Source organism: Streptomyces sp. NPDC056987 (genome assembly GCF_042673865.1).
Taxonomy (GTDB): Bacteria; Actinomycetota; Actinomycetes; order Streptomycetales; family Streptomycetaceae; genus Streptomyces.
The window spans coordinates 1-57042 of sequence record NZ_JBHURV010000045.1 but is presented as its reverse complement, the minus strand read 5'-3'; the positions used below and the strand labels follow the sequence as shown (position 1 = coordinate 57042).

General features: G+C 73.1%; 48 protein-coding genes, 1 tRNA gene and 1 pseudogene (1 of these 50 only partly in view). 31 read left to right on the top strand and 19 right to left on the bottom strand.

The window, feature by feature from the left end:
- Together ACFTZC_RS35550 and ACFTZC_RS35545 are read left to right on the top strand one after the other, a co-directional pair.
- Positions 1 to 1028, top strand: a pseudogene (locus ACFTZC_RS35550) (LacI family DNA-binding transcriptional regulator) (it extends 15 nt beyond the left edge of the window).
- 176 nt (positions 1029 to 1204) lie between these two features.
- A complete protein-coding gene (locus tag ACFTZC_RS35545; protein WP_382897114.1) occupies positions 1205 to 2479 on the top strand; it encodes a cation:proton antiporter in 1275 nt (424 codons plus the stop codon).
- A 69-nt stretch (positions 2480 to 2548) separates the two neighbouring features.
- Here ACFTZC_RS35545 and ACFTZC_RS35540 read toward each other — a convergent pair whose 3' ends face one another.
- Together ACFTZC_RS35540 and ACFTZC_RS35535 are read right to left on the bottom strand one after the other, a co-directional pair.
- Positions 2549 to 3970, bottom strand: coding sequence for a DUF2252 domain-containing protein (locus ACFTZC_RS35540; protein ID WP_382897112.1), 1422 nt, complete (start codon positions 3968 to 3970; stop codon positions 2549 to 2551).
- A gap of 97 nt (positions 3971 to 4067) precedes the next feature.
- The gene (locus tag ACFTZC_RS35535; RefSeq protein WP_382897110.1) at positions 4068 to 4976 is read right to left on the bottom strand and encodes a helix-turn-helix transcriptional regulator; all 909 of its coding nucleotides are present in this window, start codon (positions 4974 to 4976) and stop codon (positions 4068 to 4070) included.
- Positions 4977 to 5458: 482 nt separating this feature from the next.
- Here ACFTZC_RS35535 and ACFTZC_RS35530 point away from each other — a divergent pair, with 482 nt between their 5' ends.
- Entirely contained in the window at positions 5459 to 6367 is a 909-nt protein-coding gene (locus tag ACFTZC_RS35530; protein WP_382897108.1) for a YceI family protein, read from the top strand.
- Between the two features lie 82 nt (positions 6368 to 6449).
- On the opposite strand, the gene ACFTZC_RS35525 is transcribed toward ACFTZC_RS35530, so the two are convergent.
- The 5 genes from ACFTZC_RS35525 to ACFTZC_RS35505 form a co-directional block, all read right to left on the bottom strand.
- Positions 6450 to 7346 (bottom strand): LLM class F420-dependent oxidoreductase, encoded by an 897-nt coding sequence (locus tag ACFTZC_RS35525; protein WP_382897105.1) that lies wholly within the window; start codon positions 7344 to 7346, stop codon positions 6450 to 6452.
- A 103-nt stretch (positions 7347 to 7449) separates the two neighbouring features.
- Positions 7450 to 8697 (bottom strand): histidinol-phosphate transaminase, encoded by a 1248-nt coding sequence (locus tag ACFTZC_RS35520; RefSeq protein ID WP_365816699.1) that lies wholly within the window; start codon positions 8695 to 8697, stop codon positions 7450 to 7452.
- 48 nt (positions 8698 to 8745) lie between these two features.
- Complete coding sequence (locus tag ACFTZC_RS35515) at positions 8746 to 9768, bottom strand: lytic polysaccharide monooxygenase (RefSeq protein WP_382897103.1); 1023 nt, start codon at positions 9766 to 9768, stop codon at positions 8746 to 8748.
- Between the two features lie 167 nt (positions 9769 to 9935).
- Positions 9936 to 12356 carry a zinc-dependent metalloprotease gene (locus ACFTZC_RS35510; protein ID WP_382897100.1) on the bottom strand — a complete coding sequence of 807 codons (2421 nt, stop codon included), beginning with the start codon at positions 12354 to 12356 and terminating at the stop codon, positions 9936 to 9938.
- Positions 12357 to 12533: 177 nt separating this feature from the next.
- Complete coding sequence (locus ACFTZC_RS35505; protein WP_382897098.1) at positions 12534 to 13337, bottom strand: GntR family transcriptional regulator; 804 nt, start codon at positions 13335 to 13337, stop codon at positions 12534 to 12536.
- Positions 13338 to 13758: 421 nt separating this feature from the next.
- On the opposite strand from ACFTZC_RS35505, the gene ACFTZC_RS35500 reads away from it, so the two are divergent.
- From ACFTZC_RS35500 to ACFTZC_RS35470, 7 genes are all read left to right on the top strand, one after another.
- Complete coding sequence (locus ACFTZC_RS35500) at positions 13759 to 14949, top strand: peroxidase-related enzyme (protein WP_382897095.1); 1191 nt, start codon at positions 13759 to 13761, stop codon at positions 14947 to 14949.
- A 156-nt stretch (positions 14950 to 15105) separates the two neighbouring features.
- A complete protein-coding gene (locus tag ACFTZC_RS35495) occupies positions 15106 to 16221 on the top strand; it encodes an ABC transporter substrate-binding protein (protein WP_382897092.1) in 1116 nt (371 codons plus the stop codon).
- Positions 16214 to 17374: an ABC transporter ATP-binding protein gene (locus ACFTZC_RS35490; protein WP_382897089.1), complete on the top strand. Its 1161-nt coding sequence runs from the start codon at positions 16214 to 16216 to the stop codon at positions 17372 to 17374. Before ACFTZC_RS35495 ends, ACFTZC_RS35490 begins: the two co-directional genes overlap by 8 nt.
- On the top strand, positions 17371 to 18399 hold the full coding sequence (locus ACFTZC_RS35485; RefSeq protein WP_382897087.1) for an ABC transporter permease: 1029 nt from the start codon (positions 17371 to 17373) through the stop codon (positions 18397 to 18399). The genes ACFTZC_RS35490 and ACFTZC_RS35485 overlap by 4 nt, the downstream gene beginning before the upstream one ends.
- Positions 18396 to 19196: an ABC transporter permease gene (locus ACFTZC_RS35480; protein WP_382897084.1), complete on the top strand. Its 801-nt coding sequence runs from the start codon at positions 18396 to 18398 to the stop codon at positions 19194 to 19196. The genes ACFTZC_RS35485 and ACFTZC_RS35480 overlap by 4 nt, the downstream gene beginning before the upstream one ends.
- Positions 19197 to 19252: 56 nt before the next feature.
- Entirely contained in the window at positions 19253 to 20293 is a 1041-nt protein-coding gene (locus ACFTZC_RS35475; RefSeq protein ID WP_382897081.1) for a dipeptidase, read from the top strand.
- Positions 20290 to 22155: an FAD/NAD(P)-binding protein gene (locus tag ACFTZC_RS35470; protein ID WP_382897078.1), complete on the top strand. Its 1866-nt coding sequence runs from the start codon at positions 20290 to 20292 to the stop codon at positions 22153 to 22155. Before ACFTZC_RS35475 ends, ACFTZC_RS35470 begins: the two co-directional genes overlap by 4 nt.
- 52 nt (positions 22156 to 22207) lie before the next feature.
- Here ACFTZC_RS35470 and ACFTZC_RS35465 read toward each other — a convergent pair whose 3' ends face one another.
- The 5 genes from ACFTZC_RS35465 to ACFTZC_RS35445 form a co-directional block, all read right to left on the bottom strand.
- On the bottom strand, positions 22208 to 23128 hold the full coding sequence (locus ACFTZC_RS35465) for an AEC family transporter (RefSeq protein WP_382897075.1): 921 nt from the start codon (positions 23126 to 23128) through the stop codon (positions 22208 to 22210).
- Positions 23129 to 23308: 180 nt separating this feature from the next.
- Positions 23309 to 23701: an STAS domain-containing protein gene (locus ACFTZC_RS35460; protein WP_382897073.1), complete on the bottom strand. Its 393-nt coding sequence runs from the start codon at positions 23699 to 23701 to the stop codon at positions 23309 to 23311.
- On the bottom strand, positions 23698 to 24852 hold the full coding sequence (locus ACFTZC_RS35455; RefSeq protein ID WP_382897070.1) for a B12-binding domain-containing protein: 1155 nt from the start codon (positions 24850 to 24852) through the stop codon (positions 23698 to 23700). The genes ACFTZC_RS35460 and ACFTZC_RS35455 overlap by 4 nt, the downstream gene beginning before the upstream one ends.
- Positions 24849 to 26438, bottom strand: coding sequence for a PP2C family protein-serine/threonine phosphatase (locus ACFTZC_RS35450; protein WP_382897147.1), 1590 nt, complete (start codon positions 26436 to 26438; stop codon positions 24849 to 24851). Before ACFTZC_RS35450 ends, ACFTZC_RS35455 begins: the two co-directional genes overlap by 4 nt.
- Positions 26439 to 26898: 460 nt before the next feature.
- Positions 26899 to 27312 carry an ATP-binding protein gene (locus ACFTZC_RS35445; RefSeq protein WP_382897067.1) on the bottom strand — a complete coding sequence of 138 codons (414 nt, stop codon included), beginning with the start codon at positions 27310 to 27312 and terminating at the stop codon, positions 26899 to 26901.
- A gap of 484 nt (positions 27313 to 27796) precedes the next feature.
- On the opposite strand from ACFTZC_RS35445, the gene ACFTZC_RS35440 reads away from it, so the two are divergent.
- The 4 genes from ACFTZC_RS35440 to ACFTZC_RS35425 all read left to right on the top strand — a co-directional run bounded on the left by ACFTZC_RS35440 (position 27797) and on the right by ACFTZC_RS35425 (position 31725).
- Positions 27797 to 28942 carry a PP2C family protein-serine/threonine phosphatase gene (locus ACFTZC_RS35440; RefSeq protein ID WP_382897144.1) on the top strand — a complete coding sequence of 382 codons (1146 nt, stop codon included), beginning with the start codon at positions 27797 to 27799 and terminating at the stop codon, positions 28940 to 28942.
- Complete coding sequence (locus ACFTZC_RS35435; protein ID WP_382897064.1) at positions 28939 to 30693, top strand: CHASE3 domain-containing protein; 1755 nt, start codon at positions 28939 to 28941, stop codon at positions 30691 to 30693. The genes ACFTZC_RS35440 and ACFTZC_RS35435 overlap by 4 nt, the downstream gene beginning before the upstream one ends.
- A complete protein-coding gene (locus ACFTZC_RS35430) occupies positions 30690 to 31154 on the top strand; it encodes a response regulator (protein ID WP_382897063.1) in 465 nt (154 codons plus the stop codon). The genes ACFTZC_RS35435 and ACFTZC_RS35430 overlap by 4 nt, the downstream gene beginning before the upstream one ends.
- A 103-nt stretch (positions 31155 to 31257) precedes the next feature.
- On the top strand, positions 31258 to 31725 hold the full coding sequence (locus ACFTZC_RS35425) for an ATP-binding protein (protein WP_382897060.1): 468 nt from the start codon (positions 31258 to 31260) through the stop codon (positions 31723 to 31725).
- 55 nt (positions 31726 to 31780) lie between these two features.
- Here the strand turns inward: ACFTZC_RS35425 and ACFTZC_RS35420 are convergent, their stop codons facing one another.
- Positions 31781 to 32953 (bottom strand): PP2C family protein-serine/threonine phosphatase, encoded by a 1173-nt coding sequence (locus ACFTZC_RS35420; RefSeq protein ID WP_382897058.1) that lies wholly within the window; start codon positions 32951 to 32953, stop codon positions 31781 to 31783.
- A 135-nt stretch (positions 32954 to 33088) separates the two neighbouring features.
- Between ACFTZC_RS35420 and ACFTZC_RS35415 the strand changes: the two genes are divergently transcribed.
- The 8 genes from ACFTZC_RS35415 (at position 33089) to ACFTZC_RS35380 (ending at position 42005) form a co-directional block, all read left to right on the top strand.
- Positions 33089 to 33604 carry a MarR family transcriptional regulator gene (locus ACFTZC_RS35415; RefSeq protein WP_382897056.1) on the top strand — a complete coding sequence of 172 codons (516 nt, stop codon included), beginning with the start codon at positions 33089 to 33091 and terminating at the stop codon, positions 33602 to 33604.
- A 205-nt stretch (positions 33605 to 33809) separates the two neighbouring features.
- Positions 33810 to 34151, top strand: coding sequence for an STAS domain-containing protein (locus ACFTZC_RS35410; protein WP_382897053.1), 342 nt, complete (start codon positions 33810 to 33812; stop codon positions 34149 to 34151).
- A 103-nt stretch (positions 34152 to 34254) separates the two neighbouring features.
- Complete coding sequence (locus tag ACFTZC_RS35405; RefSeq protein ID WP_382897050.1) at positions 34255 to 34665, top strand: ATP-binding protein; 411 nt, start codon at positions 34255 to 34257, stop codon at positions 34663 to 34665.
- An 80-nt stretch (positions 34666 to 34745) separates the two neighbouring features.
- The gene (locus tag ACFTZC_RS35400; protein ID WP_382897047.1) at positions 34746 to 35258 is read left to right on the top strand and encodes a hypothetical protein; all 513 of its coding nucleotides are present in this window, start codon (positions 34746 to 34748) and stop codon (positions 35256 to 35258) included.
- A gap of 187 nt (positions 35259 to 35445) precedes the next feature.
- Positions 35446 to 38754: a family 78 glycoside hydrolase catalytic domain gene (locus ACFTZC_RS35395; protein WP_382897044.1), complete on the top strand. Its 3309-nt coding sequence runs from the start codon at positions 35446 to 35448 to the stop codon at positions 38752 to 38754.
- Between the two features lie 301 nt (positions 38755 to 39055).
- On the top strand, positions 39056 to 39775 hold the full coding sequence (locus tag ACFTZC_RS35390) for a (Fe-S)-binding protein (RefSeq protein WP_382897043.1): 720 nt from the start codon (positions 39056 to 39058) through the stop codon (positions 39773 to 39775).
- Positions 39772 to 41364, top strand: a complete 1593-nt coding sequence (locus ACFTZC_RS35385) for a LutB/LldF family L-lactate oxidation iron-sulfur protein (protein ID WP_382897041.1) — start codon at positions 39772 to 39774, stop codon at positions 41362 to 41364. Before ACFTZC_RS35390 ends, ACFTZC_RS35385 begins: the two co-directional genes overlap by 4 nt.
- The gene (locus ACFTZC_RS35380) at positions 41361 to 42005 is read left to right on the top strand and encodes a lactate utilization protein C (protein WP_382897039.1); all 645 of its coding nucleotides are present in this window, start codon (positions 41361 to 41363) and stop codon (positions 42003 to 42005) included. Before ACFTZC_RS35385 ends, ACFTZC_RS35380 begins: the two co-directional genes overlap by 4 nt.
- A 31-nt stretch (positions 42006 to 42036) precedes the next feature.
- On the opposite strand, the gene ACFTZC_RS35375 is transcribed toward ACFTZC_RS35380, so the two are convergent.
- Positions 42037 to 42510, bottom strand: coding sequence for a DUF309 domain-containing protein (locus ACFTZC_RS35375; protein ID WP_382897036.1), 474 nt, complete (start codon positions 42508 to 42510; stop codon positions 42037 to 42039).
- Between the two features lie 110 nt (positions 42511 to 42620).
- Here ACFTZC_RS35375 and ACFTZC_RS35370 point away from each other — a divergent pair.
- The 4 genes from ACFTZC_RS35370 (at position 42621) to ACFTZC_RS35355 (ending at position 46171) form a co-directional block, all read left to right on the top strand.
- A tRNA-Pro gene (locus tag ACFTZC_RS35370) sits at positions 42621 to 42694 on the top strand.
- Positions 42695 to 43283: 589 nt separating this feature from the next.
- The gene (locus ACFTZC_RS35365; protein ID WP_382897033.1) at positions 43284 to 44069 is read left to right on the top strand and encodes an SAM-dependent methyltransferase; all 786 of its coding nucleotides are present in this window, start codon (positions 43284 to 43286) and stop codon (positions 44067 to 44069) included.
- Positions 44070 to 44458: 389 nt separating this feature from the next.
- Entirely contained in the window at positions 44459 to 45022 is a 564-nt protein-coding gene (locus ACFTZC_RS35360) for a hypothetical protein (RefSeq protein ID WP_382897030.1), read from the top strand.
- Positions 45023 to 45220: 198 nt separating this feature from the next.
- A complete protein-coding gene (locus ACFTZC_RS35355) occupies positions 45221 to 46171 on the top strand; it encodes a hypothetical protein (RefSeq protein WP_382897027.1) in 951 nt (316 codons plus the stop codon).
- Between the two features lie 95 nt (positions 46172 to 46266).
- Here the strand turns inward: ACFTZC_RS35355 and ACFTZC_RS35350 are convergent, their stop codons facing one another.
- Entirely contained in the window at positions 46267 to 47466 is a 1200-nt protein-coding gene (locus ACFTZC_RS35350; RefSeq protein WP_382897023.1) for a PucR family transcriptional regulator, read from the bottom strand.
- A gap of 121 nt (positions 47467 to 47587) precedes the next feature.
- Here ACFTZC_RS35350 and ACFTZC_RS35345 point away from each other — a divergent pair, with 121 nt between their 5' ends.
- Complete coding sequence (locus ACFTZC_RS35345; protein WP_382897020.1) at positions 47588 to 47719, top strand: hypothetical protein; 132 nt, start codon at positions 47588 to 47590, stop codon at positions 47717 to 47719.
- 120 nt (positions 47720 to 47839) lie between these two features.
- On the top strand, positions 47840 to 49267 hold the full coding sequence (locus ACFTZC_RS35340; protein ID WP_382897017.1) for a gamma-aminobutyraldehyde dehydrogenase: 1428 nt from the start codon (positions 47840 to 47842) through the stop codon (positions 49265 to 49267).
- A gap of 212 nt (positions 49268 to 49479) precedes the next feature.
- Here the strand turns inward: ACFTZC_RS35340 and ACFTZC_RS35335 are convergent, their stop codons facing one another.
- Complete coding sequence (locus tag ACFTZC_RS35335; RefSeq protein WP_382897015.1) at positions 49480 to 50766, bottom strand: M20 family metallo-hydrolase; 1287 nt, start codon at positions 50764 to 50766, stop codon at positions 49480 to 49482.
- 200 nt (positions 50767 to 50966) lie between these two features.
- Positions 50967 to 52643, bottom strand: a complete 1677-nt coding sequence (locus ACFTZC_RS35330) for a thiamine pyrophosphate-dependent enzyme (RefSeq protein ID WP_382897012.1) — start codon at positions 52641 to 52643, stop codon at positions 50967 to 50969.
- A gap of 257 nt (positions 52644 to 52900) precedes the next feature.
- Here ACFTZC_RS35330 and ACFTZC_RS35325 point away from each other — a divergent pair, with 257 nt between their 5' ends.
- From ACFTZC_RS35325 to ACFTZC_RS35315, 3 genes are read left to right on the top strand one after another with little or no spacing between them, the layout of a single operon-like run.
- Positions 52901 to 54286: an MFS transporter gene (locus ACFTZC_RS35325; RefSeq protein ID WP_382897009.1), complete on the top strand. Its 1386-nt coding sequence runs from the start codon at positions 52901 to 52903 to the stop codon at positions 54284 to 54286.
- Positions 54283 to 54678 (top strand): RidA family protein, encoded by a 396-nt coding sequence (locus ACFTZC_RS35320; protein ID WP_382897006.1) that lies wholly within the window; start codon positions 54283 to 54285, stop codon positions 54676 to 54678. Before ACFTZC_RS35325 ends, ACFTZC_RS35320 begins: the two co-directional genes overlap by 4 nt.
- Entirely contained in the window at positions 54675 to 55334 is a 660-nt protein-coding gene (locus tag ACFTZC_RS35315; protein ID WP_382897003.1) for an RraA family protein, read from the top strand. Before ACFTZC_RS35320 ends, ACFTZC_RS35315 begins: the two co-directional genes overlap by 4 nt.
- 68 nt (positions 55335 to 55402) lie before the next feature.
- Here the strand turns inward: ACFTZC_RS35315 and ACFTZC_RS35310 are convergent, their stop codons facing one another.
- Both ACFTZC_RS35310 and ACFTZC_RS35305 read right to left on the bottom strand, forming a co-directional pair.
- Complete coding sequence (locus tag ACFTZC_RS35310; RefSeq protein ID WP_382897001.1) at positions 55403 to 56647, bottom strand: metallophosphoesterase; 1245 nt, start codon at positions 56645 to 56647, stop codon at positions 55403 to 55405.
- 227 nt (positions 56648 to 56874) lie between these two features.
- On the bottom strand, positions 56875 to 57042 hold a 168-nt coding region (locus ACFTZC_RS35305; protein WP_382897142.1), incomplete at its 5' end, for an ATP-binding protein.

The window sequence follows — 57042 nt, the reverse complement described above, 5'->3', positions numbered from 1 at the left end:
CAGCAACGGGAGCCACGATCGACGAGCCTGACGGCCCTCACCACCGGGCCACGATCCACGATGTCGCGCGACTGGCCGGGGTATCACGACAGACGGTCTCCCGGGCGGTCAACAACAAGGGAGAAATCGACCCGGCCACGAAGGAACGGGTGCTGGAGACGGCCCGTCTGCTGGACTACCGGCCGAGCCGGTTCGCGCGGGGCCTCGTCCGCAAAGGGGCGGTGACCGCGGGTCTGGTGATCCCGGACCTGATGAACCCGTTCTTCCCCGAGGTGGCCGCCGGTGTGCTGGAGGCCGCGGAGCAGCGCGGCTGGCAGGTGGTGGTGTGGGACACCCGCACCGACGACGCCCGGGAGCGCGAGGCCCTCGACGTACTGTCACACCAGACGGACGCGGTCGTGGGCTACTTCAAGAACGAGGACGACGCCCTCGCCCGGCACCTCGGCGGCGTACCCCTCGTCCTGCTGGAGCGCGGCCCCCAGCAGACCCGGTTCGCCGCCGTGGGCATCGACGCGGCCGCCGGACTGGCGCAGGGCGTCGCCCACCTGGTCCGCGCGGGGCACCGCAGGATCGGCATGCTGGACGGCGACCGGCCGGACGCTCCCGGCCCCCGGCGGGAGGCCTTTCTGGCCGAGGCGCGCCGGCACGGCCTGGCGCTCGACGGGAGCTGGGTCGTGCTGTGCCCCGAGCACAGCGTCGCGGGCGGCGAGGCGGGTCTTGAACGGCTGCTGAAGGTACGGCCCGAGGTCACCGCGGTCTTCGGCTTCAACGATCTGATCGCGGTCGGAGCGATGCGCGCCGCCCGGCGGCACGGCCGGCGTGTCCCCGACGACCTCGCCGTCATGGGGTTCGACGGGCTCTCCCTGGGCGAACTGGTGGAACCCGCCCTGACCACCCTGCACCTCGACAAGCGGCAGCTCGGCCGGCTCGCCGTCGAGCAGGTGGCCCGGCTGCGCGCGGGCGAGGAGCCACTGAGCGGCGCGGACGCCTGGGTGCGCCCGGAACTGGTGGTACGGGCCTCGGCCTGACCGAGTCGTTCCGCGGCCGCGCCTCCCACCCGGACGGGGCCTCGGAACAACCCGTCCGGGTGGCGACCCGCGCCCGTCCCCGAACGCCGCGCGGCGGGCCGGACGTGGGGTGAACACTCGGAGGCCCCCGGCGCGGCCCCCACCCGACGCGCGCGTGGCTCCGTACGCTCGGCCGGGTGGACGCCGTGTTCTCCCTCATCCTGCTCCTGCTGTTCGCGTGGGGCCTGTGTGCACAGAAGGTGGCGCGCGTCGAACTCACCGCCCCCGTCGTGTTCGTGGCCGCGGGTTTCCTGCTGCACCACGGGTTCGGCACGGAGGAGCTCGTGCCGTCACCGGCGACGGTCAGGACACTGGTGGAAACCACCCTCACCTGGGTGCTCTTCACCGACGCGGCGCGGCTCTCCCTCCGGTCGCTGCGCCCGGACCTCGGTCTGTACGCGCGCCTCCTGCTGATCGGGCTGCCGCTGTGCATCGGACTCGGCACCCTGGTGGCGCTCGGTCTTGTTCCCGGTGTGTCCGGCTGGGCCGCGCTCTACCTGGGAACCGCGCTGGCTCCCACGGACGCGGCGCTCGGCGCCTCGATGATGAACAACCCGGTGGTTCCCGCCCGGATCCGCCGGACGATCAATGTGGAGAGCGGTCTCAACGACGGCATCGCCACCCCGGTCGTCGTCCTGTCACTCACCGGTCTGGCCGCCGCCGGGGGAGGCGCGGGGCATGAGGGGGTGGGTGGCGCCCTCGTGGAACTGCTCATCGGCCTGGTGTACGGGGCGGCGATCGGTCTGGTCTCGGGCCTGCTGGTGCGCTCCGCGCTGCGCCGGTCCTGGACGGTGGAGAGTTCCGCGGGAGCCGCCGTGCTGGCCCTCGCCCTGCTCTGTTACACCTCGGCGATCGCGCTCGGCGGCAACGGGTTCGTCGCGGCCTTCATCGCCGGGCTGGCGTTCGGAACGGCGTACGGAGAAGGCGCTCCGGAGTGGCAGCTCGCGTTCGTCGAGCAGTCGGCGTCGGTGCTGTCCCTGCTGGTCTGGCTCATGTTCGGGGCCGTCATGCTCCCGGCGGCGCTGGAGCATCTGACCTGGCAGGCCGTCTGCTACGCGGTACTGAGCCTGACGGTGATCCGGATGGTGCCGGTGGCGCTGGCCCTGCTGGGCAGCGGGCTGGACCGCAGGACCGTGCTGTTCGTCGGCTGGTTCGGGCCACGCGGGCTCGCGTCCGTCATCTTCGGGCTGCTGGCCGTCGAGGGGCTCGCGCCCGCCGCCGCCCGGGTGGTGGTGCCGGTGGTGGTCTGTACCGTTCTGCTCAGTGTCCTGGCACACGGCCTCACCTCGGGTCCGCTCGCCCGGTGGTACGGATCGGCGGTACGCCCGGACACCGGGGCGGGCCGGCGATCGCCCGCGGACGAACTGCCGGTCAGGGGACTGGCGGGGAGAGCCCCGCGCCCCGGTGCGTGAGACACACCCGCAGCGCCCGGCGCGCTCGCCGGACGAGGCCGCCGCCGGGCCCGCGCGCCGGCCGCCGGATCAGGCGGCCTGGGCCGCGACCCGGCCCGAGGCGACGGCGTCGACGAGCGCGCGGTGATCACGCTCGTTCTGGTCGGCGTAGCTCTCGGCGAAGCGCACGAGCGCCTGGTCGAGCACGTCCCCGCGTCCCAGATAGGCGGCGATGGCGATCCGGTCGCCGGAGCGGGCGTGGGCGCGGGCGAGCGTGGCGCCGCACAGTTCGCCGAAGACGCGCATGCCCCGCGGCACCATGATCGACGGCTCCGCGATGCCCTTCCAGTCGCGCAACTGCCGTACGTAGAAGTCCCGTTCCTTGCCGTCGGGCGCGTGCACGTGCTCCCAGCCGAGGAAGATGTCACTGGCCGCCTGCATCAGGCGCTGGCCGGTGACGACCCGTTCGCCCTGTGTGCCGAACTCGCTCTGCCCGGCATAGGCGGCGAGCACCGACTCGTCGGCCTCCTTCGCCTGGAGGAACAGCGGGTCCCCGCTGTCCCGGCCCACCAGCAGGATGATCCAGCACCGGGTGCCGACGCTGCCGACCCCGACCACCTTCCGCGCCACGTCGACCAGGGCGAACTGCTGGAGCAGATGCCGGTGGTCCTGCCGCAGGGTCCTCCCGTACCGCGCGACGAGGTCCCGGAGCATCTCCTCGATCTCGGCCCGCTGGAGGTCCGGCAGCAGGTCGGTCGCCGGCATGACGACCGGGGGTACGGCGACGATCCGCCGCCGCCCGTCCACCACCCGGGTCAGCTTCCCGAAGGCCTGGAGACTGTCCCGGGTGCGCGCCTTCGCCAGGGCCTTGGACACCTGCTTGCGGCCACGCTGCCGCAACCGGACGGAGGCCAGGGCCTCCAGCTGCGCCGCGTCGGCCTTCGCGTACCAGACGGCGAGATGGGGCAGCTCCGCGAGGCGGCGCATCTCCTCGCGGTACGACCGGACCGTACTCCGTACGATCGCGGCGCGCTCCGCGTCCGTGTAGCCGTTCTCCCGCCCCGCGATCACCAGACTGGTGGCCAGCCTCTTGACGTCCCACTCCCAGGGGCCGGGCAGCGTCTCGTCGAAGTCGTTGATGTCGAAGAGGAGATTGCGCTCCGGCGACGCCAGCAGGCGGAAATTGAGCAGATGCGCGTCGCCGCACAACTGCGCCCGCAGCCCGGAGGTGGGGGTGCGGGCCAGGTCCTTCGCCATGATCGCGGCGGCGCCGCGGTAGAAGCGGAACGGGGACTCCGTCATCCGGCCGTAGCGGATCGGTACGAGTTCGGGCACGCGCGTCGCCGACTGCGCCTCGACGACGCTCACCGGGTCCGTGCGGCGCGGGGCCGGCTCGAACGCTTCATGGGAGGAGCGGGGCGCCCGGGCCCGTGCCGCTCTGCCCAGAGCCGCACTCTCCCGGGGAGAGAGCCATGGCCCGCCCTGGATGTTCGTCACCGCTTCGCCGGTCATCGGAAGCCTCCTGGAGGAACGGGGCACCTGAGGGTCCGTACCTCAAGCCTCGCAGCTTCGGGCTCACCCGGCATCATCCGCGGCGCCGCCGGTCACCCTACGGAGTGGTACCGACACGTTCGGCGGAGTCGAGCAGCAGCATCGCCGCGTGGTCCTGGGTCCCGGGCTCCGCGTGGTAGGTGGTGAGACGCTGGCCGCGGGTGCCCTCCACCTGCATGGCGTGGTAACCGAGGGTGAAGGTACCGGCGTCGGGATGATGGAAGGTCTTGCGCCCCGAGGTGTGCCCCACGACGTCGTAACGCTCCCAGAGACGGGCGAACTCCGGGCTCTTCAGCAGGAGTTCCTCGACGAGGCCGGTGAGGTCCGGGGCGTCCGGCTCGGTGCCGGCCAAGGCCCGCAGGCGGGCCACGCAGCCGCGGATCTGGTTGTCCCAGTCCTCGAAGAGGCCGCGGGCCGTGGGATGGAGGAAGACGTAGCGCGCGATGTTGCGCTGCGCGACCGGCCAGTCGGAGATCCCGGCGAGCAGCCGCACCCCGCTGGTGTTCGCGGCGAGGATGCCCAGGGTGCGGCTGGTCAGATAGGCGGGATACGGCTGCATGCGCTCCAGCAGCAGCTCGATGCCCGGGGCGACGGACGGGCTCGGCGCGGTCGCGGGCTCGTGCGTGGTGCGCGCGGCGCGTGCGGCGAGACCGCGCAGGTGTTCCCGCTCGCCCCCCGTCAGCAGCAGGGCGGCGGCCAGGGCGTCCACCACGGAGGGGCTGGGATTGGACTCCCGGCCACGCTCCAGACGCGTGTAGTAGTCGATGCTGACCCCGGAGAGCGTGGCCAGTTCCTCGCGGCGCAGTCCGGGCGTACGGCGGATTCCCGGGCCGGCCGGGAGCCCGACGTCGGCCGGGAGCACCTGGGCGCGGCGCGCGCGCAGGAAGCGCCCCAGCTCCGTACCGCCACGGCCGCCCCGGGTGCCGTCGCCGCTCCCACCGCCGCCGCTGTGCCGCTCACGTGCCATACCTTCAGTGTGTCAGCCCCGTGACCTGCGAGACAGCAGGGTGAGGGGCCCTGTCACACCCCGGGACGCGGCCCGCGCCCCGCCTCCGGGGCCGAGGGCCCTCCCGTAGACGCGGAAGTGCTCCCGGGATGGCGGGGCGAGGGTGTTCCGGCAATGCTCCGGAATGTTCCGGCGCGGTGAATTCATCGCGTAGATACATTGCCCGGGGACCGTCACAATGTGAGGAAATTGTTTCGGGAACGCGGAAATCTTCACCCGACAAGCACAGGCGGGATGTGCGGGAGTCCGGTCGTTGAAGGGCGGATGATCTGGTCTACTATCTCGGGGCCACCTCTTCCCCCGTGCGACCGGACACTCGGCGGGGCAGCGGCGGCGTGGTCGCTCGGCGAAAAGCGGCCGATATTCTCGGAAAAGGGAGCCCACCGCTTCTCTGGAGAGTTTTGTCGACTCTCCATATCAGTGTCTGGAAGAAGGGTGTCATCATGGGCCTCTCGCTCCTGCGACGGGGGAAGTCGAAAGCGGGCGGCAAAGCAAAGGATGTGCTGTCCCGGATACCGCTGACGGCCGGGGCGCTCGCCCTGGAGGTCGGCCAGCCCAACGGTCACCCGTTGGACGGCGCCGAAATCCAGGTGAAGGCGAACCACACCGGGCACGTGGTGATGAAGGGCCGCACCGATCCGTACGGCACCTTCACCGTAGGTCTGCCCACCGGACGGTACTCCGTGCTGGTCATGGCGGACGGGCTGCTCCCCACGCAGCTCACGGTGGACGTCGACGCGGGCCGGCAGAGCCACTTCCGGGTCACGCTGGAGCACTCGCGCCCTCTGGAGCCGCCGCAGCCGGGCATCTGGCTCTTCGACCCGCCGCACACGGCCGTCCGGTTCATCGCGCGCCATGTCGGGATGGCCAATGTGCACGGCCGGTTCACCCGGTTCGACGGCGGGGTACGAGTCGGTGAACGGCCGGAGGACTCCTACGCCGAGTGCACCATCGACGCGGCGAGCATTACGACCGGAAACAATACGCGGGACACCCATCTCCGCTCCGCGGACTTCCTGGATGTGGAGAACTATCCGTACATCCAGTTCGTCAGCGAACGCTTCCAGCGCCATGCGGGCAACAGGTGGACCGTGCACGGCAGCCTCACGCTGCACGGAATCAGCCGCACGGTCAGTCTGGAGACCGACTATCTCGGATCCGTGAATGGCGGTTACGGGGAAGAACTCCGCTGCGCCGCCAAGGCGAGGACGGAACTCCACCGCGAGGATTACACCCTCAACTGGAGTTCCATGCTGGCCAGGGGTATCGCGATCGTGGGGCCGACCATCCAGCTCGAACTGGACATCCAGGTGATGTTCCGCTGCGACGAGACGCCCACCCCGCCGGAGTAGCCGGCGGGGCGGGGCGCCCCGGCGGACAGCCGTCCCCGCACGGGGCGGCGGGCGCGCCGGCCCCGTGCCGTCCGCGCGGTTCCTACGCGGCGCCCGGAAGGGCGAGGGCGGCGGCCAGTTCGCGCCACTCGGCGCGCGGCAGGCCGCCGGCCGGGTCGTGCGTCAGCACCTGGAGTGCGACATGGTCCGCGCCCGCCGCGCGATGGGCGTCGACGCGGGCGCGGACCGCGTCGGCGTCGCCGAGCGCGAACAGCGCGTCCAGCAGCCGGGCGCTGCCGCCGTCCGTGAAGTCGTCGTCGGTGAAGCCCAGACGCACGAGATTGCCCGTGTAGTTGGGCAGCTTGAGGTAGAAGGAGAGCATGGCGCGCGCGGTGGTCCTGGCCCGGTCGGCATCGGTGTCCAGGACCACGCCCAGTTCGGGCGCCAGCAGGGCGTCGGGACCGAGCGCCGCCCTCGCCTGAGCGGTGTGCTCCGGCGTGACGAGGTACGGGTGCGCGCCCACCGAACGGTCGCTCGCCAGCGCCAGCATCCTCGGGCCCAGCGCGGCGAGCACCCGGCTCCGGGCGGGCACCGGCTCGGGGGCGGCGTCCAGCGCGTCGAGATACGCCACCATCGTCGAGTACGGGCGCGCGTACCGCGGGGTCAGCGCGTCGTGGCTCACCCCGAGCCCGAGGACGAAGCGTCCCGGCGAGGCCCGCTCGACCGCGGCGACCTGCTCCGCGACCGCGGACGCCTCGTGCTGCCAGACGCTGAGGATGCCGGTCGCCACGGTGATCCGGCGGGTCGCCGCGACCACGGTCCCGGCCTCCTCGACGGAGGGGCTGCCGCCGACCCAGATCGTGCCGTACCCGAGCTCGTCCAGCTCGGCCACGGCCTCCGCGACGCCCCCGGCGTCACCGGGGGCGGGACGGTGCAGGGCGGAACTCCAGATGCCGATCGGGCCGAAGCGGGCGGTGTGGTCAGAGGTGTCGGAAGTCATATGACGCCCAACGGGGGCCCGCACCCGTCCTATTCCGGCCCCGGAGACCATTGACCCGTTCGGCCCCCTCGGTGGTACGGGACGGTGCGTGCCCCCCGTGCGACTAGCGCGCCGGAGCCAGCGCCGGGAGGGACGGGGCCGACGCGGGCGCGGCGTGCGCCTGGGGGCGGGCCATGCCGGTGGGGCCCGACGGCAGGCAGGCCTGGAGCGCGGCCACCAGCCGCTGGACGTCCTCCTGCGGCCGGACCACCAGCCGCAGGAACTGGCTGGTGCTGCCCAGCTTGTTGCCGCACTCGCGGATGAAGACGCCGTACTGGGTGAGCATCCGGTCCCGCAGCGCCGCCCCGTCCACCCCGTCGGGCAACTTGACCAGCAGGAAGTTCCCCTGGGACAGGAAGACCACCAGATCGGGGACGGCGGCGAGGGTCTGCGCCATGTTCGCCCGGTCGCGGGAGAGCAGCGCCAGGGACTGGTGGTACTCCACCCCGTACTCCTTGAGCATGAAGACGACGCTCTCGGCGAAGGAGTTGAGGTTCCACTTGGGCAGTGCCTTGCGGACCTTCGCCGCGAGCGCCGGGTTCGCCACCAGGTAGCCGAATCTGATGCCGTGCAGCCCGAAGTTCTTGCCGAGGCTCTTCAGCACGATCACGTTGGAGCGGATCGACGCCTCGTCGGCGACGGACGGGGCGCGCTCCGCGTCGACGAAGTCGATGAACGACTCGTCGACCACCACCAGATCGAGGTCGGACAACTCGTCGAGCAGCCACACCACTTGGTGCCGCTTCAGATAACCGCCGTCGGGGTTGTTGGGGTTGCAGATCACCGCGACCCGCGACCCCCGCTGGCGGATGAACCGTACGTACTCCTGGAGGTCGAGGGTGAAGTCCTGCTCCTCCTGGAGCGGGAACATGTCCACGCGCTTGCCGGTCTCCAGCGGCTGGTCCGTCCAGCGCCCGAAGGTGGGGATGGGGATGGCCAGGCTCTCGCGGACCAGCAGATGGTCGATCCAGGTGATCAGCTCGGTCGAGCCGTTGCCCATGGCGACCGTCTGCGGGTTGAGGCCGAGCACGGAGCACAGTTCGGCGGTGACGGTGTCCGCGTCGCTCGGGTAGTACTTGAGGATCGACTCCAGGGACCCCTGCATACGGCCGAACATCTCGGGCGTGGGGAAGTAGGGGTTGCACGGGATGCAGAAGTCGACGCGCTGCTCGTGTGCCGTCTCGGCCCTGCGGTAGGGCTCCTGCCCTGACGGGGCCGCCGGCCCGTTGTCCGGCGACAGGCGGCTCAGCATGGCCCAGGACGGACTGTGCGCGGTGGCACGCAGGAGGCCCGTTTCGAGGGGCTGGGACATGGAGGAGGTCTCCTTACGATCGGTGCTTACGGGGGAGGCGCGCGGTGATCAGCGGGCACGCCGCCTGAGCATCACGAAGATTCCGATGCCCACGACCGCCATGACCCCGCCCACTGCCACCGGCAGGTACTCGGACGGCGATGTGGCGGACACGGGGACGGCCTGGGGAGCGGCGGCCGCGGGCACGGGCTGGTCGGCGGGGGGAGTGGCGGAGGCGGCCGGGGACGGTACGGCGGCCGCCTCGGGGGAGGACGGTGCGGCCGAGGTCGCGGGCACCGGGTCCGCGGCGGCGGTGGGGGACGCCGGCGCGGTCGGGACGGCGGGCTGCCCGGGGACGGCCTGGCCGGAGGAGGCGCCGGTCCCGGCGTCCGTGCCGGAGCCGCCGGAGCCGCCGGAATCGCCGGAGCCGCCGGAGCCGCCGGCCGCCTCGGGGAAGACGACGTCGGAGCACGAGTAGTACGTGTCCGGGGTGCTCGTGTTGCGCCACACCGTGTAGATCACATGCCGGCCGGTACGGTTCGACGGCAGCGTGCCCGACATGCGGTACGCGCCGTTCACGACCGGCGGGTCCGTGACCGTCATGAAGGGCTGCGGGGCCAGGTCGGACCAGCGCAGCGGAGTGGTCGGGTCGTATCCCTCCCGGGTGAGGTAGAGGCTGAACGTTCCCGTGTGCGGGATCGTCGTGCGGTAGGTGAGATCAAGCCCGGCGCCGGGGGTCAGCCGGGTGGCCGGCCAGTCGGCGCGGGCGAGGTCGAGACCCCGGTACGTGTCGAGGCCGCCGCTGCAGAGCCGCCCGTCCGGCACGAACTCCTGGTCCCTGCCGTTGACATCGGCGATACGGAGGTTGTCCCACGCCTCGAACGTCTGGCCGCCGTTGGCGGCGAGGGCCGCCTGACAGGCCGCGGTCGACGCCGCCGCACCGCCCTCGGGGCCGCACGCGGCGGTACGGCTCAGCGGGTCGGTCGGCGCGCCGTGCGCGTACGCCGGAGCCGCGGTCAGCGCCGTCGGCACCGCGAGCAGCAGTGGTAAGACGCCGGTGACAACGGCGGCGGCGGTGCGATGGCGGAACATCCCTGACAGACCTCCTCGGCGGGCCCCGACAGCCTCGGCCCCAGCAGCGTGCTGTCTATTACGGCCGGGGCCCACCGGTTGTTCAGCGAGACGCCAACGATCTTCGGGAGGTATCTACAGGGTTTTTATGTCCGCAGGTCAGGGCTGCTTCGTCAGCAACAGCGAGCCTAGATGGGCGCGCCGGGCGGGATGCGGGGCGGCGGGCCGAGGCGCGCGGAGCCGTCGCCCGCCAGGAAGGCGGTCAGCGTCGCGGACGCCTCGCGCTCCGCCGCTCCGTCAGCCCGGCCCAGTTCCTCCGCCAGCCGCCGCAGCGCGACGGTGAGCCGCGCCCGTACGACGCCGTGCAGCAGGTCGCTCCGTACCGCGTCGACGGCGGAGCGCAGCACCACCCACCCCGCGGTCTCCCGCACGGCCGCACCCGCCACCAGGCCGTCCGGCACCGGGGATCCGTCCCGCCACACCATGTCCAGCAGGCTGTCCAGGACCTCTCCGGGGCCCGGGACGGCCGGGTCCGCCGCGTGCTGCCAGCCCAGCCGGTTGAGCCGGGCGGGGTCCAGCAGCTCCTGCGTGACGAGCGCGGCCGTCGCCTCCACCGCGCCGAACGGGTCGAAGACCCGGCCGGCCCGGGTGTCGAAGTACTCCGTGCTCCGCCCGTACCGGACGGCGGGCGGGGTGAGCGCGTCGAGCACCGGTGCGGGCAGGGCGAGGTGTTCGGGGCGCAGCAGCTCCGACAGGCGCACCAGGGCCCGGCGTTGGACGTCCCCGGCCACCGGCACGGCCCCGCCCCCGGCCTCGCCGGCCAGCCCGTACGCGTAGCGCGTGCCGCCGATCAGGCGCCCCACGGCGGCGAGTTGGGAGCGGTGGTAGAGCTGGAGGAGCACCGCGCGCTCCTCCAGTTCGCCGGTCTGCCGGCCGGGCGGCAGCACCGCGCGCGAGAATCCCGCCAGCGCGGCCCGCCGTACCGCCAGCGCCTCGTCCAGCGCGGCGAACGGGTCCGCGACGGGCGCGATCCAGAGCACCGCGTCGGCGTGCGCGGCGTCCGGGGCGTGGGCGTCCTCGTCGGTGATGTACACGAGGCCCTGTTCGGCCGCCGCGCGCCGCAGTCCGGCGAGGGCGGCCTCTTCGGCCAGGGCGTCGTCGCGTCCATCGGACGGGCCGTTGTCCTGGCCGTTCTCCCGGCCGCTGACCTGGCTCCCGGCCCGGTTCGGGAAGCGGCCGTAGGCGTGGGCGACCAGGAAGTGGTCCCACGGGCCGAGCCCTTCGCCGTACGCCTCCGAGGAGTCCACCCGGCCGTCGGGGGTGACGGTGACCCGCGGATGCGGATAGTCCATCACGGAGGGGCGGGGGTGGTGCGTACTGGCGAAGTTGTGCATGAAGCCCAGCGCGTGCCCGATCTCGTGGGCCGCGAGCTGCCGCATCCGGCCGAGCACCAGCCGTTCGACGGCGGCCAGCCGCTCCCGCTCGTCCGGCTGCCCGTACGGGGCGTGCAGCGCCTCCGCGAGCGCGGTGATCTGCTCCACGCGCTGGGAGCCGAGCCGGACCCGGCCGCTGAGGATCTCGCCGGTACGGGGGTCCGTGAGCCCCTGGCCGTGCGACCAGCCGCGGCCGTCCCGGTGCACCCAGCGCACGGAGTTGACGCCGAGATCGTTGTCGTCGGTGCCCTCGGCCGCCACCTCGACCCGGAAGGCGTCGGTGAACCCGGCCCGCTCGAACGCCTCCCGCCACCAGTTGCCGCCCTCGACGACGGCGCTCCGTACCGGCTCGGGGACGGCCGGGTCGACGGAGAAGACGATCGGGCGCCGCACCGGGCCCGACGGGGCGTCCGGGTCGAGCGGTTCGAGCCGGAACCGCGGCTGGAACCGCACCCGGTGACCGGCCGCCGTACCGGCGCCGTGGTCGTCGTGGCCGATGCCGTACCCGCCGGAGCCGGGGTGGTAGCGGCGCACCGGCAGCGGCGGGTCGGGCAGCGGCACGAGATGGAGGTGCTGTACGACGCTGACCGCACCCGGCGCCGGCACCACGGCCCGCACCGCCGCGCCGGGGGAGGAGCCGCGGAAGGTCAGCAGCGCGGGCAGCCGCACCCCGCGCGCGCCCTGGCGCGCCTCGTCGGGCAGCGGGAAGGAGGCGGCCGGGTCGACCTCGTGGGCGCCTTGCTCCAGCGCCGCCAACTGCCCGGCCACGCCGTGGAGATCGAGGAGCGCCAGCCCGGTCGCGTCCACCACCACGGCGCCGTCCCGCTCGCTCAGCGCCGGGGCGCTCCACAGCACCGACGTGGCGAAGGACTCCTCGCCGGCGCGGACGGCGGCGGCGTCACCGGTGGCGAGATGGTGCTTGTTGCGCTGGACCAGGACGACCCGCCCGGCGATCCGCCGGAAGACGGCGGCCTTCACCTTGCCGGCCTTGCCCCGGTCCACGGCGAGCAGGCTGGAGCCCACGCCGTGCGACAGCGACGCCGTCAGCAGGAAGGGCTCGTCGAACCGCCGGACGGCCAGCAGCAGCCGGTGCCCCTCCGGGTCGGCGCGCAGTTCGACGAAGGGGCGGGGATCCGGGGCCGCGCCCGGAGTCGTCGCGGGCGACAGGTCGTTCACGCCGGGCTCGCTTCTCGCTGGGGGATCGGGATCCGTACGGCCGGCACCGGACAGGACCGGCACGGCCGCGCACCGGCACAGGACCGGTGCGGACCGGCACGGGACCGGACCGGTGGCCGGAGCGGATCCGGGGCCGGATCAGATCGTACGTCGCCGCCGCGCGCTGCCCCGTGGTCCTCAGCCGCCGGCCGGCTCGGCGGGGATCTCGTACGCGAGGCGGAAGCGCTCGCCGGGGACGACCAGATCCGCGGTCTCCAGGGGGCGTTCCCCGGCGAAGTACGTGCGCTCGATGGCGGCGACGGGCGCGCCCGGCGTCAGATCGAGGGCGTCCGCCTCGGCGCGGGTGGCGGTCCGCGCGGTGACCGTCTCGGTGGAGTGGGTGATCTGGAGGCCGATGTACGACATCCGCGCCACCACACTGCTCCCCGCCAGCGGACCGGCGCCGGGCAGGGACACGGGGGTGCCGCCGGTGATGCCGAGCGGCTCCCAGCTCACGCAGAGCATGGCCGGTCGGCCGTCCCGGGTGAGCAGGTACTCGCTGCGGATCACCGGCTCGGCGGCGGGGACCCCCAGGCGCCGGGCGATCTCCTCGGGGGCCTCGCCGGTGGTGGAGCGAGGCGTGCCGCGCACCGTACGGCCGTCGTGCCCGGAGTCCGCGCCCCGCACCGCGTCCGCGTCCGCGCCCGTGTCGCGTCCGCCCGCCGTGACCGCGAGCCGGCCCTGCAGCCGCTCCTGGGTCCACGAGCGGGCCATCGTCCCGGAGGTGGGCCGCTCCCGTACGAACACGCCGCGCCCCGCGCGCCCCTTGACCAGGCCCTCCACGGTCAGCACGCGCACGGCGGCCGCGGCGACGTTCGAACCGACGCCGTAGTGGCGCGCGAGGGCGGCGCGCGAGGGGAGCGGATCACCCGGGGCGAACTCGCCCTCGTCGATCCGGCGCCGGAGATCCTCCGCCACGGTCCGGTACGCCGCGACCGCCATCCCTGTCTCACCTTCTGGACCGCGTCTCAACATGCGAGAAGTTTTTCCCGGCCGGGCCCCGCCGGAGTCCACCCGAAACGGATCTTCCGGAGGGCCCGCCGATGGCCTGATGCATCAGGCGGGGCCGAAAATCCACTTACCCGGGCAGTCTGCCACGCCGCCTCTGCCACCTGATGCACCAGGTGGCCGCCCGTGCCCGGTCCCGTGCCGCCGCCCGAGGGGGCTGAACAGCGCTCTTCGCGGCCGGGCGGACCTTTGCGCGGTGCCCCTGGCCGGGGCTAACTTTCCTTTCCTGTCCGTACGAGTTCTGTCCGCACGAGGGCGTCTTACCAGCCGGACAGCACGATGGACACACGCGCGGCCCACCGGATGCGGGGCGCCCCGCGGCGGAGCTACGGACCACAGGTGAGGAGGACGGACCATGAGCCAGGAGACCGGGCGGCCCACCGGAGCCGGTACCGCGCCCCGCGCCGGAATCGGCGAGCACACGGCCGCCGCCCGCCGCGTTCTGCTCCTGCCCTCCGCCCCCGGGACCCTCACCACCGGACTGCGGATCACCGCCGCCGCCCGCGCCGCCGAGCTCGCCGGACAGTCCGGGCTCGCCGCTGCCTACCGCGACCTGGCGCAGGCCCCGGTCCCCGCGGACGCCGCCGGGGAGGAGCAGGACCCCGCGCTGACCGCCGCCGTCCTCGCCTTCACCGACCGTGTCACCCTCGCGCCCGACCTGGCCGGGGCGGATCTCCTGGCCGGCCTCGCCGCGCGGGGACTCGACGCGCCGGCCGTGGTCGCCCTCGCCCAGATCTGCGCCTTCGTCTCGTACGAGGCACGCGTCGCCGCGGGACTCGCGCTCCTGGCCGGCGGCCCGGCGGAGCCCGCGGCCACTCCGGCCGTGACGGCCGCCCCCGCCGCCCCGGCCGCGCCCTTCACGCTCGACCAGCTCACCTGGCAGCCGCGGATCACCGCCGTCGAGGCGGACGCGCTCACGCCGGAGCAGCGCGCCGTCATCGACGCGCACACCACGCTCTCCACGGCCTCGCCGTACTACCGCACCCTGCTCCACGACCCGGCCGCGCTCGACCACCGCACGCATGTCTACAACGCGGTCATGTACGGCCGCGGCGGCCTGCCCCGCGCCGAGCGCGAACTGGCGACGCTGGTGGTCTCCCGGGTCAACGGCTGCGTCTACTGCGCCTCCGTGCACGGCCGGAAGTACGCCCAGCTCTCCCGCGACGAGGCACGGGCCCTGCGCGTCCTGCGCGACGGCGCCGCAGCCTTCACCGCCCCGGAGCCGGACGCCGCCGCGCCGGAAGGTGCGATCGCCGACGCGCGCGCCGCCGCCGTCGCCTGCTTCGCCGAGGCCCTGACCCGTACGCCCCCACGGGCCGACGCCCGGCACCTCGCCGCGCTGCGCGCCGCCGGGCTCGACGACGCCGAACTGACGGACCTGGTCCACGCGACCGCCCTCTTCGGCTGGGCCAACCGGCTGATGCTCGTCCTCGGCGACGCCCGCCACCCCGGTACCCCGCTCCAGGACGCCGGAATCCCGCGCACCGACGCACGGGAGTCCTGTAGTGGGACGTCGGTCCCCGCACCACGGACGGGCGGCGCGTAGCCGCCCCCGTGGTCCCCGGCCCGGCGTCGCCCCGCCGAGGCGCCCGCCGCCCCTCCCCGGTGTCCACCGCGCTCCGGGTGGCCGCCCACCCCGTAGCCCATAGCCACGCAGCCCCGTAGCCCCCGTATCTCCCGATCCGTCCGACCGGAGACCGCCATGCCTTCCCGCCGTTCGAGCCGTACCCTCCGCACCACCCTCACCGCCGCCGTCGCGCTGACCACCACCGCCCTGCTGGCGACGGCCTGCACCTCCAACGCGGCCTCCCCGTCCGGCTCCGCGGCCGACGGCGGGGACTCCGGGGGCAAGCAGACCATCACCTTCATGGGCTTCTACGGCACCTTCCAGGACTCCTTCACCAAGACCGTGATCAAGCCCTTCGAGAAGGCCAACCCCGGCATCACGGTCAAGTACGTCCCCATCCAGAACTCCGCCGAGGTGCTGGCCAAGCTGCGCGCGAGCAGCGCCCGCCCCGTCGCCGACGTCGCCCTCATGGACAGCTCCGTGGCGCCGACGGCCAACAAGGAGAAGCTCTTCGCCCCGCTCGACGAGTCGAAGGTCCCCAACGTCGCGCGGCTCGTCGACACCGCGAAGAGCCCGGACGGCTACGGCCCCGGCGTCACCTTCGACAGCCTCTCGATCCTCTACAACTCCAAGAACGTCAAGAAGGCGCCGACGAGCTGGAACGACCTCTGGGACGCCCAGTACAAGGGCAAGCTGGCGATGCCCATCGCCGACACCCGCGGGGTCGCCCTGATCATCGCCCTGGAGAAGATCCTCGGCGGCGACTACCAGAAGGACATCGACCCGGCGATCGGCAAGCTGAAGGAGCTGTCGCCGGCCGTCCAGACCTGGCAGCCCTCGCCGGACGTCTACACCGCGATCCAGTCCGGTGACGCGGACATAGCCGTCGGCTGGAACGCCCGCGGCCAGTACTACAAGGACGCGTCCAAGGGCGCCGTCCAGCCCGTCCTCCCCAAGGAGGGCACGGTCACCCAGATCAACACCATCAACCTGGTGAACAAGTCGCGGCACAGCGCCGCCGCGCAGAAGTTCATCAACTACGCCATCGGTGCCGAGGCCCAGAAGGCGTTCGACGACGAGGCGTTCTACGCGCCCGTCAACAAGGACGTCGAGCTGGCCGCGGCGACCAAGGAGCGCACCACCGCCTCCGCCGAGCAGCAGAAGAACCAGATCCCCGTCGACTGGCGCTGGCTCACCACGCGCTACACCGGCTGGGTCGACCGCATCAAGCAGGAGGTCATCGGTGGCTGACGCGCCGGCGGCGGCCGACGGGCACCTCGTGCTCGACGGGCTCGCCAAGATCTACCCCGGCAAGGACGGCGCCGCCGTGCGCTCCGTCGACCTCGCCGTGGAACGCGGGAGGATGCTCGCCGTCCTCGGTCCCTCCGGCTGCGGCAAGTCCACCACGCTGCGCATGATCGCGGGGCTGGTCCCGCCCACCTCCGGGCGGGTACGGGTCGACGGCCGCGACATCACCGACGCCCCCGTGCACCGGCGCGACATGGGGGTGGTCTTCCAGTCGTACGCGCTCTTCCCGCACCTGGACGTCGCTCGCAACGTCGCCTTCGGCCTGGAGATGCGCAAGATCCCCAAGGCCGAACTGAAGCGCCGGGTCGACGACGCGCTCACGCTCGTCCGCCTCGGCCATCTCGCCGGCCGCCGGATCGCCCAGCTCTCCGGCGGCCAGCAGCAGCGCGTCGCCCTGGCCCGCGCGCTGGTCGTCGAGCCGGCCGTGCTGCTGCTCGACGAGCCCCTGTCCAACCTGGACGCGCAGCTGCGCTCCGCCATGCGCGACGAGATCTGCCGGATCCAGCGCGAGACCGGGGTCACCACCGTCTTCGTCACGCACGACCAGCAGGAGGCCCTGTCCATGGCCGACCGCGTGGCCGTCATGAACCAGGGCCGGATCGAGCAGGTCGGCACCCCGGAGGACATCTACGAGCGGCCCGAACGCGCCTTCGTCGCCCGCTTCGTCGGCCGCGCCAACCTGCTCGACGGTACGGCCCGGGACCGCGACGGGGACCGTACACCGGTCGAAATGCCCGGCCTCGGCACGGTCGCCGCGGCGGGCGACGCCGTGGCACCCGGCCGTACGGCCACCGTGATGCTGCGCCCGCACCGGATCGCCCTCGCCCCGGCCGAGCCGGGCAGCGGCGGCGGCGCGCGCGGCACGGTGCTCTCCGCCGGGTACGCGGGCGAGACCGTCGCGTACCGGGTACGTGTAGGCGCGGACGGGCCCGTCCTGGACGTCGAACGGCCCACCGGGACACAGGAACCGTTCGGCCCCGGCGCCGCGGTGGAGCTGTCCTGGGACCCGGCGGCGCCCCGGCTGGTGGCCGACGACGGCCGGGCCGACGGCACCGGCGCCACCGACGACCCTGACCGCCCGGAGGGCCCGTCATGACGACGGACCCCGGCGCCGTACCCGAGAAGTCGTCCGTACCCGAGAAGTCGTCCGTACCGGAGAAGCCGTCCGTACCCGCCACGACGTCCGTACCCGGGAAGCCGTCCGCACCCGAAAAGGCACCGGCACCCGCGCAGGCGTCCCCCCGCCGCGGCGGCACCGCCCGGCTCGCCCTCGCGCTGCTGCTGCCCGGTCTGCTCGCGCTGCTGCTGACGTACGCGCTGCCCCTGGTCTGGGTGGTGCGCATGTCGTTCAACGAGTCGATGGACGGCGGCCTCATCCGGCAGACGTTCTCCCTCGCCACCTTCGGTGACGTCCTCTCCAGCCCGCACTACTGGAACGTCATCGGGCAGACCGTCGAACTCGGCGTACTCGTCACCGTGTTCACCCTCCTCGTCTCCTACCCGGTGGCGCTCTTCCTCGCCCGTACCACCAGCCGCTGGCGCAGCCTGCTCGTCGCGCTCGCCATCGCGCCGCTGCTGATCTCCTCCGTGGCGCGCACCTTCGGCTGGATGGCGATCCTCGGCAGCCAGGGCGTCGTCAACAAGACGCTCACCGGCATCGGACTGATCGACAGCCCGCTCCATCTCGCCAACAACCTCACCGGCGTGGTCATCGCCTCGACGGAGATCTACATGCCGTTCGCCATCCTGGCGATGATCAGCGGGTTCGGCCGGCTCGACCCGGCGCTGGAGCACGCCGCCGCCTCCCTGGGCGCCCCGCGCCGTACGGTCTTCCGCCGCGTCGTGCTGCCGCTCACCCTGCCCGGGGTGCTCACCGCCGCGCTGCTGGTCTTCGTCCTCAGCCTCAGCGGCTACGTCACGCCCCGGCTCATCGGCGGCGGCCGGGTCTTCGTCCTGGCCACCGAGATCTACGACGAGGCCATCACCAGCCTCGACTGGCCGGTCGCGGCCGTGCTGTCGATGCTGCTGCTCGCCGTGTTCGGCGTGGTCATCGCGGTCTACCTGTGGGCCCAGCGGGCCCTCGAAGCCCGCTTCACCGGCCCCAGGGAGGCCCGCTCATGAACGCGCGCCGGCCGACCCGTGCCCTGTGGGCCGTCCTTCTGACCGTCCTCTACCTCTTCCTCCTCGCGCCCATCCTCATCGTGCTCGTGGAGTCCTTCGACACCTCCACCTATCTCCGCTTCCCGCCCGAGGGCTTCAGCCTCGACGCCTACCGGCAGGTCTTCGCCAACGACGCGTTCCGCGAGGGGTTCAAGGTCAGCGGGATCACCGCCGCGGTGACCGCGCTGCTCGCCGTCGTCACCGGCGTACCGGCCGCGCTCGCGCTGACCCGGCTGCGCTTCCGGGGACGCGCCGCGATCGAGGCGGTCTTCCTCTCGCCACTGCTCGTGCCGCACATCGTGCTGGGGCTCGCGCTGCTGCTGATCCTGGCGCCGATCCCGCTCACCGACACGTACTGGGGGCTGATCCTGGCCCACCTCGGGGTGACCATCCCCTACGTCGTACGGACGGTCGCCGCCGCCCTGGTCTCCGCCGATCCGAGCGCGGAGGAGGCGGCGCGGACCCTCGGCGCGAACGGGCTCGTCACCTTCTGGCGGATCACCCTGCCGACCATCAGGTCCGGTCTCTTCTCCGGCGGGATCATCGCGTTCCTGCTCTCCTTCGACGAGACCGTCATCTCCCTGTTCGTCTCCGGGCAGAACACCGTGCCGCTGCCGGTGGCCGTGCTCCAGTACGTCGAGTACCGCAGCGACCCGTCCGTCGCCTCCCTCTCCGTCCTGCTCGTCCTGCTCTCCGTCGTCGTGGTCGTCCTGGTGGAGCGCGGACTCGGGCTGCGCCGCACCCTGCGATCCGGCTGAGCGGACCCCGCCCCCACCCCGTACCGACCGAACGCCCCCGCCGCAAGGAGAACACCGTGCCCGACACCCAGGCGCACCCCCTCGACCCCGCCGCGCTCCACCGCGACAGCGTCGTCTTCAACGCGCTCGACTGCACGCCGCTGCCGTGGGCCGACGAGACCTACCTCGGCAAGCTCGCCGTCTCCGGGGTCACGGCGATCAACCACGCGGTCTCCATCTCCCAGGGGTACGACGCCGCCGCGGCCGCCATCGTCGGCTGGCGGCACCGGCTCGCCGAGACCGGCGGCCGGGTCTTCCAGGCGTACGGTCTCGACGACGTCGCCCGCGCCAAGGCCGAGGGCAGCGTGGCCTGGTTCGCCGGGTTCGAGGACAGCAAGCCGGTGGGGGAGGACCTGTGGCGGCTGGAGGCCCTCCACCAGCTGGGCCTGCGCTTCATGGGGCTGACGTACCAGAACCGCAACTACGCGGGCGACGGCAGCGGGGAGACCGCCAACGGCGGGCTGAGCCGCTTCGGCCGCGCCCTCGTGCGGGAGTGCAACCGGCTGGGCGTCGCCCTCGACCTGTCGCACACCGGCGAGCGCTCCACCCTGGAGACCATCGAGGTTTCCGAGAAGCCCGTCCTCGTCACCCACGCGGGCCTGACCCACTTCGTCGACAGCCCCCGTAACAAGAGCGATGTCGTCGCCCGTGAACTCGCCGCGCGCGGCGGGGTGTTCGGCCTCGCCGCGAAGTCCGGGTTCCTCACCCCCGACGGGCTGACCCGGCGGCCCGGCGCCGAGGTCTTCGCCGACAACATCGACTACCTGGTCGAGCTGATCGGCATCGACCACGTCATCGTCGGCACGGACGTCGGCGACGAGCGCAAGTACTCCCGCGAGGGCATGGCGCGGGTGCGCAGGCTCTACCCGGAGATCCCCATCGTCGGCGAGGACCTCGATCTCGACCGGATCCACCCCGAGGGCATGGGCACCCCCGCCGACCTGCCCGTCATCACCGGGCTGCTGGCCGGCCGCGGTTACACCGCCGAGGACATCACCAAGATCCTCGGCGGTAACATGCACCGCGTGCTGACCGGTATCTGGGACACCGCGGCGTGAGCGTCCCGCCGCTCCGCGTCGCCGTCGTCGGGGCCGGACCGCGCGGCACCGCGGTACTGGAGCGCCTCACCGCCAACCTCGGTCCTGGCGGCCCCTGGGCGGGGCTCGCGGCCGAGGTGCACGTCGTGGAGGAGCACCCGCCGGGTGCCGGGCGGATCTGGCACCCGGGGCAGCCCGGGCACCTGCTCATGAACACGCTCTCCGGGCACGCCACCGCGTTCCCCGACGACACCGTGCGGATGGCGGGGCCCGCGACCACCGGGCCCTCCCTGGCGGAGTGGGCGAGCGAGCACGAACCGGGGGTCGAGCCCTGGGAGTTCCCGTCCCGCGCGCTGATGGGCCGCTATCTCTCCTGGGCCCACGGGCGGATCGTGCGGGGCGCCGCGGACTCCGTCCGGATCGTCCCGCACACGACGCGCGCCGTCGCACTGGACGAGGCCGCCGAGGGGCGGCTGCTGCTCCGGCTCGGCGACGGGACGAGCCTGCTCGTGGACGCCGCCGTCCTCGCCACCGGCCACACCGACCAGCGCCCCTCGGACGAGGCACGGGCGCTGACCGCGACCGCCGGGCGGTACGGGCTGCGGTACCTGCCGCCCGGCCATCCGCACGAGGCACCGCTCGACCTGCTGGAGCCGGACGAGCCGGTCCTCGTACGCGGCCTGGCGCTCAACTTCTTCGACCAGCTGACCCTGCTCACCGCCGGGCGCGGCGGCCGCTTCGAACCGGCCGGCCCCGGCGGGGCGCTGCGCTACCTCCCGTCGGGCCGTGAACCGCGCCTGCTCGCGGGCTCCGGCCGGGGCGTGCCGTACCTCGCGCGGGCGGAGACCCCGGGGCGGATGCCGCCCGGACACACCCCGCGCGTCTTCGACGAGGCGGCGGTCGGACGGCTGACCGCCCGCGCGCCCGGCACGGTGAGCTTCCGGGACGAGGTGTGGCCGCTGATCGCGCGGGAGGCGGGCGCGGCCTACTACGGGACCCTCCTCGACCTCCGGCCCTCGGCCGCCCGGCTGCCGGCCGGCACGTTCCTGGAGCGGTACGCGGCGGCCGGCCACGGCTCCGACGCCCAGGCCCGGTTGCTCGGCGAGGAGCTGAGGGACGCCGCCGACCGCTTCGACGCGCTCGACCTCGACACGCCGCTGGCGGGCCGGACCTTCCCCGATCGCGCGGCGTTCGGCGCCTGGGTACGGGAGTGGATGCGTACGGACCTGGCGGCGGCCCGCGCCCCCGGACGCAGCCCGGTCAAGGCCGCGGCGGCGGCGGTCGCCGCGGTGAAGGGGCAGGTACGGCGGGTCGTCGCCGCGGGGGTGCTCTCCGGCGCCTCGCAGCGCGAACTGTCCTGGTTCCGGTCGTACGGCGCCCATGTCGCCAGCGGCCCGCCCGCCCGCAGGATCGCCGAGCTGATCGCGCTGAGCGAGGCGGGCGTCGTCGGGTTCCTCGGCGCGCGCCCCACCGTCACCGTCGACGGGGAGGCGGGCCGCTTCACCGCGCTCTCCCCGACCACCGGCGGACCGCCCGCCACCGCCCGCGCCCTGCTGGACGCCTGGCTGCCCGGCCAGGACCTGGCCCGTACCGCCGATCCGCTGCTGGCCGGGCTCGTCACCTCGGGGCTGGCCCGCCCGCACCTTGCGGGCACGGGGGACGACACGACGGCGACGGGCGCGCTCGACATCGTCCCCGCGGAGCTGCGGGTACGCGACGCCGGGGGACGGCCGCACCCGCACCTCTTCGCGTTCGGCATCCCGGTCGAGGGCGTCGAGTGGAACACGGCGATCGGCGCGCGGGCCCGCGGCAACGCCGCGATGTTCCGGCAGGCCGACACGATCGCCCGCGCCGCCCTCGGCGCGGCGGCCGGCCGGCGGTAGCGCCAGCTCGCAGGACCGGCGGCCCCCCCGCACCGTGGCGGAGCGGCGCTCCTCAGCCGAGGAGCGCCGCGATCGCCACCAGCACCGGCACCGACATCACGGTGGAGAGCAGGATCGACTCCCGGGCCAGCCGTTCGGCCACCCGGTAGCGCGAGGCGTAGGTGTACAGATTCTGTGCCGCGGGCAGCGCCGAGGTCACCACGACATCGAGCAGCGCCGCGCCGTGCAGCCCGAACACCAGGGCGCCCAGCGCCCACGCGGCGGCGGGCTGGCCGACCGACTTCAGGGCGACGGAGAGCAGCACGGGGAGACGGTCGGCGCCGCGCCCCGGCAGCGCGCTGCCGCGCAGCGAGATCCCGAAGGCCAGCAGGACGGCCGGGACCGACATGTTGCCGATCAGGACCAGCGGGTCGAGCACCGGCCCCGGCACCGTCCACCCGATCGCCGCGACCGCGACCCCGCACAGCGAACTCGCGCCGATCGGGTTGCGCAGCGGTGTCGTCACCCGCTGCCAGAGCGGCAGCTTCTCGCCCGGCCGCGTCAGGTCCAGCACGGTCAGGGCGATCGGGGTCATCACGAGCTGCTGGAAGAGCAGGACGGGCGCCACGAGCGAGGCGTCCCCGAGGACGTACACGGCGATCGGGATGCCGAGATTTCCGGCGTTGACATAGCTGGAGCACAGCGCGCCGATCGTGGTGCGCCCGATGTCCCAGCGGCGGATCAGGGCGACGGCCACGAAGAGGCCGGCCGCGACGGCCGTACTGATCGCCGTGATCAGCAGCCGGCTGGAGAGAACCACCGAGAGGTCGGCCTGCGCGAGGGTGGTGAACAGCAGGGCCGGGGTGGCCACGTGGAAGGCCAGCTTGGTGAGCACCTCCCGTCCGTTGTCGCCGAGGTATCTGCGCCGCCCGATCACATAGCCGACCCCGATGACGACCGCGATGACGGCGAAGCCGGTCAGTACTCCTTGCACGGCATGTCCCCGTCACAGATCAGCGCGGACGGCGGCGGTGGAGCACATAGGTGGGTCATGCAGTCAACCCTCCCGAGGAACATCACTCCAGGTCAACGTGGGCTGGCTCACCCCCGGCCCGGCGGGTGGGCCGGCTCGCCCCCGGCCCGGCGCCCGCCTGACGGGCACACCGGACCGGTGTCAGCCGGGGCCGGCGTCGCCCGACGGCGCGCACTCCCCGTGCCCGTGGCCGTTCCGCTCCGTCCCGCTCAGGTGGTCCAGGGTGCCGGTGACATGCAGCACCCGGTCCAGCGCCGCCCGGCGCTCCGTCAGGACGAGGCGCACGCCGTCGGACTCGGCGAGGCGCCGGATCATCAGGAGCGCCGAGAGGCCCATGGAGTCGCACATCGTGAGCCCTCCGCAGTGCAGCTCCAGCCGGGCCACGCCCCGGTGGCTGCGGAGCAGCTGCCGTACGGTGTCGATCACCTCGTACGACGTCTCGTAGTCCATCTCGCCGTCGAGCCGCACCTCGACGGTGTCGGCGGCCGGTGTGGTGACGACGACGGCCAGCGGTTCCGGCGGCGGGGCGGTCATACGGTGCGTCCTCGGGACAGGGCCGACGGCCGGGCGGACGGGGACTCGCGCGGATCCGCCGGGTCCTCCCGGCCTTCCCGGTCCTCCCGCTCCTCCAGGGCCGCGATCCCGGCGTGGAGCAGGGCGGTCGCCCGGGGGAAGTCGCCCAACTCGTCGAGCAGCACGCGCAGCGAGAGCGACAGGGCCCGCGACGGGACGCCGCGCGCGGTGAGGATGCCCGCCGTCCAGCCGAGGAACGAGGTGAACAGGGCGTCGTCCGCGACGTAGAGCGCGCAGGCGAGATGGTCCACGATGTGCGCGATGTCCTCGGCGGTGTGCCGGCGCCGCCGCTCGTCGTACTCGCCCAGCGGCAGGAACCGTACGGTGAGCCCGGCGATCGTGGCCCGCACCAGCCGGGACCTGGCCCCCGCGACCAGGGTGTACTCCTGGTCGTCCAGGTGCGGCAGGGCGTCCGCCGGCTGATGCGGTGTCCCCGGTACCGGCAGCGGTCGCGCCAGCAGTTCGGCGGCGGCCCTGGCGTCCGGCGCCCAGGCGTCGGCGCGCAGCAGCCGCGCGTACCGCCCGTCCCGGCCGAAGGCCGCGCCGCCCACCAGCACCGGGACCCCGGCGGACTGGCAGGCGCTGATCGCGGTGTGCGCGGTGGGCAGCCGGGTCACCAGCGAGCCGGACAGGGCGACCGCGTCAGGACCGGTGCGGTGGAGCTGGGAGATCAGATGCGGGCTCGGGACCTGCGCCCCCAGGAAGTCCACCCGCCAGCCGCGCAGCCGCAGCACCTCGGCGAGCAGCCGGGCGGGCAGCGCGTGCCACTCGCCGTCGACGCACGCCACGGTGATCCGGCCGTTCCCGCCGGGGTGCCGCACCGCCGGATGCAGGGCGAGCGCGGCCACGGCCCGGTCGCTGATGGCGGTCGCGGCGTGCTCCTGGGCGACGGTCAGCAGAGCGCCGGCCCACGCCTCGCCGACGCGCCGCTGGGCGGCGGCGATCAGGTCGAGCAGGACGGCCTCGGGGTCGGCGCCGTCGTCGAGCGCCCGCGTCACCACCCCCACGGCGCGCCGCTCGTCGCCCGCCACCAGGGCGTTCCACAGCTCTTCCGGCTGTTCTCCGGCCTGTTCTTCCGTCTGCGTACCGGTCGTACGGTGAACTCGGGTCATGCGGTGAACCTGCCCGGTCCGTGCCCTCCCACCGCACTGAGCCGGTTGCGGCGCGGCGCGGTCACGGCGACCAGCGCCATGTCGTCGTGGGCGCCCGGGCCCACCCACTCGGTCGCGAGCATCTGGACGCGCTCGACGACCGCCTCCGCCGGCATCCCGGCACACTCGGCCAGGACGGACGTGAGCCGGTCCTCGCCGAACATGTCGTCGCCGAACGGACCGCCTCTGGCCTCCGTGATCCCGTCGGAGTACAGCAGGCATGTCTCGCCCGGCCGCAGCACCGTACGGAACGTCAGCGCGGACACGTCGGGCAGCGCGCCGATGAGGGTGCCGCTGGTCCGCGCCACCTCCACGGTGCCGTCGGACCGTACGATCAGCGGCGCGGGATGGCCGCCGCTGGTCAGCCGCAGCTCCACCCCGTGCGCCCGGCGCGTCACCGAGGCGAGCACCAGCGTCGCGAACCGGGTGTGGTGCGAGGTGAGCAGGGCGCCGTTGAGGAGCTTCAGCAGCCGCTCGTGGTCGGGCTCGACCAGCCGCAGTGCCTGCAGCGTGTTGCGGATCTTGCCCGTCAGCACGGCCGCCTCCAGGCCCTTGCCGCAGACGTCGCCCAGCACCGCCTGGGTCTCCCCGCCCGGCTGCTCGGCCGGATAGAAGTCGTAGAAGTCCCCGCCCACCCGCTGGTCGTCGCGGGAGGGGCGGTAGCCCCCGGCGAACTCCACCCCGTCGTAGTGGTGGAGCCGGGGCGGCAGCAGATCGCGCATCAGCAGATCCGCGACGGAGGACTGTTCGGCGAAGAGCAGGGCGGCCGAGATGGCCGCTCCCGCGCGGGCGGCGAAGATACGGGCGAAGGTCTCCTCGCTCTCCGTGAACGGGCCCCGGCCGGGACCGCGCAGCAGGATCAGCGCGCCCGCGGGGACCCCGTTGCCCGGCAGCGGTGTCACCACGACCGAGCCGATCTCGCCGAACCCCTCGGGTGCCAGCCACTCCGGGGCGGTCCCCGGGGCGATCCAGCGCGAGGGCACCGGCGGAAAGCCCTGGAGCGCCTCGGCCAGACCGGGCACCTCCGCCGGGTCGGCGGTCAGCGTCTCACGGGTGACGGAGCCGTCCCGCCCGGCGCGGGTGAGCGGCATCCGGCGCCCCGTACGCGGCCCGACGACGACCGTCGCGTCGGCGAGATGGGCCGCGGCGAGCAGCGCCGTGGTGTCCATGCACTTACGGGCGTTGAGGGACGACAGCAGCTGGTTGGACGCCTCGACGAGGAAGGCGGTGCGCTCCCGCTCGGTGTCGAGCGCCCGCTGCGTGGCCCGGTGGTCGGTCTCGTCGCTGAGCCACCACGTCGTCAGTCCGGCCGCGCCGCTCTCCGCGCCGGACGCGCGGTACGAGCGTTCACCCACGGCCCCGTACGCGGTGTGTTCGCGCCCGGCGTGCGCCTGCGCGAGCCAGTGCGGCCCTCTCCGGAAGAGGTCGCAGCCGGCCGTGAGACCGGGCAGCAGGGTGGCGGCCGCCGCGTTGGCGAGCTGGACCACACCGGTGCGGTCGGCCACGATCACCGGGTGCGGCGAGGACTCCAGTGCCACGTCGCCCACGGCCCCGGCGTCCGGGGAGGAGGTCTTCGGTGAATGCCTCACATAGTGGGACGCCGTGCCCGCGGGCACGAATCCCCTTCACCCTCTCGCTACTTCGACTGCATCGTTGTCATGGGGAAACAATCCTCTTCCGGGGCGCGGGACGCAATCCCCCGCCCGGCCGCGCCGGACACCCGTCCCCGCGTACGCCCGTCACCCGGCGCCGTACCGAGACCCGGACGGCGCGCGTCGCCGAGCGCGGCCCCGGGCGGCCCGGCGGGAGACCGGTCCGGGGCCTGGGCGTGGTCGGGACTCATGGGCGACCAGCATGCCATGACCGACCCCGCGGCCGCCGGAACGGCGGGATTCCCAGGGCGAGGTGAGCGGCGGCCCGGACCGGCCGGCGGCCCGGCCCGGCCCGGCCGGTCCAGGCCGACAGCCTCTTGGCCCGTCGGCCCGGCCGGTCCCGGCCGGCGCCCCGTCAGTGCCGCACCAGCGCCCGGATCAGCTTGCCGCCGTCGCCGAGGAGCGTGACCGTCACCTCGGCGAGCCGCTGCACCAGCGGCCAGCCGTAACCGCCCGGCAGCCAGTCCTCGTGCCGCTCCGTGAGTGCGGGCAGCCGCGGACTCGCGTCCCGTACCGTGATCTCGACCACCCCCGTGTCCGCCGAGACCCGGAAGCCCGTCACTCCGCCCGCGTGCCGCACGGCGTTCGTCACCAGCTCCGACACGACCAGGAGCACGTCGATCGCCGTCTGCTCGGGCACGCCCGGCGCGTGCCGGTCCAGATAGGAGCGCACCAGCGCGCGGGCCTCCGCCGTGCCCGCCGGGCGCGCGTCCAGCCACGGCTGCGCCCCCGGCACGGCGTGCTCCGCCCCGTCGTCGACCGTTGTCATCCCCGCACCCCCCGTACGCGGCTCTGCCTTCCCTGCCGGTGAGTCCTGCCCGGCGCCGGCCCCGTGACACACTCCGCACGGCCCCGCGCCCGGCGGAGAGCATCGCACGTTATCCCCCGTCCGGGGACCGGTGTGCGGGAATCGGTGTGCGGGAACACCCGTCCCGTTCCGCGACCGGTGTGCGGGAACACCCCGTTCCGTTGCGCCGGTTTGCCGTAACTTCTCCCGGGGGAGCGTTCTCCCACCGCGCGGAGTGACACTCCGGATGTCGCATATGCTTCCCGCCGGAACGACGTCGGGTGACCGGCGCCGCCGGGTGAGGGGGTGGAGTGTGGTCGAGTTGCCCGTGGGCCTCTCGTCGCGTCCGGTACGGGGCCGCCGCACCCCGGGGGCCGTGTCCCCGCCGGCCCGGCGCGGCGGCACGCCCGTACGGGAGGCCGCCCCCTCCGCGGTACACGACTCCCCGTGGGCCGTCGACGCGGTCATGCTGCTCGTCGAGGACGACGCGGGGGACGCCCTGCTCGTCGAGGAGTTGCTCGCCGACAGCGATCTCGACGCCCCGCTCACGTGGTGCCAGACGCTCGCCGAGGGCCAGCGGTTCCTCGCCGACCGCACCGCGCCCGTCTGTGTCCTGCTCGACCTCCACCTCCCGGACGTGCACGGCGTCGACGCGGTCACCCGTATCCTGCGCACCGCCCCGGACGCCGCCATCGTCGTCCTCACCGGCCTGGCCGAGGGCGAGGCCGGGCTCTCCGCCGTCGCCACCGGCGCGCAGGACTACCTCGTCAAGGGCCGCATCGACCCCGAGGCGCTCAGCCGCGCCGTCCGCTACGCACTCCAGCGCAAGCAGGTCGAACAGGCCGCCGCCGCGCTGCGCGCCAACGAACGGATGGCCCAGGAGAACGCCCGGCTGGAACGCGGCCTGCTGCCCGTACCCCTGCTGCGCGGCGACGACTTCGAGGCGACCGCCCGGTACGAACCGGGCCGCGCCCACGGACTGCTCAGCGGTGACTTCTACGACGTCGTCCAGACCGAGGACGGCACCGTCCACGCGGTGATAGGCGACGTCTCCGGCCACGGCGCCGCGGAGGCGGCGCTGGGGGTCTGCCTGCGGGTCGCCTGGCGCACCGCCGTCCTGTGCGGCACACCTCCGCTGGACCGGGTACGGCTCCTGGAGGAGATCCTCGTCGCCGAACGGTCCGACCCGCATCTCTTCGCCACCGTCACCTCGCTGGTCTTCCCGCCCGGCGGCCGCGAGTTCGGCGTCGTGCGCGCCGGCCACCCCGGTCTGCTCGTCCGCCACGGCGCCGAGGTGCGCTGGGAGGAACCGCGGATCGGCATGGCCCTCGGGCTGCTGCCCGGCGCGGGCCGCTGGACCGGGACCACGCTCCCGCTGCCGCCCGGCGGCCATGTGGTGCTCTTCACCGACGGCCTCTTCGAAGGCCGTACGGGGCCCTCGGCCCGGCTCGGCGAGGACGGGCTGCTGCGGCTGGCGCGGCGCCACGGCGCACTGCCCGCGCACGCCTTCGTGGACGCGCTGGTCGACGGCGCCACCGAGGGGGCCGCGCCGTACGGCGGACTCGCGGACGACGTCGCCGTGCTCCACCTGGGCTGGGGCGGCACCCCGTGAGGCGCCCCTCCGCGCTGTGGCGTACCGCGCGGTCCCGGCTCTCGGTGCAGGGGTGGGTGCGCCTCATCCTGGCCGGCCTGGTCCTGGTCGTCTGCGGCTGCACCCTCATCGCCGGCGTGCTGCTCTCCCGTACGACCGACCGCACCGACGAACTCGTCGACCGGATCCAGCCCGCCCGGTCCACCGCCTTCCAGCTCCAGCGCTCCCTGGTCGACCAGGAGACCGGGGTGCGCGGCTTCGCGCTCACCGCCGACGCGTCGTTCCTCGCACCGTACGAACAGGGCCGCGCCGACGAGGAGCGGTTCACCGCGCGGATGCGCGCCCTCGTCGGCTCGGACCCGCGGGCCGCCGCCGACCTCACCCGGATCACCCGCGCCGCCGACGAGTGGCGGCGCGACGAGGCCGAACCGCTCATCGCGTCCGTACGGACCCGGGGCGCCGTCACGGCCTCCGGCGAACTGCTCGCCGGCAACAAGGCCGCGTTCGACGAACTGCGCCGGCTCGTCGCCGTCCAGCAGAGCCATCTCGACGAGGCCAGGGACCACGCGCGCGCCGGACTGGACGACGCCCGGGAACTGCGCGACACCGTCTTCCTCGTGATCCTCGGCGTCTTCGCGGCGGCGGTGACGGGCCTCGCCCTCGTCCTCCACCGGATGGTCGGCCGGCCGCTCAACGCGCTGCGGGCCGCGACCGACGGCGTACGCGACGGGGCGTTCGACCGGCGCATCGAGGCCCGGGGCCCCTCCGACCTGCGGGCCGTCGGCGCGGCGGTGGAGGACATGCGGCGCAGGCTGGCCGACGAGATCGCCGCCACCCGGCTGCGCGAGGACCTCCTCGCGGAACAGACCGAGGAACTGCGCCGCTCGAACTCGGAGCTGGAGCAGTTCGCCTACGTGGCCTCGCACGACCTCCAGGAGCCGCTGCGCAAGGTCGCCTCGTTCTGCCAGCTGCTGGAGAAACGGTACGGCGACCAGCTCGACGCCCGGGGCAAGCAGTACATCGACTTCGCCGTCGACGGCGCCAAGCGCATGCAGATCCTCATCAACGACCTGCTCACCTTCTCCCGGGTGGGCCGGGTCCACGACGCGTGGCAGGGCGTCGAACTGGATCAGGTCCTCGACCGCGCCCTCGGCAATCTCGCCCTCGCCATCGAGGAGGGCGGGGTGACGGTCGTACGGGAGAATCCGCTGCCCCGGGTGACCGGCGACCCGACCACCCTCGCCATGCTGCTGCAGAACCTCGTCGGGAACGCGGTCAAGTTCCGCCGCCCCGACGGGCCCTGCCTGATCACCGTCGGCTGCGTCGCCGGGACCGCCGAGGGCACGGAGGGCTCGGAGGGCGCCGCCGAGGGCCCCGGAAGCGCCGAGTGGCATTTCACCGTCACCGACAACGGCATCGGTGTCGCGCCCGAGTTCGCCGAGAAGGTCTTCGTCATCTTCCAGCGGCTGCATGCCAGGGACGAGTACGAGGGCACCGGGATCGGGCTGGCGCTCTGCCGTAAGATCGTGGAGTTCCACGGCGGCCGGATCCGGCTGGAGTCCGCCCCCGGGGGCGGCACCCGTATCCACTTCACGCTGCCCGTCATCCAGGACGAGGCCGCTCCGCCCGCCGCCGGACTCCCGGCCGCCGCCGATCCGGCCTCCCCCGATCCGACCGCCGCCGATCCGCGTGCCGCCGCCGATGCGCCCGCGCCGCCCGGAGCGGCGGCCGGCGAGGCACGGCCGCACACCCCCCATGGAGCCCGACTGTGAACTCCCAGCCCCAGCGCGCCGAGCCGATCGAGGTCCTGCTCGTCGAGGACGACGCCGGCGACGAACTGATGACCCGCGAGGCCTTCGAGGACAACAAGATCCGCAACACCCTGCACGTGGTGCGCGACGGGGAGGAAGCCCTCGACTTCCTCTACCGGCGGGGGCCCCACACGGACGCGCCCCGCCCCGATCTCGTCCTGCTCGACCTCAACCTGCCCAAGTACGACGGCCGCCAGGTCCTGGAGCAGATCAAGACGGACCCCGAACTGTCGCTCATCCCCGTCGTCGTCCTCACCACCTCGTCGGCGGAGGAGGACATCCTGCGCAGCTACAAACTGCACGCGAACGCCTATGTGACCAAGCCGGTCGACCTCGATCAATTCATCGCGGCCGTCCGGCAGATCGACGAGTTCTTCGTCAGCGTGGTCCGGCTGCCGGGGCGTGTTCCCGGGCGCGCGTGACACCCCTCACGAAACCGGTGGGCATATCGGCGGCGTGTGGGGGCATAAGGGGATCCGAGAAGGGGGACCCCCCGATCGCCTCACCGGTGCCCGGGCAGGAGCTATGAACGAACAGACCATCGTCGGAACGGCCCGCACGGCCCTGCCCGACTCCGTACACCCGCTGCGGCGGGCCGGCCAGTTCAGCGGCGAGCCCGGCTGTATCGCCGAGGCCCGGCTGCTGGCCGAGCGGTTCCTCCAGCAACTGGAGGCCGAGTGGCTGGCCGACCTCGGCGAGCGCGCGCGAGGGGATCTGCTGCTCGTCGTCAGCGAACTGGTCACCAACGCCGAACGGCACAGCCACGGACCGTATCTGCTGGAGCTGGAGGGCACGGACGAGCAGGTGCTCGTGACCGTGTACGACAGCAGCTCGACCCTGCCGCGCCGCTACCCGCGCGACCCCGCCCGGCTCGGCGGGCACGGCCTGGAGATCGTCCACGCGCTCGCCGACCTGCTCACGGCGGAGCGCGTCCCGGTCGGCAAGCGTGTCCAGGCCGTGTTCGACCTGACGGCCCGCGGGCTCCCGGCCTGACCCCCGCGGCCGGCCGCCGTCACTACTCCGGCCGCCGTCGCTCCTCCGGCCGCCGTCACTCCTCGGGGCGGCCGAACCAGTCCAGGCAGAGCACCAGCGCGTCGTCCGTCGACTCGGCGCCCCGGTGCTCCGCCAGCTCCCGCAGCACCGCGCGCGGCACCATGGCCGCCGGCAGCAGGCTCGTCGCGCTGATCGCCCGCGCCAGGGCCCGCTCCCCGTACGCCTCGCCCTGCGGCGAGACCGCCGCGTACACTCCGTCGCTCACGAAGAGCAGCCGGTCGCCGGGGAGCACCTGGAACGACTGGGCCACGTAGTCCGACTCCTCGAACATGCCCAGCGGGAGCTGCGCGTCGAGGTGGACCCGCTCCACGGTCTTGTCCCGCTGCCGCCACAGCTCGGGCGACCCGGCGTCCACGGCCTCGACCCGCCCGGTCGCCAGCTCGAAACGGAGCAGGAGCGTCGAGACGTACGAGGCGCCCCGGTGCTGCTCGTACAGCGCCTGGTCGGCCAGGGCCGCCTGGTCGGCGATGCCGATGCCCGCGCGGCGCGCGTTGCGCAGGGCGTTGACGGCGAGATTGGTCAGCAGGGAGGCCTGGATGCCCTCGCCCATCCCGTTGGTCACCGCGAGGGTCAGCTCGTTCGCGTCCGACGCCCAGTCGAAGTTGTCGCCGTGGATCGCGTACGCGGGTTCGAGCTGGGCGCCGATGGCGTACTCCCGGGCGGTGCAGGCGCGCGCCGGGAGCAGCTCCCACTGCATCTCGGCCGCCAGGGTCAGCCGGCTCGCCCGGCGCGCCCGCTGGTAGAGGTCCGTGTCCCGCTCCGCCACCAGGATCTCGTGGCCCAGCAGATCGGCGACCTGGGTCAGATCGTCGACGGTCTCCGGGGTGGAGAGGCCGCCCGGCAGCCGGACGGTGAGAATACCGAGCCGTTCGCCGCGCACCGTGACCGGAAGGTGGTGGTCCACCGCGTCCCGGTGCCTGACCTCCTGCTCGCGCGGCTCCTGGCTGCCGAACGCCCGGCCCTCCGGCGTGTTGTGCAGCGACAGATCCTCGGCCGCCGGGAACGCGGGGCCCGCCGGATCGCCGGCTCCGCTGACGGGTCGCAGCACCGTGAGCCCGTAATCCGCGAGATGGAGCGTGACGGAGGCCGCTCCGTACGCCGTCGCGAGCGCGCCGCGCAAGGCGCCCACCAGGTCGTGCGGGGCCGCCGCACGGACCGCTCTTTCCACATCCGCGAGTAGAGTCACTGTCGTTCAGCTTTCCTCAAGGGGCCCGTTCGGTACCGGGCCGGTCCCGGGACGCTCGTAGCGGTCCAGGGACGGTCCGGGCTGACAGATGGCCACGCCGGATGAAAGGGTGGATCGATGTCCCGTTTCACCGGTCAGGCGCGTCGGCGGGAGCAGGTCGCCGAGGCCGCCTGTGCCGCCTCGGAACTGCTCGAAGTGCTGTGGGGGCGCGGCCAGGAGGCAGCGCCGTCGGGTCCGGTCCCGCCCTCCCAGCTACGGGCCCTTCTCGTCATCGAAACGCACGAGGGCGCCAATCTGCGGACCCTCGGCGAGGCGCTCGGGTCGCGTCCCTCCTCCGTGAGCAGACTCTGCGACCGGATGGAGGCCATGGGGCTCGTGACCCGCTCGCAGAGCCGGACGAGCCGGCGCGAGGTCGAGCTGCGGCTGAGCCGGCGCGGCCACCAGGTGCTGGACGAGCACCGCGCCTTCCGTACCCGTGAGGTCGGGCTGGTGCTGGAGCGGATGGACCCCTCGGAGGTACTGATGCTCGCGGAGGGGCTGCGCGCCTTCCACGCGGCGGCGAGCCAGGGCCTGAGCGCCGGGGCCGAGGCCCCCGCGGACTCCGCGCAACGCCACGTGGCGGACAGCGCATAGCTTCATTGGGGCCCACTTCCCTGGCATCGACACATTACTCTCCGCACTCTCCGCGCAGAGCACTTGTGCGGAAGCCGTGAACAGATTGTTGCTCACTGGCGAATGTTGTCAAATGGCAACTATCTTTGGGATCACGATGCCGCCCCGACCTCCACAGCCCACGAATGGATTTCCTGTGCAACCTCCTCACCGCGCAGGTCAGACCATGGGCCTGGCCACGGGACGGAACGGCGACGCGGTCGTGCTCGCCCTCAGCGGTGATCTCGACGTGGAGAACATCGCCCCGCTCGCCACCGCGCTCACCGAGGCCGCCGAGACGGCCACGGGCCCCGTGGTCGTGGACCTGTCCCGCGTCGCCTTCGCGGACTCCACCACGGTGAACGTCCTTCTCCAGGCTCATGGTTCCCTCGGTCCGAGGCTGCGGCTCGCCCGTCCCTCCGCCTTCGTCCAGCGCCTGTTCGGCGTCATCGGCCTGGAGCAGGTCCTACAGGTGTACGGCACCATCGAGGCCGCGCTCGCACCCGGTCGCCCCGCCCCCTCGGAGTGACCCGGAGCCGCCGGATTCACCCGGAGACTCTTCGACCCCGGTTGCGCGGGTAAACGACGGCAGGAGAACGCCGCACCGAGATCCGAACGACGGGGTGAGTCCCATGCAGCAACCTCTCACGAGCGACCCGCGGTCCCACGGCGACGCCGAGTGGGCGTTGCGCCCGGAACTGGCGGCCGAGGCGAGGGAGGCGGCCCACGGCTTTCTCGCCGCTCTCGTTCCCGAGCCGTCCGCGCGCACCTCCCAGAACCTGGTCCTGCTCGTCTCCGAGTTGGTGGCGAACGCGATCCGGCACGCGGGCGAGGTGACCTCTTTGCATCTGCGTGCGGACCGGCGCAGCCTGCACGTCGTGGTGGACGACCCGAGCCCCGCCCGGCCGCGGGAGCGCACGCCCGATCTCACCGGCGGCACCGGCGGCTTCGGCTGGCCGATGATCCAGCGCCTGGCCGAGAAGGTCACCGTCCTGCCGAACGCGGGCGGCGGCAAGACGATCCGCGCCGTCCTCGCGCGGTAGTACGTTCGGGGCGCGCGGGGCGCAGAGGGGTTTTCGCGCCGCGGGTGGCGCGCATCCTTCCCGCAGGACGAAGGAGTGGGATGCGCGAGACACACGGCTCCGGTACGGGCGCCCCCGGCAGGGGCGCCACGGCGCGCGGGGCCCGCGCGCTCCTCGCCGTGACGGCGCTCGCGCTGCCGGCGGGGTGCGCCGGCGGTACGGCGGGGCACCCCGTGACGCCGGGCCAGGGCCCCGCCACGGCGACGGTCACGGTCCCCGCGCCGCCCGAGGCCGGCCGCACGGACCCCGGTGCCTGCGGGGACGCCGACTGCGAGGTGGACCTGGCCGCGGGGGACACGGTCCGCTTCGACCGCGGTGACGGGGCGGGCCGCTTCGTCGTCACCGGCGTGGACGGATCGACGGTGAGCTGGGAGCTGCCGGGATCGCACCGGTGCGGAGCGTCCGGGCCGGGATCCGTCCGGATGCGCGGGGACAACGCCGGATGCCGGGGCACGGTCGGCCCGGGGACGACGGTCACCGCGGAAGGCGTCTCGGTGACCTTCGTCGGCATCGGGGCCTCGACCGTACGCGTACGCCTGGCACCACTTCCCTGACGCCACGTTCCTGATACGGCGACGGGGCACCGTCTGCCGGGAGTTCCGCCCGCCGAGCCGCGCCGGGCCGCGGCCCTCCGCGTCGCGTCCCATCGCACCCTTCCGCACCTCTTGTAGCGGGGACAGGTCGGCCCTACGATGCATAGCCGGGACATGAAACGTTTCAATCCAAGGGGCTGCGATGGGCATGGGCTGGACACGCCGGGGTCTCCTCCACACCTCCGCGCTCGGGGCGGGGGCCGGGCTCGCTGGCCTGGCCATGGGCTCAGGCACCGCCGCCGCGTCCCCGTCGGGAGGTCCCGCGGGGGAGGGCGGCCGGTCCGGGCGGCTCCGTATCGACTCCGCCACCGTCGAGTACGCCGAGCACGTCCTCGGCACCGACGTCGCCGCCCCCCTGCTGTCCTGGGTGCTCGGGGCCGTGCCCGACGGGGGCCCCACGCCCGACGGCGGCCCGGGCGTGCGGCAGAGCGCCTACCAGATCCGGGCCGCGACCGGGCGGCGGGCGCTGCTGGCCGGGCGTGAACTCCTCTGGGACACCGGCCGGGTCGCGTCGGACCGTACCGTCGCCGTGCCCTACGCGGGCCCCGCGCTGCCGCCCCGTACCCGCTGCCACTGGCAGGTCCGGGTCTGGGACGGCGCAGGACGCGCCTCCGCGTGGAGCACCCCCGGCTGGTGGGAGACCGCGCTCGGCGCGGAGCGGTGGCACGCCCGGTGGATAGGCGCCGACCAGCCGGCCGCACCGCCCGGCTTCGACGGCGCGTCGTGGATCTGGACGGCGGACGCGACCACGGGCGGCGCCCCTGTGGGACCGCGCTGGTTCCGCGGCTCCCTCGGCCTTCCCGAGGCCGCGGACATCGCGCGGGCCACGCTCGTCGCCACCGCCGACGACGACTTCACCCTCCACCTGAACGGCCGCCAGGTCCTGCACGTCCCCGAGCAGGTGGACGCCTGGCGCACCGGCGCCGCCGCCGATGTCACCGGCGCCGTGCGCGCCGCAGCCGACAGCGGCTCCCCGGTCGTCCTCGCCGCCGTCGCCACCAACCGCGGCGGGGCCGCCGCCAATCCGGCCGGACTGCTCGGGAGCCTGCGGGTGGAGACCACCGACGGCGCCGTCCGCCAACTCGCCACCGGAGAAGGGTGGCGTACCACAGACACCGAGCAACCCGGCTGGGAGCGAACCGAGTTCGACGACACGGGGTGGGCCGCGGCCACCGTACTCGCGCCCTACGGCCGGGGACCGTGGGGCAACGGGGTCTCGATCGCCGCGCCGGAGGCGCCTGCGCCCCTGCTGCGCAGGGAGTTCACGGTACGCGAACCCGTCACCCGCGCGCGCCTCTACATCAGCGGACTGGCGTACTACGTGGCCGAGTTGAACGGGGAGCGGGTCGGCCGGCAGGTGCTCGACCCCGGCTTCACCGACTACGACGAGACCGTGCTGTACGCGGTGCACGACGTGACGGCGCTCCTCAGACGTGGCGACAACGCGATCGGCGTCACCCTCGGCCGTGGCTTCTACGGCATGACCACCCCCAACGTGTGGAACTGGCACCGGCCGCCCTGGCACGGCGAACCGCGCCTGCTGTGCCGGCTGGAGGCCGACCACCCCGACGGCTCCCGCACCACCGTCGTCTCCGACACCGACTGGCGCATCACCGAGGGTCCCACCCTCACCAACTCCCTCTACGCGGGGGAGACGTACGACGCCCGACTGGCCCCGGAGGGATGGACCCGGCCCGGCTTCGACGACCGTTCCTGGCGCCACCCGGCCGAGCAGCCCGCCCCCCGGGGCACCCTGCGCGCCCAGCCGCACGAACCCATCGAGGTCATCGCGACCCACACCCCCACCGCGATCACGGAGCACGCCCCCGGCGTGTACGTTGTGGACCTGGGCCGCACCACGGCTGGGTGGAGCCGGCTGAGCGTACGGGCCCCGGCCGGCACCGTCGTCTCGCTGGTCCACGGCGAGAAACTGAAGGCGGACGGCAGCGTCCACGCCGAGACCGGACATGTGCCGGGCCGCTTCCAGCGCGACGAGTACATCTGCGCGGGCGGCGGCGCCACCGAGGTGTGGGAGCCGTCCTTCTCGTACAAGGGCTTCCGGTACGTCCAGGTCAGCGGGTTGCCGACCCGGCCACGCCCGGCCGACGTGGTGGGCAGGACCGTCCACACGAAGGTGGCGGAGGTCAGCGGCTTCGCCTGCTCGGAGCCGTTCTACGAACAGCTCGACCGGGCGATGCGCCGCACCCTGCTCAACAATCTGCACGGCGTACCCACCGACACCCCGATGTACGAGAAGAACGGCTGGACGGGCGACGCCCAACTCGGGGCGCCCGTCATGGAGTACGCCTTCGGGGTGCACCGCTTCCTCACCAAGTGGCTCGGTGACCTGGCGGACAGCCAGAACGCCGACGGACAGCTTCCGGTGATCGTGCCCAGCGGCGGCTGGGGCTACGGCGACCTCGGCCCCTCGCCCGAGTGGACCACCGTATATCCGTTCCTGATACGGGAGATGTACCGGATCTACGGCGACGACCGGGTGGCGCGGGAGCACTGGGCCACCCTCACCCGCTATCTAGACTGGGAGCTGGCCCGGCTCGTCGACGGCCTCGCGATCACCGCGCTCGGCGACTACCTGCCGCCCGGCTACGGCGGCAACCCGCCCGAGGACACCCGGCTGACGGCGACCGCGTATCTCCACCGCGCGCTCACCGGCACGGCCGAGCTGGGCGACCTGCTCGGCCACGGCGGGACCGCGGAGCGCTACCGGACTGCGGCGGCCGGCCTGAAGGACGCCTTCAACGCCGCCTTCCTCGACGCCTCCGGCCACTACCGGACCGCGAGGGACCCCGGGTACCGCCAGACGTCCAACGCACTCCCGCTCGCCTTCGGACTGGTCCCGAACGGCGCCCGCGCCACGGTCGTCGACAGCCTCGTCGCGGACATCACCGCGCGCGGCGACCACCTCAACACCGGCGCGCTCGGCACGAGTGTGCTGCTGCGCGTGCTGTGCGCACACGGCCGTCCCGACGTGGCACACGCCGTCGCCACCCAGCGCACCTACCCGAGCTGGGGCCACTGGTTCGACAACGGCGCCGACACCATGTGGGAGATGTGGCCCCTCGACTCCCGCTCACGCGACCACTACTTCCAGGGCACGGTCGTCCAGTGGCTGTACGAGAACGTCGCCGGGCTGCGCCCCGGGGACGCGGGCTACCGGACCTTCACCGTACGGCCCGACGGGCGGACCGGTGTCAGCTGGGCCCGCACCTGGATCCGTACCGTCCGGGGCGAGGCGTCGGTGGCCTGGTCGGCGATCGGCACCACCCTGCGGCTCTCCGTACGCGTCCCGGTCGGCGCGACGGCGGAGATCCACGTACCGGCCGCCACCCGCGACCAGGTCACGGCACCCGCCGGTGCCGCGTACGCCCGTACGGAACCGGGGTTCGTGGTGTACCGGGCGGGCCAGGGTGCCTGGGAGTTCGTGAGGCGCGCCTGAACCCACCTGCCGCGGCGCCCCTCCGGCCCCCCCCGCCCCCCGCCCCCCCCCCCCCCCCGGCCGCGGCCGGCGCGGCCCGCCCGGCGCCCCCCCCCCCCCCCCCCCCGGCGGGCCCCGCCGCCGGGCACGCCGGGCGACCCGGCCGCCGGGACGCCCACCCCCCCTACCCATGACAGAGATCTTCCTCCGGCTCCGCCGGGGACAGCACCACGAGAGCGGACACATTCATAGGATGTCTGAGAACCCTTCACCCCGCGCGGGGGACTACCGTGCGGCGCCGGAGCCGACATATGCTCCGCCCATGCGCGCCGCCCTCTTCGTCACCTGCGTCAATGACGCCGTGTATCCGTCCACCGGCATCGCGACCGTACGCCTCCTCGAACGCCTCGGTGTCGAGGTCGACTTCCCCGAGGCGCAGACCTGCTGCGGCCAGCCGCAGTTCAACACCGGCTACCGGCGGGAGACGGAGCCGCTGGTACGCCGGACGACCAGCGCCTTCGAGGGGTACGACTACGTGGTCACCCCCTCCGGGTCCTGCGCCGCCATGGTCCGCCACCACTACCCGAAGATCGGCGGCGAGGCGGCCGCGGCGCTGGCCGCGCGCACCTACGAGCTGACGGAGTTCCTGGTCGACGTGGTGGGCGTGACCGATGTCGGGGCGTACTTCCCGCACACCGTCACCTACCACCCCTCCTGTCACGGAGTGCGTCTGCTGGGCCTCGGCGAACGTCCCAGGAAACTCCTCGAAGCGGTGCGCGGCCTGGAGCTGAGAGAGCTGCCCGGTGCCGCGGAGTGCTGTGGCTTCGGCGGCACCTTCGCCCTGAAGAACTCCGATGTTTCCGCCGTGATGGGCCAGGACAAAGTCCGGCACGCCGTCTCCACGGGGGCCGAGGTGCTCTGCGGCGCCGACAATTCCTGCCTGATGCACATCGGCGGCGTCGCGAGCCGCGAGGCCGCCCCGCTGCGCTCCGTGCATCTCGCGGAGATCCTGGCGTCGACCGAAGAGGAGCCCTGGTCATGAGCGGTACGTATCTGGGGATGCCGGCCTTCCCGGTGGCCGCCAAGGAAGCCGTCGCCAACGAGACGCTGCGCGGCAATCTGCGCCACGCCACCCACACCATCCGCGACAAGCGCGCCGTCGCCGTGGCGGAGCTGGCCGACTGGGACCGCCTCCGGGAGGCGGGCAAGCGGATCAAGGACCACACACTGCGCCATCTCGACCGCTACCTGGTCCAGCTGGAGGAGTCGGTCACGGCGGCCGGCGGCCACGTCCACTGGGCCGCCGACGCCGACGAGGCGAACCGGATCGTCGCGGACCTGGTCAAGGCCACCGGCGAGACCGAGGTCGTCAAGGTCAAGTCGATGGCCACCCAGGAGATCGGCCTCAACGAGGCGCTCGCCGCCGAGGGGATCTCCGCGTACGAGACCGACCTCGCCGAGCTCATCGTGCAGCTCGGCGACGACCGGCCCTCCCACATCCTGGTCCCGGCGATCCACCGCAACCGCGGCGAGATCCGCGACATCTTCCGCGACCGGATGGCCGACTGGGGCAAGGCGGCCCCCGACGGCCTCTCCGACACCCCCGGCGAACTCGCCGAGGCGGCGAGACTCCACCTGCGCGAGAAGTTCCTGCGCGCCAAGGTCGGTGTCTCCGGCGCCAACTTCATGGTCGCCGAGACCGGCACCCTCGTCGTCTTCGAGTCCGAGGGCAACGGACGGATGTGCCTGACGCTCCCCGAGACCCTGATCTCGGTGGTGGGCATCGAAAAGGTGGTGCCGAGCTGGCGGGACCTGGAGGTCTTCCTCCAGACACTGCCGCGCTCCTCGACGGCGGAGCGGATGAACCCGTACACCAGCATGTGGACGGGCACCCACGACACCGACGGCCCGAGCACCTTCCACCTGGTCCTGCTCGACAACGGCCGCACGGACACCCTGGCCGACGAGGTGGGCCGGCAGGCGCTGCGCTGCATCCGCTGCTCGGCCTGCCTCAACGTCTGCCCGGTGTACGAGCGGGCCGGCGGCCACGCGTACGGCTCCGTCTACCCCGGCCCGATCGGCGCCATCCTCAGCCCCCAGCTCCGGGGCACGGACAGCGAGATCGACGCCTCGCTGCCGTACGCCTCCTCGCTCTGCGGGGCGTGCTACGAGGTCTGCCCGGTGGCCATCGACATCCCCGAGGTCCTGGTCCACCTCCGCGAACGGGTCGCGGACCAGGGGGGCAAGGGGCACCGGCTGGAGAAGGCGGCGATGAAGGCGGCGGGCTGGGTCCTCGACCATCCCCGCGTCCTGGCGGCGGGGGAACGCGCCGCGTCCAGGACCAGGGCGCTGCACCCCGCCAGACTCCCGGGCGCGGGGGCCTGGACGGACACGCGGGACCTCCCCCGGATGCCGGCCGAGTCGTTCCGCGACTGGTGGAAACACCGCCCCGGGAAAGCCCCGAAAGCCCCGACCGGCCCGACCAGCGCGACCGGCCCGGTCGCCCCGGCCGGCACCGCCACCGCGGACAGCGCCCGGCGCGACACCGGCGGATCCGGCGCCCGCACCGGCGACGGGGTCGTGGGCGGCTCCACCGGCGAGCACGACAACCGTAAGGACAACGGGACATGAGCAGCACCCCCGCCGGCTCGCGCGAGCGGATCCTCGCCCGGATCCGCACCGCGGTCGCCGACGCCCCCGACGCGCCCGAGGCACCCCGCGACTACCTCGGCACGCACACCCCCGAGAGCCGGATCGTCGACCTGCTCGCCGAGAACCTCGCCGACTACCGCGCCCTCGTCCACCGCACCGACACCGCCGGGCTGCCCGCCCTCGTCGCCCGTCTCCTGGCCGACCGGGGCGCCCGTACCGTCCTCGTACCCCCGCTGCTCCCGGAGACCTGGCTCTCCGCGACGCCCGAGGCGGTGACCCGGGTGCCGGACGACCCCGGCGCGACGGCCGGGGCCCTCGACACGGTCGACAGTGTCATCACCGGCTGTGCCCTCGCCATCGCGGAGACCGGCACCCTCGTCCTCGACGCGGCGCCGGACCAGGGCCGCCGCAGGATCACCCTCGTCCCCGACCACCACATCTGCGTCGTACGCACCACGGACCAGGTGGTCGGCTCCGTACCGCAGGCGATGCCGCGCCTGGACCCGACCCGCCCGCTCACCTGGATCTCCGGGCCCTCCGCCACCAGCGACATCGAACTCGACCGGGTCGAGGGGGTGCACGGCCCCCGCACGCTCGAAGTCGTCCTGCTCACGGACTGACGTACGCCCGGCCCGGAGGCGGCGGGACGGGTCAGGTCAGCCGGGGCGCCTCGCGGACGGCGTCCACCGGCCCGTCTCCGACGCGCGCCGCCAGCTCCCTGGCCCACACCGTCAGGCTGGCCATGTCGATGCCGTGCGGCGTACGCTCCGGATACGCGTCGATCACCCCCGCCCCGCGCAGCAGCAGCCGCGCCCCGCCCGTCGCATTGCCCCGGGCGGCGTGCGTCAGCCCGACCGCGAGCTGGGCCATCCCGCGCCACAGGGCCCGCTCCGTCTCGGGCCCCGACTTCCACGCGTCCTCGAACACCTCGTGCGCGTGGAAGGGCATGCCCGCGTCGAGCAGCCGCTGCGCCTCCCGAAGGGTCTCCCGGGCGCCGCGCACGACCCCCTCCGGCTGCCGCTCCACCCCAGGAGCCCCGTAGGGCAACGGCCGCCCCAACCCGTCCCGGGGCCGCGCGCTGCGCGCCCGCCCCTCGCTGTCACGGTCCCGTCGTTCTTCCCTCATGCACCGATTGTCGCGCGAACGGGCCGTGTCCTTCCGTGGCGCGGAGTGAGGTAATGTTCTCCGCGTGGCCGGTCACCAGGGAAGATCTTCCCGGGAGACAGGACGCGCATCGGGACGTGGCGCAGCTTGGTAGCGCACTTGACTGGGGGTCAAGGGGTCGCAGGTTCAAATCCTGTCGTCCCGACTTGTGTTTTCGCAGGTCGCAGGCGGTATCGGAGAAATCCGGTACCGCCTTTTCGTGCTTCTTGGGGACCAGTTGGGAACCAGTTGGGGACCACGGGGTCCAGCGGCGGCGTGCTGGCGCCTGCTGGACGGCGAGGGTGAGGGGGCGCGGACCGCGCAGGACTGCCTTCTTGCCTTCGTCGGCCCCGATGTCACTGAGGTGTGGGTCCCCCCCCCGTATCCAGCGGATGCCCGGGGAGGGCCGCTGCACCGTCGGCAACGTGGGTGATAACGGGGCTCTTGGCCGGGTATCGCGGCCACGGCGAGCGGGGCACCGCCCCGCGCGCTGCTGCCGCGCACCAGCGCGGTCGGAGAAGCCGGCCGGTGGCCGGGGCCATCGGGGATGGTCCAACTCCGCTGGGAGTGATATGAGTTCTCGGGTCGTCGGCGCGAGCAGTGGTTCCGGCAGTGGTGTTGCGGGACACCGGTCGCGGACGATGCCCGGAAGAACCCTCCGAGGGCCGTCCGTGCCGCGCCGGGTCACTGGGGACGTCGTCGCGGCGCTCATGGCGGCCCGGCCACCCGACCACCGCTCCGGAAGGATCTGCCCCATGACGGATGATCTCCCTCAGGACCTGGACCTCCAGCCCGATGTTCCGCACAGCGCCCGCTTCTGGAACTACCTCCTCGGCGGCAGGGACCACTTCCCGGCCGACCGGGAACTCGCCGAACTGATGCTGCGGGAGTACCCGGCGGCGCGCGACCTCGCCCGCGCCTCCCGGGCGTTCCTCGGGCGGGCGGTCCGTCATCTGGCCACCGCCGGTGTGCGACAGTTCCTCGACATCGGCGCGGGGCTGCCGACGGCCGACAACACGCACGAGGTCGCGCAGCGCGTCGCCCCCGACTCCCGGATCGTCTACGTCGACCACGACCCCATCGTCCTCCAGCACGCCCGCGCACTGCTGACCAGCACGCCCGAGGGTGCCACCGGCTACGTCGACGCCGACCTGACCGACCCCGACGCGGTACTGGGGCACGCGGCGCGGACCCTGGACCTGGAGGCACCGGTGGCGCTGCTGCTGATGTCCACCATCGGCCACATCCCGGACGCGTCCGCCGCGGCGGACCTGGTGCGGACCTACATGGGCCGCCTGGCCCCCGGCAGCCATCTGGTCCTGTGCACCACCCTCGCCTCACCGGAGGTCGACGAAGCGAACCGACGGTACGCGGACTCGGGCACGATCCCGTACGTGGCCTCCACCGCCGAGGAGATGGCGGCGATGGCCGCCGGGCTCACGGTCCTCCCGCCGGGCCTCGGACCGATCAACCGCTGGTATCCCGAGGGGGCGCCGGATCCGGACGTGGACCAGTGGGGATACGTCGCCCGCAAGGAGTGACGGCGGGTTGCGGGGCCCTCGTACGCGTCATCGAGCCGGTGTGACGAGACGTGTCACCGCGCCGGTGTGACCGCGGCTCGCCTCGCTCGCGTCGGAGCCGATCACCGGGACCGGTGCCGAGGCCGACCTGGCCAGGATGCGTGATTTCGACATGCCGCTGTACGACGGGGATGTGGAGGATGCCGAGGGGCTGCCCCCGGTGCCCTGGCCCGGTGCGAAAGGACCAAGCGCTGCGACGCGGCCGGTGGGGGATCACGGCGCTCGGCTCGTCGCACGGGAGTCGCGTTCCGGCGCCGGCCGGCGCGCGACCAGGGTAAGGTCACCGGCCGGACGTATCCGGTACCGGGGTGGTCGAGTCGGCTGCCCCGGCCTGTCGCCCAGGAGTCGGCGTGGTACCTCGTACGGCAATCCGCGGGCGCACCGTTCTCCTGCTGACGGTCGTGTGCGCGGCCGGAGTTCTCACCGGATGCCGGAGTCTCGCGGACGCTGCTTCCGCCTCGGGGTGCGCCGGTACCGAGAGCCGGGTCGGCGAACTGACGTCCTACGGCGTGCTCGGGTCGCGCCCCCGAGGGGCGGTCGTGCCCCGGGGCTTCGAGGATCCCGAGGCCGGCTGCTGGGAGGACAGCGGCGAGGCGTGGCTGTATGCCGAGCGGACCTACGTCTCGCCCGGCGGGAAGGCCGAGGTGACCCGGTACTACCGAGCCGCGGCCGAGCGTGAGGGCTGGCAGCCGTCGCAGGCCACCCGGCAGTCGTCGAAGAGCGGTCGGCCCGCGAACCTGTGCTTCACCCGCGGCGGGACGGACGACGCGACGGTGCTGGACGTCTACTTCCTCACCGCGGAGATCCTCGACGCGGAAGACAGCGAGGCCGGGCCCGAGTTCGGCTCCGGAACGGGCTACCGCGTCTCCGTCACCTCCGCGGCCGACGGCTCCGCGGGCAGTTGCTCGGAGTGAGAGATGCGGCCCGCCGCCGCAGGGCCGCACCCGTGCGGGGCGGCCGTCCCCTGCCGCCCGCGCGCGTCGTCCCGTACGCCCGCTGAGCGCGAGTGGTCCCGGAACCACCGCGGCGTCACCGCCCCTCCCCGGGCGTGGCCTTCACCGGCCCGGTGCGGGCGAGCACAATAGGGGCATCGGCCAAGGGTGCTGGGGGGCATGGTGGCGATCCGGGACGGTATCCGCACATGGTGGGCTTCTCCGGCGGCACGGGCCACGGTGTTCGCCCTGCTCGGCGGCCTCGTTTTCCACGGCCTGCTTCTCTTCGGGCAGCTCAACTCACGCGACGACGCCTTCGTCGAGCACGACTTCCGTCTCTGGGCTGCCACGGCCGCCCTCTCCTCCGTCCTCTGGATCGCCGCGCTCGGCCGGGGGGTCAGGACCGTCCGGGCGCTCCCCGCATCCTGGCGGCGGGGGCGAAGCTGGTGGACGGCCTCGATCTCGGCGTACGCCGTTCTCGTGCTGACCGCGGGGATGATGCTCGACCGGATCGCCCAGGGCACTTCCTTCCAGGTGCCGATCCGTCACTTTCCGGCGGTCGTCAACGTGTTCATCGTCTCCGGTGCGGTGGCCGCGGCTCCGTGGGTGCTGTCGATCTGGCTGGCCCAGGAGAAGACCGGGCGGGCGGCGCGGGAGACGCTCCCGGACGGTACGGCCGATCCCTCGGCCGTCGCCGGGGCCGTCAGCGGCGTTCTGACCGTGTGGCGCGTCATCGAGAGGAGTGCACTCGCGCTGTCGTTGACCGTGTCGACGTCCGTCCTCACCACGGGCGCCCTGCGTCTGGCGCTGATCGGTTCCGGAGCCGTCGAGCCGGACGGCTTCCCGCCGTACTTCGTCCTGGGGTACGGCGCGCTCATCGCCGCCCTTCTGGTCGCTGTTCTGCTGCCCCTGGTACTCGCCTGGCGGGCCTGGGCGGTGTCCCTCGTGGAGCGGACACTGCCCCCGCCCGATTCGGGGCTCCTCGACGAGGAGCTGATCGCGTCCAGGGCCCGGATGGAGGAGCAACTCCACATCGACGCGCGGTTCGTGAGAAACCCGATCGCCCTTCTGAGCGTTCTCTCCCCCTTCGCCACCGCTGTGATCACCACCCTCATACCCAGCGGGGGCTGACCCAGGACATCAGGCGATCTCCCCGGTCGGCCGACGGGACGTCCGAAACCGACGGCCGCCGTGCCGGTACGTCCCCGGCGCGGCGGCACCCTTCCTCAGCTCTGCTGTGTCCGGGGGCGCTGGGCCCGGACCCGCAGCGCGAGGGCGATCAGCGCGGCGTCCTCGGGGCGGCGCACGTCCCGGCCGGTCAGTTCGTGGAAACGCCGGAAGCGCTGCTGCACCGTGTTGCGGTGGCAGTACAGAGCGGTGGCCGTGTCCACGATGGAGCCGCTGCCGGCCAGATGCACCCGGACCGTCTCCAGCAGCCGGGCCGTCTCGACCTCCGCCATCCCTTCCGCGTCCAGCCCGCCCAGCACATCGTGCGCGAGTTCGGCGCTCAGCTCCTCCGTACCGTGGACCATCACATCGAGCCAGCTGTCCTCCAGCCTGCGGGGCCCCGAGGCTCCGGCAGGGAGCACCCGCGTCGTGGCAGTGGCGAGCTGCACCGCGCGCGGTACCGAGGCCAGTCCCGCCACCACGGGTGACACCCCGCACGGGACATCGTTCAGCTGAGCCAGCACACTGCGTGGTGTGACCCGGGGGCCCAGCTGCACGGTCAGTACCTCGTCCGAGGCGACGGGCTGCTGCTGGAGGACCACACCGGAGGCACGCAGCGCGGCCGTCGCCCGCAGCAGCCGGGCGCCGTCCCGTGCGGCGGCCGCGGCACACAGGAAGCGGCCCGCGCCGTCGAAGCCGAGGGCCAGGCCCGCGTCACGTACCACCGTGGGGTTGTGGCCGGCGTCGTCCAGCAGGCGCGAGAACCACATCCGCCGCTCGTCCTCCGCGCGCCGGCCCATCTCCAGCACCGTACGCTGGTACGCCCGCATGATGCCGGTCACATGCCGCTCCACCGCCTCCCAGACGTGGTAGGCGGAGGCGACCAGCTGCGCCATGTCCGACGGGTCCGCCCGGTTCACCATGGCTCCCCACACGACCCGGAAGTCGAGACGGGCGGCGTCCAGCAGCGATTCCAGCGGTACGCCCTGGCGCGCGCGCCGCTCACCGACCCGCTCGGACACCGACGCCACGTCCTCGGGGATGCGCAGCTGTGCGACCGTGCGCAGCAGAAGCTCGAACGCGTGCCGCGCCGCGTCGCGGAACTCCTGGTCGGGCACCCGGTCGGCATAGGCGGAGCGCACCGGACGGACGACGTCGATCCACTCCCCGGTGAGCAGGTCGATGTCGTCGAGACAGTCTTTCGCGACCTGGACGACCCGGGGGGTCGGAGCAGGCAGTGCCTGGAGGTGATCGTGCATGTGCACAATCCTGGCCTCCGCATCGGCGATGTTTCAACGTTGGCGGTCCTCCGTCGTACCGGAATGCTGAGGAACCCGGGAAAACGGCACCCGATGCCACACTCGCCAGGAGGTTACGGCCGTGCACACGCCCTGGGGCGTCGCCCTGCTCCTCGTCCTCCTCGCGAGCTGTACGGTCGGCGGCTCCCGGGCCGCGAGACCGCGACGCCGCCGCGGGGACCGTCACGCACCGTCCGACATGGCCGGCGCGTGAGGAGCGGCCCCGACCACCCTCCGCCGGCCGACGCCGCCGAAACCCGGACCGACCGCACGCCGGCCCACGGGCAGCCGTCCTCCCGCCCCGTACGGTCACTGATCCACAAGGAGTTCCCGCATGTCCGACCTGACCCTGCACAACATCGTCAACGGCGAGACGGCCCACGTCACGGCGCGCATGGACCTCACCGACCCCGCCACCGGCGAGGTCTACGGGACCGCGCCCCGGTCGTCGGCCGGCGATGTGGACGCCGCGGTGTCCGCCGCCCGCCGCGCGTTCACCACGTGGCGGCGCGTCACCCCGGCCGGGCGCCAAGCGGCGCTGCTGCGCCTGGCAGACCTCGTGGCGGAGCACGCCGAGCGGCTGCTGGCCGCGGAGGTACGCGGCACCGGAAAACCGCCGCGGGCGACCCGAGCGGTGGAGATCGACCGATGCGTGGACCAGTTGCGCTTCTTCGCCGGTGCCGCCCGGGTGCTGGAAGGAATGGCCGGGGGCGAGTACACGGAGGGCCACACGTCGTACGTCAGGCGGGAGCCGGTGGGGGTGATCGGGCAGGTGACGCCGTGGAACTACCCGCTGATGATGGCGGTGTGGAAACTCGGCCCCGCCCTCGCCGCCGGAAACACCGTCGTACTGAAACCGTCCGACACCACCCCGTGGTCCACCGTGCTGCTGGGGGAACTGGCCGCCCGGGTGTTCCCGCCCGGCGTGGTCAACATCGTCTGCGGTGACCGGGACACCGGGCGTGCCCTGGTCTCCCATCCGGACGTCGACATGGTCGCCCTCACCGGCAGCACCCGGGCCGGCTCCCAGGTCATGTCCGCCGCCGCGGCCGACCTGAAGAACATCCACCTCGAACTCGGCGGGAAAGCCCCCGCCATCGTCTTCGCCGACGTCGATCCGGTGCGCACCGCGCGGGCCCTCGCCGACGCCGCGTTCTTCAACGCGGGCCAGGACTGTACGGCCGTCACCCGGGTGCTCGTGGCGCGCGGGGCCCATGACGCGCTCCTCACCGCCCTGGTCGGGGCGGCGCGCACCACCCGTACCGGTGACCCGTCCGAGAACGCCTTCCACGGCCCGCTCAACAGCGCGGACCAGGCCGAACGGGTCTCCGCGGTCATCGCCGAACTGCCGCCGCACGCCGTCGTGGAGACCGGCGGAAGGCTGCTGGACCGCCCCGGCTACTTCTTCCCCGCGACGGTCGTCTCCGGAGTGCGACAGGACGACGCGGTGGTCCAGCAGGAGACCTTCGGCCCGGTCGTCACCGTCCAGCCCTTCGACACCGAGGAAGAGGCGCTGGAACTCGCGAACGGTGTCGACTTCGGGCTTGCCTCCAGCGTGTGGACCGCGGACCTGGGCCGGGCCACGCGGATCAGCGCGGAGCTCGACTTCGGTGTCGTCTGGCTCAACTGCCATCAGGTGATCCTGGCGGAGTTGCCGCACGGCGGATACAAGCAGTCGGGGACCGGGCGTGATCTGAGCCGTTACGGACTCGACGACTACACGCGTGTCAAGCATGTGACCGTCTCCCACAACGCCCCCTGACCGACGGCCGGTTCGGCTCCTCCGGTCCGCGCCACCGACCGGGGGAAGCCGGCTGCTCCGAGCGCCCCCGCCCGTACCGCACGGGCGGGGGCGCTCGTGCGCACCGCCTCACGGAGGCGGCCGGCGCGGGCCGCGCGCATACGGAACGGGCCCCACCCGTCCCGGTCGTGTGCCGACCGCGACGCGTGGAGCCCGGGGAGCGTTCCTCCGGATCACCTGGCGAGTTCGCCGGTCGCCACACTCCGTACGACCTCGGTGAGCAGGGCGAGACCGGCGACCATGTCCTCGTCGGTGGTGAACTCCAGCTCGTTGTGGGAGACCCCCTCCGAGGACGGTACGAAGAGCATCACCGTCGGCACGAGATCCCTCATGTTGATCGAGTCGTGGCCCGCCACCGTCATGACGTCGGTGTGGGAGAGGCCGAGCCGCTTCGCGCCGCGGCGCGCCAGCTCGACGCCGTTCGGCTGGTAGGACGTGACACCCCAGCTGTGCGAGTGGTGGCGTTCGACCGTCACCCGGGCGGTCTCCTCGATCTCCGTGATCCTCCGGTGGAGCAGTGCGTCGGCCTCTTCGAGCACCGACTCGTCGGCGGAGCGGAGGTCGAGCAGGAGAGAGACCCGGGAGGCCACGACCACCGGCGAGTTGGGGTAGACGTCGAGCTGTCCCACCGAGGTGTGCAGGACGCCGGGGAACCGGTCGGCGATCTCGCGGGCCGCGACGACGAGCAGGGACGCGCCGAGCAGCGCGTCACGACGGTCCTCCATCAGTGTCGCGCCCGAGTGGGCCTGATCGCCGGTCACGACGAACGCGTACTTGTTCGCGGCCCAGCTGGAGGTCACCAGCCCGATCGTGACGCCGGAGTTCTCCAGGTTCCGGCCCTGCTCGATATGGATCTCCACGCAGAACGCCGCCGGCGGACCGTCCTCGTCCCCCAGGAAGCCGGTCGGCTCCATGGCCTCCCGCACCGACACACCGTCCCGGTCACGGGTGGCGAGGGCCTGCTCCAAAGACAGTTTCCCGGTGAAGACCGAACTGCCCATCATGGACGGGACGAAGCGCGAGCCCTCCTCGTTGAACCAGTTGACGACGGCGATGTTGAACCGCGGCACATCGCCGGACCGCTCCCACTCCTCGGCCAGCCGGAACGCCGCGTGCGCCGCCGCGAGTACGCCGTACGCGCCGTCGAACCGGCCCGCGGTCGGCTGCGAGTCCATGTGCGAACCGACGACGACGAACGGGGCCCCGGGCACGCGCTCCAGCAGCCCGAACTGATTGCCGATCCGGTCGTACGCCACCCGCAGACCGTGCGCCTCCAGCAGCCCGGCCAGCCAGCGCCGCTGACTCACGTCGTCCGGACTCGCGGCCTGTCGGTCCACGCCGCCGGCGGCGGTGGCCCCGAAGGTGCTCATCGTGGCGAAATCCTTGACGAACGCCTCGTCCGCGGGGCTGAGCGCGGTCCGGGGGGACGAGGTGGCGGTGGACGGGGTCGGTGACTTCACGGTGGCTTCCTCTCAGGTGGTACGGGTGAGGGGCACGGGCCCCGGCCCGCCGGGCCCGGAGAGCCGGACCGGGGGCGGGCCCGGGTCCGGAGTAGGGCGGGCGTGCGGTCTCAGGACCGCGGGCATGCGGTGTCCGGACCCCGGATGTGCGGTGTCCGGACCTTGGGTGTGTTGTGCTGCGGACCTGGGCGCGTGGTGTGTCAGAGCACCGCGGACGGCGCGCGCGTGGCCGGGTCCTGGAACAGATGGAGCACGGCGGGCAGACCGCTCGCGCGAGCCCGCAGGAACGCCGCGCGGAACTCCCCGGTCGCACACACCGATTCACCGAAGGCCCCGTAGGAACGGGCCCACGCGGCGAAATCCGGATTGGTCAGGTGCGTACCCGAAGGACGCCCCGGGTACGCGCCTTCCTGGTGCTCCCGGATCGTCGCGTAGCAGCCGTTGTCGACCACGAGCACGATGGGCGAGGCTCCGTAGCCCACGGCCGTCGCCATCTCCTGGCCGTTCATCATGAAGCAACCGTCGCCCGCGACGGACACGACCTCCCGGCCGGGAAAGGCGAGGGAGGCCGCCACGGCGGCCGGGACGCCCATCCCCATCGCCCCGTTCCGGGGCGCCACCAGCGACGACGGCGACCGGTGGGGCAGATAGCGGGAGGGCCACAGGGCGTGATTCCCGGCGCCGAAGGTGATGACGGCGTCGTGGGTGAGTTCCGCGCGCAGGACCCGCATCACCGCGGTCATGTCGACATAGGGACCTCCCTTCGCCTCGGCGGTCGCGGCAGCCGGGGAGCTGAAACGGAGGAACGCCTCCCGGGCCTTTTCGAGCCGGCCCGGGGCCGCCCCCGACGGCCGGGCCGGCGTGGTGGGTCCTGACTCCGCGAGATCGAGAGCGAAGCCCGGGGCGTCCGCCGCGATGAACTGATCGACGCGGCCGGAGTGCCCGAGCGCGTCACCGGGCAGCACCAGCACCGTCTCCGAGTCGAGACCGCGGCGGTAGCCGTCGCTGAGGACATCGGTACGCGGGGTGCCGAGGAAGACCGTGAGGTCGGCGTCGTCCAGCAGAGCGGCGGCGTGCTCACCACGGCCGTAGCCGAGGGAGCCCACGAAGGCGTCCCCGCCGTCGAGTTCATGAGGCACCGCGTCGTACGCGCGGAAGTCGCAGACGACGGGCACCGAACGCGCCGCCGCCCACCGGACGAGAGCCGCACCGCTCGCGGCGGTCCACCCCTCGCCCCCGACGACGGCCAGCGGCCTGCGGGCCCGCCCCAGACGCTCGGCCAGCTCCGTCAACTGGGCCCCGGAAGCGCGCGGCCGGGCCACCGAGAGCGGTTCGACGGAACGCGCCGTGCCGACCGTACGGGTGAGTACGTCCTCGGGAAGGCCGATCACGACGGGGCCGGGGCGTCCGCTCCGGGCGATGTGCACGCATTCGGCGACGACCCGGGCCGCGGCGGACGGGTCGTCCAGGGTGACCACCTTCTTCGCCGTACTGCCGAACCACCCCGCGAGATCGAACTCCTGGAACGCCTCCCGCCCGCGGTCCGGTACCGGGATCAGCCCCACGAACAGGAGCAGGGGCGTCGCGTCCTGGTGGGCCGTGTGCACGGCGATGAACGCGTTCGCGGCCCCGGGGCCCCGGGTGACGAGCGCCACGCCGGGCAGGCCGGTCAGCCGGCCCTCGGCCAGCGCCATGAAACCCGCACCGCCTTCGTGCCGTGTCACGACCATCGAGATGTCCGAGTCGTACAGGCCGTCGAGGACATCGAGGTAGGACTCCCCGGGAACGCCGTACACACGGCGGATGCCCTCGCGCTCCAGTTGCCTGACGATCAGATGGCCGGCCGATACCGGCTGCGGGGGAGATTCGACACTCACGATCGCTGCTCATTCCTTCGTCGAGTCCACACTGCCCACTCATCATCGGGACCGGCGGTGCCGGTGACACCGGACCAACTCATCCCGATCGGCGGCCGTCGAGTGTGCAGATGCACAGCACTGGGCATCTGCACACCCCGCCGCTGTCAGCCCTGTACGAATGCTCCTTGCGGCCGGACCGGGCACACCACAAGGTTGACCAATCCATTCCGCGCAAGCAGAGCCGTCGACGACCCGTGCCCGAAACGGAGCGCTCCATGACGACCCGCAGTCCCGCACCCGCTCTCCCCGCCTCCGCCCCGCCCCCGCCCGGCTCCGGCACCCGGCCCGAGCCACGGAAGATGCGTCAGATCGCCGTGGCGAGCGTGATCGGTACCACCGTCGAGTGGTACGACCTCTTCGTCTTCGGCACGGCCTCGGCGCTCGTGTTCGACAAGATCTTCTTTCCGCAGCTGGACGGCACGGTCGGCACGATCCTGGCCTTCCTCACCTTCGCCTCCGCCTATCTGGCACGGATGGTCGGCGCCGTCCTCTTCGGCCACTTCGGCGACCGCGTCGGCCGTAAGTCCATGCTGCTGATCTCCCTCATGATGATGGGGGCCGCGACGTTCGCGATCGGTCTCGTGCCGGACTACAACACCATCGGAGTCGCCGCCCCCCTCCTTCTGCTCGCGCTCCGTTTCCTCCAGGGCCTGGCCCTGGGCGGTGAGTGGGGCGGCGCCGTCCTGATGACGGTCGAACACGCGCCGGCCGACCGGCGAGGCTTCTTCGGCTCGACGGTCCAGATCGGGGTGCCGATCGGTACCCTGCTCGCCAACGCGGTCTTCCTGCTGGTGGCCACGCACACCGACACCGCCCAACTCCTCGCGTGGGGCTGGCGCATTCCGTTCCTGGTCTCCGCGGTCCTCGTGGCCGTCGGCATCTACATCCGGCTGCACATCGAGGAGACCTCGACGTTCCAGGCCGTCAGGGAGACCGGGACGAAGGCCAGGATCCCCTTCTTCGTCCTCATGCGCCGGTACTGGCGCCAGGTGCTGCTGGGCGGCGTCGCGACACTCTCCACGGGCTCGACCTTCACCCTGATGATCACCTCCGGTGTGAGCTACGGAGCCCAGGAGCTGGGGCATTCGAAGAATCTGATGCTGGGCGTGGCCATGGCGGCCTGCGCCCTCGCCTTCGTGTGCATTCCTCTCTTCGGACACCTCTCCGACCGCTTCGGCCGCAAGCCGGTGATCTACGCCGGCATCGCCGCGGAGGCCCTGCTGGCCTTCCCGTTCTTCTGGCTCCTCGACACCGGCTCGGCGCCCCTCGCCTTCGTGGCGTACGGCCTCATGGCGGTCGCCTTCTCCGCCAACTACGGCCCCATCGCGACCTTTCTGGCCGAACTCTTCGGCACACGGGTCCGCTACTCGGGCCTGTCGGTCGCTTATATGCTGTCCGGTCTCCTGGGATCCGCGGCGACCCCGGCGATCACCGTCTGGCTGCTGTCCCTCACGGGAGACAGCTCGTCCATCGCCTGGTACATACTCACCGCCGCGCTGGTGTCCCTGGCGGCGCTCTTCCTGCTCTCCGAAACGCGATTCGGCGGCATGGAAGAGGAAGACACCGCATCCGCGACACCGGACGAGGAGACCGCCGCGTGACCCGCATCGCACGATTCGCCTCGGCCCCGGGTGTACCGGACGCCGTCGGCCCGTACGTACAGGCGACGTCGGCCGGAGGGTTCGTCTTCACCACGGGCCAGATCCCCGCGGCCCCCGGGGAACGGATCGGATCCTTCGCGGACGAGGTGCGCGCGACCCTCGGGCACCTCGGCTCCGTACTGACGGCCGCCGGCTCCGGACTCGACCGTATCGTGAAGGTCAACGCCTATCTGAGTTCCCCGGACCAGATCGACACCTACAACCACGAGTACGCGCGTTTCATGGCGGGGCACCGTCCCGCGCGGACGACCGTGTGCGTGGGGCTCTGGGGCGTCTCGATGGAGATCGACTGCATCGCTGTGGTCGCCTCGGACGGGGGAGTGGGACCGTGACCGACGGCCGCCGCGATCGCGGTGCCGACGGCCCGTCCGGTACGCCGCACCTCCTGGCGCGCGCGGCCGGTGTCGACTTCCCGACGCTCGGGCACTTCCTGGAGGACGGGTTCCTGGATCCGGCGCTCCGCCGGACCGGTCTGGCGGACCGCATGATCGGAACCGCCGCCACCCTCGTACTCGGAGCACCGGACGCCACGGCGGTCAACCGCGCCATCCTCGCACTGCGTCCTGCCGAGGTACTGGTCATCGACACCGGCGGCGATCACACCCATGCGGTGGTCGGCGCGGTGACGGCCGCCGCCGCACGGGCCCGCGGGGCGGCGGGCATCCTCGTCGACGGAGCCGTCACCGACGTGGACGCGCTCCGGGACCCCCGCACGGGCATTCCCGTCCACGCACGCGGTACGACCTGCCTCACGACCAAGCGGCTCGACGGCACACGGGCGCGCCGACAGGTCCCCGCCGACGTCGGCGGTGTACGGATCGAGCCGGGCGACATCGTCCTCGGCGACGCCAACGGTGTCATCGCTCTGGCCCCCGACGTCCTCGCGGGCGTTCTGCACCGGGCCGAACTCTCGGACACGGCGGAGCCGGACCTGCTCCGCAGGATCAGGGAGGGGGAGGCCTTGGAGGAACTCCTCCACCTGGGCTGAGGAGGAGGACGTCGGACTGTCCCGGCCGGCGGACTTCCGGAGCCGTTCCCGGTGCGCGAGGGGCTGCGTCAATCCTTCGGGGCGGGCGCAGCCGCGTATCGGGTGGGCGGGTGCGGGGAGCGGAGCACGAGCAGGGTGATCTCGCTGGGGGCGAAGACGCGGAAGGGCGGGCCCCAGAAGCCGGTGCCGCGGCTGGTGTAGAGGAGGGTGCGGGTGCCGTGGTGGCTGAGACCGGCGAGGGCGGGCTGGTCGAGGCGGACCAGGTGGTGGAAGGGCCAGATCTGGCCGCCGTGGGTGTGGCCGGAGAGCTGGAGGTCGATGCCCTCGGCTGCCGCTTGGCCGACGAACTTGGGCTGGTGTGCCAGGAGCAGGACGGGTAGGTCCGGGTCGGCGCCGTCCAGGGCTCCGGCGAGGTGGGCGCGGTGGCCTGCCAGGCCGGAGGATTCGGCGGTGACGTCGTCCACACCGGCGACCACGAGGGTGTCGCCTCCGCGTTCGAGCAGCAGATGGCGGTTGCGCAGCGGCTCCCAGCCCAGCTCGTCCATCAGGTCGACCCAGCCCTGGGCCTCGCTGTAGTACTCGTGGTTGCCGGTGACGTAGACACGGGCCCGGGTGGCCCGCACGGTACCGAGGGGGAGGGCCTGGGCGCGGCGGCGTGCGGCCGTGCCGTCCGCGATGTCACCGGTGTGGCAGACCAGGTCGGCCTCCAGGGTGTTCACCTTCTCGCAGACCTGTGCCGACCAGCGGGTGCGATCGAGGGGGCCGTAGTGGGTGTCGGTGATGAGGACGACACGGGTGCCGTCCAACCCGGCGGCCAGCCGCGGGAGTTGCACGTCGAGTCGGCGTACGCGTGGCACGCGGCGGGCTTCGGCGTACCCCCAGGCGAGGAGTACGGCGGCTATGCCGAGGACGGACCACGTGGCCATTCGGGCCCGGTCCTGACTCCCGTCGACGCCGGCCACGCTCAGGACGAGCCTCAAGGGGACGCCGAGCAGAATGGACCAGGTGAACAGAACCCAACTCGTGCCCAGCAGGGTGTCACCGACGATCGCCGCCCGGTCCTGCTGGCGTCGGCCGTGGCCGCGCGCCATCGCGAGCGGCATACCGGCGAGGCCGAGGGCGAACAGGGCGGTGCCGGCGAGCGTGACGGGCAGCGGCCAGTGCTGGCCGCTGTGCAGGAGCACCCAGCAGGGCACAGCCCACAGCAGGACGGGGGCGATCAGGGGGAGGTAGCGCATCAGGCGGTGCAGTGGGCTCGGCCGCGGCGCTTGCGCTTCCCTGTCGGCGGGTCGGGTGTCGCTGGTGTCGGTCACGCTTCCCCTCACATACCAGGCTGCCGTCCCGCGCACTGTATCCGGTCGCCCTCGGGGCCGGACCCCTGGACGAGCCGGCCTCTCGCGTGCTCCGCGCGGAGCCCGGTACCTGGGTGGGCGGTCCTCGACCATGTCCGCACTCGGGGAGGTCGCTCGGGCGACGTGAGGTGAGTGTTTGTCACAACTCGCTGAACCGTACGGACAGCCTCTCCTCGAGAGGATCCGTCTCACGTCGGCGCTCGGGGGAGGCGTAGCTGGAAGCATGCTCCGAGGGTGCGGGGGGTGAGGGTGAGGGTGCCGTGGTTGCGGTGGGCGAGGTCGCGGGCGATGGCGAGGCCCAGGCCGGTGCCGCCGTGGTCGCGGGAGCGGGCGTCGTCGAGGCGGACGAAGCGTTC

Excerpts from the sequence above, each read along its gene's own strand:
- ACFTZC_RS35395 (WP_382897044.1), top strand. The coding sequence starts at position 35,446 with ATGGGCTGGACACGCCGGGGTCTCCTCCACACCTCCGCGCTCGGGGCG.
- ACFTZC_RS35325 (WP_382897009.1), top strand. The coding sequence starts at position 52,901 with ATGACGACCCGCAGTCCCGCACCCGCTCTCCCCGCCTCCGCCCCGCCC.
- ACFTZC_RS35390 (WP_382897043.1), top strand. The coding sequence starts at position 39,056 with ATGCGCGCCGCCCTCTTCGTCACCTGCGTCAATGACGCCGTGTATCCG.
- ACFTZC_RS35385 (WP_382897041.1), top strand. The coding sequence starts at position 39,772 with ATGAGCGGTACGTATCTGGGGATGCCGGCCTTCCCGGTGGCCGCCAAG.
- ACFTZC_RS35540 (WP_382897112.1), bottom strand. The coding sequence starts at position 3,970 with ATGACCGGCGAAGCGGTGACGAACATCCAGGGCGGGCCATGGCTCTCT.
- ACFTZC_RS35500 (WP_382897095.1), top strand. The coding sequence starts at position 13,759 with ATGAGCCAGGAGACCGGGCGGCCCACCGGAGCCGGTACCGCGCCCCGC.
- ACFTZC_RS35445 (WP_382897067.1), bottom strand. The coding sequence starts at position 27,312 with ATGACAACGGTCGACGACGGGGCGGAGCACGCCGTGCCGGGGGCGCAG.
- ACFTZC_RS35520 (WP_365816699.1), bottom strand. The coding sequence starts at position 8,697 with ATGTCCCAGCCCCTCGAAACGGGCCTCCTGCGTGCCACCGCGCACAGT.
- ACFTZC_RS35350 (WP_382897023.1), bottom strand. The coding sequence starts at position 47,466 with ATGCACGATCACCTCCAGGCACTGCCTGCTCCGACCCCCCGGGTCGTC.
- ACFTZC_RS35455 (WP_382897070.1), bottom strand. The coding sequence starts at position 24,852 with ATGACCCGAGTTCACCGTACGACCGGTACGCAGACGGAAGAACAGGCC.
- ACFTZC_RS35505 (WP_382897098.1), bottom strand. The coding sequence starts at position 13,337 with ATGGCGGTCGCGGCGTACCGGACCGTGGCGGAGGATCTCCGGCGCCGG.
- ACFTZC_RS35440 (WP_382897144.1), top strand. The coding sequence starts at position 27,797 with ATGCTGCTCGTCGAGGACGACGCGGGGGACGCCCTGCTCGTCGAGGAG.
- ACFTZC_RS35515 (WP_382897103.1), bottom strand. The coding sequence starts at position 9,768 with ATGTTCCGCCATCGCACCGCCGCCGCCGTTGTCACCGGCGTCTTACCA.
- ACFTZC_RS35380 (WP_382897039.1), top strand. The coding sequence starts at position 41,361 with ATGAGCAGCACCCCCGCCGGCTCGCGCGAGCGGATCCTCGCCCGGATC.
- ACFTZC_RS35340 (WP_382897017.1), top strand. The coding sequence starts at position 47,840 with ATGTCCGACCTGACCCTGCACAACATCGTCAACGGCGAGACGGCCCAC.
- ACFTZC_RS35410 (WP_382897053.1), top strand. The coding sequence starts at position 33,810 with ATGGGCCTGGCCACGGGACGGAACGGCGACGCGGTCGTGCTCGCCCTC.
- ACFTZC_RS35405 (WP_382897050.1), top strand. The coding sequence starts at position 34,255 with ATGCAGCAACCTCTCACGAGCGACCCGCGGTCCCACGGCGACGCCGAG.
- ACFTZC_RS35535 (WP_382897110.1), bottom strand. The coding sequence starts at position 4,976 with ATGGCACGTGAGCGGCACAGCGGCGGCGGTGGGAGCGGCGACGGCACC.
- ACFTZC_RS35460 (WP_382897073.1), bottom strand. The coding sequence starts at position 23,701 with ATGACCGCCCCGCCGCCGGAACCGCTGGCCGTCGTCGTCACCACACCG.
- ACFTZC_RS35495 (WP_382897092.1), top strand. The coding sequence starts at position 15,106 with ATGCCTTCCCGCCGTTCGAGCCGTACCCTCCGCACCACCCTCACCGCC.
- ACFTZC_RS35375 (WP_382897036.1), bottom strand. The coding sequence starts at position 42,510 with ATGAGGGAAGAACGACGGGACCGTGACAGCGAGGGGCGGGCGCGCAGC.
- ACFTZC_RS35415 (WP_382897056.1), top strand. The coding sequence starts at position 33,089 with ATGTCCCGTTTCACCGGTCAGGCGCGTCGGCGGGAGCAGGTCGCCGAG.
- ACFTZC_RS35480 (WP_382897084.1), top strand. The coding sequence starts at position 18,396 with ATGAACGCGCGCCGGCCGACCCGTGCCCTGTGGGCCGTCCTTCTGACC.
- ACFTZC_RS35400 (WP_382897047.1), top strand. The coding sequence starts at position 34,746 with ATGCGCGAGACACACGGCTCCGGTACGGGCGCCCCCGGCAGGGGCGCC.
- ACFTZC_RS35355 (WP_382897027.1), top strand. The coding sequence starts at position 45,221 with ATGGTGGCGATCCGGGACGGTATCCGCACATGGTGGGCTTCTCCGGCG.
- ACFTZC_RS35425 (WP_382897060.1), top strand. The coding sequence starts at position 31,258 with ATGAACGAACAGACCATCGTCGGAACGGCCCGCACGGCCCTGCCCGAC.
- ACFTZC_RS35525 (WP_382897105.1), bottom strand. The coding sequence starts at position 7,346 with ATGACTTCCGACACCTCTGACCACACCGCCCGCTTCGGCCCGATCGGC.
- ACFTZC_RS35530 (WP_382897108.1), top strand. The coding sequence starts at position 5,459 with ATGGGCCTCTCGCTCCTGCGACGGGGGAAGTCGAAAGCGGGCGGCAAA.
- ACFTZC_RS35485 (WP_382897087.1), top strand. The coding sequence starts at position 17,371 with ATGACGACGGACCCCGGCGCCGTACCCGAGAAGTCGTCCGTACCCGAG.
- ACFTZC_RS35365 (WP_382897033.1), top strand. The coding sequence starts at position 43,284 with ATGACGGATGATCTCCCTCAGGACCTGGACCTCCAGCCCGATGTTCCG.